Annotated in this window: 54 protein-coding genes, 1 tRNA gene and 1 pseudogene (1 of these 56 cut by a window edge); 48 read left to right on the forward strand and 8 right to left on the reverse strand. The window is 65.2% G+C overall.

The features are described 5' to 3' along the window. The 10 genes from IB258_RS29080 to IB258_RS29125 all read left to right on the forward strand — a co-directional run. Window positions 1-389: toxin co-regulated pilus biosynthesis Q family protein (locus IB258_RS29080; RefSeq protein WP_225590552.1), on the forward strand; the 389-nt coding region annotated here is incomplete at its 5' end. Then, window positions 386-1,972, forward strand: a complete 1,587-nt coding sequence (locus IB258_RS29085; RefSeq protein WP_175162555.1) for a type II secretion system protein GspD — start codon at window positions 386-388, stop codon at window positions 1,970-1,972. The genes IB258_RS29080 and IB258_RS29085, both read left to right, overlap by 4 nt. Before the next feature lie 2 nt (window positions 1,973-1,974). Further along, on the forward strand, window positions 1,975-3,297 hold the full coding sequence (locus IB258_RS29090) for a hypothetical protein (protein WP_225590553.1): 1,323 nt from the start codon (window positions 1,975-1,977) through the stop codon (window positions 3,295-3,297). Further along, window positions 3,284-3,781, forward strand: a complete 498-nt coding sequence (locus IB258_RS29095; RefSeq protein ID WP_192331017.1) for a hypothetical protein — start codon at window positions 3,284-3,286, stop codon at window positions 3,779-3,781. Before IB258_RS29090 ends, IB258_RS29095 begins: the two co-directional genes overlap by 14 nt. Beyond that, entirely contained in the window at window positions 3,778-5,529 is a 1,752-nt protein-coding gene (locus IB258_RS29100; protein ID WP_192353546.1) for an ATPase, T2SS/T4P/T4SS family, read from the forward strand. The genes IB258_RS29095 and IB258_RS29100 overlap by 4 nt, the downstream gene beginning before the upstream one ends. Beyond that, the gene (locus tag IB258_RS29105) at window positions 5,522-6,658 is read left to right on the forward strand and encodes a general secretion pathway protein (RefSeq protein WP_225590554.1); all 1,137 of its coding nucleotides are present in this window, start codon (window positions 5,522-5,524) and stop codon (window positions 6,656-6,658) included. The genes IB258_RS29100 and IB258_RS29105 overlap by 8 nt, the downstream gene beginning before the upstream one ends. Before the next feature lie 61 nt (window positions 6,659-6,719). Continuing rightward, window positions 6,720-7,340, forward strand: coding sequence for a type 4 pilus major pilin (locus IB258_RS29110; protein ID WP_054458681.1), 621 nt, complete (start codon window positions 6,720-6,722; stop codon window positions 7,338-7,340). A gap of 44 nt (window positions 7,341-7,384) precedes the next feature. Continuing rightward, a complete protein-coding gene (locus tag IB258_RS29115; protein WP_370539863.1) occupies window positions 7,385-8,395 on the forward strand; it encodes a prepilin in 1,011 nt (336 codons plus the stop codon). 81 nt (window positions 8,396-8,476) lie between these two features. Then, window positions 8,477-11,101: an alanine--tRNA ligase gene (gene alaS / locus IB258_RS29120; protein WP_054458677.1), complete on the forward strand. Its 2,625-nt coding sequence runs from the start codon at window positions 8,477-8,479 to the stop codon at window positions 11,099-11,101. After that, window positions 11,101-11,370 (forward strand): sulfurtransferase TusA family protein, encoded by a 270-nt coding sequence (locus IB258_RS29125; protein ID WP_119450750.1) that lies wholly within the window; start codon window positions 11,101-11,103, stop codon window positions 11,368-11,370. The genes alaS and IB258_RS29125 overlap by 1 nt, the downstream gene beginning before the upstream one ends. Window positions 11,371-11,442: 72 nt before the next feature. On the opposite strand, the gene IB258_RS29130 is transcribed toward IB258_RS29125, so the two are convergent. Next, window positions 11,443-12,024 (reverse strand): hypothetical protein, encoded by a 582-nt coding sequence (locus IB258_RS29130; RefSeq protein WP_054458674.1) that lies wholly within the window; start codon window positions 12,022-12,024, stop codon window positions 11,443-11,445. Between the two features lie 423 nt (window positions 12,025-12,447). Between IB258_RS29130 and rpsP the strand changes: the two genes are divergently transcribed. The 3 genes from rpsP (at window position 12,448) to trmD (ending at window position 14,239) form a co-directional block, all read left to right on the forward strand. After that, window positions 12,448-12,708, forward strand: a complete 261-nt coding sequence (gene rpsP / locus IB258_RS29135; RefSeq protein ID WP_054458672.1) for a 30S ribosomal protein S16 — start codon at window positions 12,448-12,450, stop codon at window positions 12,706-12,708. An 89-nt stretch (window positions 12,709-12,797) separates the two neighbouring features. Continuing rightward, window positions 12,798-13,415 carry a ribosome maturation factor RimM gene (rimM, locus tag IB258_RS29140; protein WP_054458671.1) on the forward strand — a complete coding sequence of 206 codons (618 nt, stop codon included), beginning with the start codon at window positions 12,798-12,800 and terminating at the stop codon, window positions 13,413-13,415. Then, the gene (gene trmD / locus IB258_RS29145; RefSeq protein ID WP_054458669.1) at window positions 13,415-14,239 is read left to right on the forward strand and encodes a tRNA (guanosine(37)-N1)-methyltransferase TrmD; all 825 of its coding nucleotides are present in this window, start codon (window positions 13,415-13,417) and stop codon (window positions 14,237-14,239) included. Before rimM ends, trmD begins: the two co-directional genes overlap by 1 nt. A 76-nt stretch (window positions 14,240-14,315) precedes the next feature. On the opposite strand, the gene IB258_RS29150 is transcribed toward trmD, so the two are convergent. Further along, a complete protein-coding gene (locus IB258_RS29150; protein WP_054458667.1) occupies window positions 14,316-17,210 on the reverse strand; it encodes a valine--tRNA ligase in 2,895 nt (964 codons plus the stop codon). Between the two features lie 341 nt (window positions 17,211-17,551). On the opposite strand from IB258_RS29150, the gene ndk reads away from it, so the two are divergent. The 23 genes from ndk (at window position 17,552) to IB258_RS29265 (ending at window position 41,160) form a co-directional block, all read left to right on the forward strand. Beyond that, window positions 17,552-17,977 (forward strand): nucleoside-diphosphate kinase, encoded by a 426-nt coding sequence (ndk, locus tag IB258_RS29155; protein WP_006393972.1) that lies wholly within the window; start codon window positions 17,552-17,554, stop codon window positions 17,975-17,977. A gap of 44 nt (window positions 17,978-18,021) precedes the next feature. Then, window positions 18,022-19,176, forward strand: coding sequence for a 23S rRNA (adenine(2503)-C(2))-methyltransferase RlmN (rlmN, locus tag IB258_RS29160; RefSeq protein WP_054458665.1), 1,155 nt, complete (start codon window positions 18,022-18,024; stop codon window positions 19,174-19,176). After that, complete coding sequence (locus IB258_RS29165) at window positions 19,173-19,667, forward strand: helix-turn-helix transcriptional regulator (RefSeq protein WP_054458663.1); 495 nt, start codon at window positions 19,173-19,175, stop codon at window positions 19,665-19,667. The genes rlmN and IB258_RS29165 overlap by 4 nt, the downstream gene beginning before the upstream one ends. 16 nt (window positions 19,668-19,683) lie before the next feature. Continuing rightward, window positions 19,684-20,970: a flavodoxin-dependent (E)-4-hydroxy-3-methylbut-2-enyl-diphosphate synthase gene (gene ispG / locus IB258_RS29170; protein WP_054458661.1), complete on the forward strand. Its 1,287-nt coding sequence runs from the start codon at window positions 19,684-19,686 to the stop codon at window positions 20,968-20,970. Window positions 20,971-21,024: 54 nt separating this feature from the next. Further along, the gene (gene hisS / locus IB258_RS29175) at window positions 21,025-22,311 is read left to right on the forward strand and encodes a histidine--tRNA ligase (protein ID WP_119450758.1); all 1,287 of its coding nucleotides are present in this window, start codon (window positions 21,025-21,027) and stop codon (window positions 22,309-22,311) included. 3 nt (window positions 22,312-22,314) lie between these two features. Next, window positions 22,315-22,953: a tetratricopeptide repeat protein gene (locus tag IB258_RS29180; RefSeq protein ID WP_192353548.1), complete on the forward strand. Its 639-nt coding sequence runs from the start codon at window positions 22,315-22,317 to the stop codon at window positions 22,951-22,953. A gap of 5 nt (window positions 22,954-22,958) precedes the next feature. Beyond that, a complete protein-coding gene (gene bamB, locus IB258_RS29185; RefSeq protein ID WP_054458655.1) occupies window positions 22,959-24,116 on the forward strand; it encodes an outer membrane protein assembly factor BamB in 1,158 nt (385 codons plus the stop codon). 25 nt (window positions 24,117-24,141) lie between these two features. Then, on the forward strand, window positions 24,142-25,494 hold the full coding sequence (gene der, locus IB258_RS29190; RefSeq protein ID WP_054458654.1) for a ribosome biogenesis GTPase Der: 1,353 nt from the start codon (window positions 24,142-24,144) through the stop codon (window positions 25,492-25,494). 3 nt (window positions 25,495-25,497) lie between these two features. After that, window positions 25,498-26,571 (forward strand): histidinol-phosphate transaminase, encoded by a 1,074-nt coding sequence (hisC, locus tag IB258_RS29195; RefSeq protein ID WP_125473267.1) that lies wholly within the window; start codon window positions 25,498-25,500, stop codon window positions 26,569-26,571. A gap of 156 nt (window positions 26,572-26,727) precedes the next feature. Continuing rightward, on the forward strand, window positions 26,728-26,964 hold the full coding sequence (hfq, locus tag IB258_RS29200; RefSeq protein ID WP_006218585.1) for an RNA chaperone Hfq: 237 nt from the start codon (window positions 26,728-26,730) through the stop codon (window positions 26,962-26,964). A gap of 84 nt (window positions 26,965-27,048) precedes the next feature. Then, window positions 27,049-28,155 carry a GTPase HflX gene (gene hflX / locus IB258_RS29205; RefSeq protein WP_054458649.1) on the forward strand — a complete coding sequence of 369 codons (1,107 nt, stop codon included), beginning with the start codon at window positions 27,049-27,051 and terminating at the stop codon, window positions 28,153-28,155. Further along, window positions 28,121-29,419, forward strand: coding sequence for an FtsH protease activity modulator HflK (gene hflK, locus IB258_RS29210; protein WP_054458647.1), 1,299 nt, complete (start codon window positions 28,121-28,123; stop codon window positions 29,417-29,419). Before hflX ends, hflK begins: the two co-directional genes overlap by 35 nt. 18 nt (window positions 29,420-29,437) lie before the next feature. Further along, on the forward strand, window positions 29,438-30,340 hold the full coding sequence (gene hflC / locus IB258_RS29215; protein ID WP_054458645.1) for a protease modulator HflC: 903 nt from the start codon (window positions 29,438-29,440) through the stop codon (window positions 30,338-30,340). Between the two features lie 264 nt (window positions 30,341-30,604). Next, window positions 30,605-31,762: an ATP phosphoribosyltransferase regulatory subunit gene (locus IB258_RS29220; protein ID WP_054458643.1), complete on the forward strand. Its 1,158-nt coding sequence runs from the start codon at window positions 30,605-30,607 to the stop codon at window positions 31,760-31,762. A gap of 76 nt (window positions 31,763-31,838) precedes the next feature. Beyond that, entirely contained in the window at window positions 31,839-33,134 is a 1,296-nt protein-coding gene (locus IB258_RS29225) for an adenylosuccinate synthase (protein ID WP_042792859.1), read from the forward strand. An 84-nt stretch (window positions 33,135-33,218) separates the two neighbouring features. Further along, a complete protein-coding gene (locus IB258_RS29230; RefSeq protein ID WP_042792860.1) occupies window positions 33,219-33,761 on the forward strand; it encodes a phosphoribosyltransferase in 543 nt (180 codons plus the stop codon). Between the two features lie 389 nt (window positions 33,762-34,150). Beyond that, window positions 34,151-34,363, forward strand: a complete 213-nt coding sequence (rpsU, locus tag IB258_RS29235) for a 30S ribosomal protein S21 (RefSeq protein WP_006218592.1) — start codon at window positions 34,151-34,153, stop codon at window positions 34,361-34,363. 19 nt (window positions 34,364-34,382) lie between these two features. Next, window positions 34,383-36,437, forward strand: coding sequence for a DNA primase (dnaG, locus tag IB258_RS29240; RefSeq protein ID WP_054458641.1), 2,055 nt, complete (start codon window positions 34,383-34,385; stop codon window positions 36,435-36,437). 746 nt (window positions 36,438-37,183) lie between these two features. Then, window positions 37,184-39,448: an RNA polymerase sigma factor RpoD gene (gene rpoD / locus IB258_RS29245; protein WP_054458639.1), complete on the forward strand. Its 2,265-nt coding sequence runs from the start codon at window positions 37,184-37,186 to the stop codon at window positions 39,446-39,448. A 9-nt stretch (window positions 39,449-39,457) separates the two neighbouring features. Continuing rightward, window positions 39,458-39,536 (forward strand) — tRNA-Ile (locus tag IB258_RS29250). A gap of 133 nt (window positions 39,537-39,669) precedes the next feature. Continuing rightward, entirely contained in the window at window positions 39,670-40,095 is a 426-nt protein-coding gene (locus IB258_RS29255) for a DUF2514 family protein (RefSeq protein WP_370539864.1), read from the forward strand. An 81-nt stretch (window positions 40,096-40,176) separates the two neighbouring features. Then, window positions 40,177-40,710 carry a DUF4189 domain-containing protein gene (locus tag IB258_RS29260; protein WP_119450744.1) on the forward strand — a complete coding sequence of 178 codons (534 nt, stop codon included), beginning with the start codon at window positions 40,177-40,179 and terminating at the stop codon, window positions 40,708-40,710. Between the two features lie 207 nt (window positions 40,711-40,917). Further along, the gene (locus IB258_RS29265) at window positions 40,918-41,160 is read left to right on the forward strand and encodes a hypothetical protein (RefSeq protein ID WP_192353550.1); all 243 of its coding nucleotides are present in this window, start codon (window positions 40,918-40,920) and stop codon (window positions 41,158-41,160) included. Between the two features lie 54 nt (window positions 41,161-41,214). Here the strand turns inward: IB258_RS29265 and IB258_RS29270 are convergent, their stop codons facing one another. Further along, the gene (locus IB258_RS29270) at window positions 41,215-41,373 is read right to left on the reverse strand and encodes a DUF6726 family protein (protein ID WP_054458630.1); all 159 of its coding nucleotides are present in this window, start codon (window positions 41,371-41,373) and stop codon (window positions 41,215-41,217) included. Between the two features lie 328 nt (window positions 41,374-41,701). Between IB258_RS29270 and IB258_RS29275 the strand changes: the two genes are divergently transcribed. The 10 genes from IB258_RS29275 (at window position 41,702) to IB258_RS29320 (ending at window position 51,406) form a co-directional block, all read left to right on the forward strand. After that, entirely contained in the window at window positions 41,702-42,295 is a 594-nt protein-coding gene (locus tag IB258_RS29275) for a YSC84-related protein (protein WP_054458628.1), read from the forward strand. A gap of 395 nt (window positions 42,296-42,690) precedes the next feature. Beyond that, window positions 42,691-42,957 (forward strand): hypothetical protein, encoded by a 267-nt coding sequence (locus tag IB258_RS29280; protein ID WP_054458606.1) that lies wholly within the window; start codon window positions 42,691-42,693, stop codon window positions 42,955-42,957. Beyond that, a complete protein-coding gene (locus IB258_RS29285) occupies window positions 42,954-44,372 on the forward strand; it encodes a pilus assembly protein TadG-related protein (RefSeq protein WP_192353551.1) in 1,419 nt (472 codons plus the stop codon). The genes IB258_RS29280 and IB258_RS29285 overlap by 4 nt, the downstream gene beginning before the upstream one ends. Then, window positions 44,369-44,986 (forward strand): pilus assembly protein, encoded by a 618-nt coding sequence (locus IB258_RS29290; protein ID WP_192353552.1) that lies wholly within the window; start codon window positions 44,369-44,371, stop codon window positions 44,984-44,986. The genes IB258_RS29285 and IB258_RS29290 overlap by 4 nt, the downstream gene beginning before the upstream one ends. Next, window positions 44,983-45,768, forward strand: coding sequence for a hypothetical protein (locus IB258_RS29295; RefSeq protein ID WP_175162531.1), 786 nt, complete (start codon window positions 44,983-44,985; stop codon window positions 45,766-45,768). Before IB258_RS29290 ends, IB258_RS29295 begins: the two co-directional genes overlap by 4 nt. Then, window positions 45,765-46,619, forward strand: coding sequence for a Flp pilus assembly protein CpaB (gene cpaB / locus IB258_RS29300; protein ID WP_054458598.1), 855 nt, complete (start codon window positions 45,765-45,767; stop codon window positions 46,617-46,619). The genes IB258_RS29295 and cpaB overlap by 4 nt, the downstream gene beginning before the upstream one ends. Continuing rightward, window positions 46,616-47,986: a type II and III secretion system protein family protein gene (locus IB258_RS29305; RefSeq protein WP_192353553.1), complete on the forward strand. Its 1,371-nt coding sequence runs from the start codon at window positions 46,616-46,618 to the stop codon at window positions 47,984-47,986. Before cpaB ends, IB258_RS29305 begins: the two co-directional genes overlap by 4 nt. Next, window positions 47,983-49,677, forward strand: coding sequence for an ATPase, T2SS/T4P/T4SS family (locus IB258_RS29310; RefSeq protein WP_192353554.1), 1,695 nt, complete (start codon window positions 47,983-47,985; stop codon window positions 49,675-49,677). The genes IB258_RS29305 and IB258_RS29310 overlap by 4 nt, the downstream gene beginning before the upstream one ends. After that, a complete protein-coding gene (locus tag IB258_RS29315; protein ID WP_119450731.1) occupies window positions 49,674-50,519 on the forward strand; it encodes a type II secretion system F family protein in 846 nt (281 codons plus the stop codon). The genes IB258_RS29310 and IB258_RS29315 overlap by 4 nt, the downstream gene beginning before the upstream one ends. A 14-nt stretch (window positions 50,520-50,533) precedes the next feature. After that, window positions 50,534-51,406, forward strand: coding sequence for a type II secretion system F family protein (locus IB258_RS29320; protein ID WP_192353555.1), 873 nt, complete (start codon window positions 50,534-50,536; stop codon window positions 51,404-51,406). A gap of 7 nt (window positions 51,407-51,413) precedes the next feature. Here IB258_RS29320 and IB258_RS30460 read toward each other — a convergent pair whose 3' ends face one another. Further along, the gene (locus IB258_RS30460; protein WP_225589319.1) at window positions 51,414-51,560 is read right to left on the reverse strand and encodes a hypothetical protein; all 147 of its coding nucleotides are present in this window, start codon (window positions 51,558-51,560) and stop codon (window positions 51,414-51,416) included. Between IB258_RS30460 and IB258_RS30535 the strand changes: the two are divergent. Further along, a pseudogene (locus IB258_RS30535) lies at window positions 51,529-51,636 on the forward strand (DUF192 domain-containing protein); the annotation flags it as partial. The gene IB258_RS30460 and the pseudogene IB258_RS30535 sit on opposite strands and share 32 nt — an antisense overlap. 9 nt (window positions 51,637-51,645) lie before the next feature. Here IB258_RS30535 and IB258_RS30470 read toward each other — a convergent pair. Together IB258_RS30470 and IB258_RS29330 are read right to left on the reverse strand one after the other, a co-directional pair. Beyond that, window positions 51,646-52,449, reverse strand: coding sequence for a BPSS1780 family membrane protein (locus IB258_RS30470; protein WP_225590555.1), 804 nt, complete (start codon window positions 52,447-52,449; stop codon window positions 51,646-51,648). A 66-nt stretch (window positions 52,450-52,515) separates the two neighbouring features. Further along, window positions 52,516-53,484, reverse strand: coding sequence for a homoserine kinase (locus tag IB258_RS29330; protein WP_192353557.1), 969 nt, complete (start codon window positions 53,482-53,484; stop codon window positions 52,516-52,518). Between the two features lie 185 nt (window positions 53,485-53,669). Between IB258_RS29330 and dusA the strand changes: the two genes are divergently transcribed. Next, window positions 53,670-54,686, forward strand: a complete 1,017-nt coding sequence (gene dusA, locus IB258_RS29335; RefSeq protein ID WP_082401337.1) for a tRNA dihydrouridine(20/20a) synthase DusA — start codon at window positions 53,670-53,672, stop codon at window positions 54,684-54,686. Window positions 54,687-54,714: 28 nt separating this feature from the next. Here dusA and IB258_RS29340 read toward each other — a convergent pair whose 3' ends face one another. Both IB258_RS29340 and IB258_RS29345 read right to left on the reverse strand, forming a co-directional pair. Beyond that, window positions 54,715-55,173 (reverse strand): CBS domain-containing protein, encoded by a 459-nt coding sequence (locus IB258_RS29340; RefSeq protein WP_054458582.1) that lies wholly within the window; start codon window positions 55,171-55,173, stop codon window positions 54,715-54,717. Between the two features lie 38 nt (window positions 55,174-55,211). Further along, a protein-coding gene (locus tag IB258_RS29345) for a YihY family inner membrane protein (RefSeq protein WP_054458580.1) crosses the window boundary here: on the reverse strand, window positions 55,212-55,582 show its final stretch. 943 nt of this gene lie beyond the right edge of the window; 371 of the gene's 1,314 nt are visible here — the last part of the coding sequence; its start codon lies off the right edge, out of view; it ends in the stop codon at window positions 55,212-55,214.

Consider the following 55,582-nt stretch of genomic DNA (forward strand, 5'->3'; position numbering starts at 1 on the left):
CCGCCGGGCCGTTGGCGGGCGCGGCTCCCGCCGCGGGCGTTGCGTCGGCCCCGGCCGCCGGCGTCGCATCGGCGCCGGTCTCAGCGCCGCAGCCCGTCTACCGCGCGGCGCCGCCGGACGCCACGCTGCGTGCCGTGCTGGCGCGCTGGTCGGATCTGGCGGGCTGGACCTTCCAGCCGCAGCACTGGGCCGTGGACGTGGACATTCCCTTGTCGGCAACGGCCGAATTCTCCGGCGACTTCAAGTCGGCCGTGCGCGAACTGCTGGGCGCCACGGAACTCGCCGAAAGGCCCCTGCAGCCATGCTTCTACGGCAACCGGGTCCTGCGCGTGGTGCCATTGGCACAGTCCTGCACGCGCATGGCTGCGCCAGGAGGGGCCGCGACATGATGCGCAAACTGTTCTTGAGTGCGGCGGCCTGCGGAGTATTGGGCGGCTGCGCGGTGTCGCAGCAGGTTGCGGACCAGCGCCGCGCGGCGAACGCGCGTCAAGCCCAGGTGGCCGCCAGCCATCAGGCCTTCACCGAAGGATTGTCGGATCGCGCCAAGCGCGTCGCGGCCCAGGATGTCGCCATGCCTTGGCTTGCCGGCAAACCGCAGCCGCTGGCGCGAGAAGTGGCGCTGCCGCCCGCATTGCGCGAGAACCTGCGGACAACCTTGATACTGGCCGACGACGCCGATCTGCCGATGCTGGCCCAGCGCCTGAGCGCCGCCACCGGCATTGCAGTGCGAGTGCGTCCCGACGCCTTGCTGCCGCTGGAGTTGTTCCTGCCTCGGCTGGCCGTCAATGGCGCATTGTCCGTGCCGGCCCCCGCCAGCCTGGAGATCCGCGCGGGCGCGCAGCCGCTGGCCGACTTGCTCGACACGCTGGCCGCGCGCTTCTCGGTGCATTGGCGCTACGAGCACAACGCGCTCGAGTTCTACCGCACCGAGACTCGTGTGTTTGATTTGCGCGCGCTGTCGCTGAGCAGCAAAGTGGACGTGCGCCTGGGCCGCGAAGGCAGCCCCGAGGGCGAAGGCTTCGAGAGCACGTCCAATACCTCCCTATCGGCGGGACAGCATGACGCGATGGCCGTCCTGCGCGCCAACATCGTGCCGTTCCTCACACGTTCCGGCGTGGTCGCCGAAGCGGTCGAGGGCTCCACTTCGATTGTCGTCACGGATACGCCCGAAGCGCTCGAGCGCGTCGCCCGCTACCTCGAGCGCGAGAACAAGGCGCTGACCCGTCGGGTGCGGCTGGTGTTCGAGGAAATCACGGTCGTTGCCAACGACGCCGTTTCGGGCGGCATCGACTGGAACATCGTCTACGCCGCGGCGGGAGCGGCGGCGCGGTTGTCGGTGCCTGGAGCCGGATCGGGCGGGGGCAGCCTGGAGGCTTCCGCGGCCAGGGGGCCATACCAAGGCTCTCAGGCCATCATCTCCGCGCTCAGCACCATGGGCGCGGTCGTGCGGCACAACAAGGTGCCCATCCTGACCCTGAACCGTCGTCCGGTTACGCATGCGGTAAGAACGACATTCAGCTACATCGACCGGGTGCAGAGCACTGCGGTCCCAGGCACCACGGCGGGGGGCGCCAACGGTACGCTGCCCGCGGTATCCATCAGCCAAAAGGAAGAAACAGTAGGTTCGTTCCTGACGCTGTTGCCGGACATCCAGGAGGACGGCCAGATCCTGTTGTCGCTGGCCTACGACAACGCGGTTGCCCAGCCCCTGAAGACCATCACGTTCGGCGAGCGCGGCAACCAGGTGCAGGTCCAGCAGGTCACGATCGACGGCAACGGCACGGTGCAGCAGGTCGAGCTGCGCCCCGGCCAGCCCATTATCGTTTCCGGTTTCGACCGCGGCCAGGAACAGCATGACCGCCAGCGGCTTGCGCCGAGTCTGCCGCTCATCACTGGCGGCCTGGACAGCGCCGCCTCGGAACGCACGACAACCCTGGTACTGGTAACCGCCCAGGTCGAGGAAGGGTACTAGGCATGGAACGCGTCCCTCCCACCTTGTTGCTTGAGGTTCCAGATACTGGCCGCAGCCTGGCGTTCGGCCTGCGCTGGTTCGCCCTGATCGGCTCCAACATTCCCGCGCTGGCCCGTTCGCGCGGGCGCCGCCTGCGGGCCAGCCACTATGTCGTGGGCGGGGCGCCGGCCATGGTGGCCGGCTATGGCCGCGTGCGCTCATCGTGGCGCAGCGGTCCGCGGGCGGGGCGGCGCAGGCAGGGGCACATCCAGGCTGCCGCGCAGTTGTACGCCTTGTTGTATCCGGACGGAGGCCATAGCCTGATCAGCCTGCCGGGCGGCGGGCATTGGCTGGTGGCGGCGCAGCGCGGCACCGTGCTGTCGCAGGCGGACAGGGTATACGCCACGCTCGACGAAGCCTTGCGTGAACAGGCGTTGTTGTGCGCCCGGCGCCCCGCGTTGCAGGCGCGGGACGCCGAGGAGGCCTGGGCCTTGCTGATGCAGGCGGCGGACCCGGCCGCGCAGTTGGTCATCTTGTCCTCGCGCTGGGCTGAACTGCCGCTCGCGTTCCGCTTGTTCCTGGCCTGCGTCGCGCTTGCCGCTGTCGCTCCGCCCATATGGGACGCTCTGCCCGCGCTGAGACCGGACCGCGCATCGCCCGATTCGGCCGCTGCGCAGGACCTCCCGCCGCAGCGGGATCCGCATCTGACCCTGCTGCAAAACACTGTGGCCCATGCTCCCGCCGAAGTTGCACGCTTGCTGGACGGCGTCGGCAAGCTGCCCATACAGGTGCGCGGTTGGGCGCTGAGCCGCGCGCGCTGCCTTGCCGGGGAGCAGGCGTGGAACTGCTCCGCGGTCTATATCAGGGCGCACCCGCAGGCGGCCAACGATGTGCTGCACGCGCTGCGGCCCGCAGGCTGGCAGGTGACATTCCAGCCGCTGGAAGAAGCCACGCTGTCATGGCGCATGGCGTCCTCGCCGGTGATGCTTGCGGACCTGGCGCTGCCCTCATCGCTGCAGGTTGATACCGGGCTGATCGCTGCGCTGCAACGCATGCGGGCGGCGTTTACGTCGGTGATCCTCGCGGCCGCGTTGCCGCTGCCGTTGCCAGTGCAGTCTCAACCCGTCGCGGGCCAAATCGACGCCCCGATGCCGTTGCAACCTGCCATTCGCAGCCGCGCCATCACCTTGCGGGGGCCGCTGCGTTCCTTCGCGCTTCTGGACGGTGCCGTCGCGGCGGCCAGATGGTCCCGCCTGTCGCTGGACATCCAGGCGCAACCCCGGCCCACATTGGTTTCCAGCACGCTGGTAGCCGAACTACAGGGAGAACTTTATGAACAGGAATAGGGGCGCCGCCACGCGCCCGAATCCCGCGGCAGGATTCATCGGGCGTCTGCTCTTGTCGGCCGCATTGGTTCCGGCCGCTCATGGCCAACCGTCACCGCAAAGCGCCGACGAACCGCGGCCCTGGCCAGAGACGGAAACCGTGCGCGCCTTGCTGCGCGCGGATGCTGCGGCCGCCCTGGCGGACTGCCGCGTCCCCGGCCTGTGCCGTCCCGGACCCGAGTCCGTGGCGCAGGCGACGCCGCCCGCCAAGGCATCGGACGATATCCGGGTGATGGCGATCTTCGGCCTCGCGCGCCGCTTGAGCGCCGATATCGCCGTCAATGGCGCCGTGCTCCGCTACCAGGCGGGCAGGGGCGAACCCGTCGCGGGAGCTGTCGATGGCCGCGCCTATCAGCTGCTGGCCATCGACGACAGTTGCGTAAGGCTGCGCCGCGGCGATACCGAACGCACCGCCTGCGTCGATGCGGGCAGGGGACGGCCATGACTGTGCATGCCTTGCCGTCCGTCGCGGCGCATCGCGCGGTGGCGCTTTCCTCGGCGGCGGCTTGGGAGCCGCCTCAGCTTCAAACAGCCGACGACATCGCCCGTCTGCAGCCCGCGTTCGCGCGTGCGCTGGGGCGCGATTTCGATCTTGCGGCGCTCGCGGGCAGGCTGTGCCCCGTGTTGCTCGAAAGCGGCGAGGTCGCCGTGTTCGCGGTCAAGGACTACACGGAGGGCGACCAGATCGAAGAGGTCGAGCGCATGGTGCGGGCGCGCGGTTACCGGCTGGCGCAAGTGTCGCGCTATCAGTTGCCCGCGCCGCTGCTGCTGATGATCGCACGCGGCCAGCTGGCGGAGCCAGCGTGCGCCGGGCGCGGCAAGGAGCGGCAGGAAGAGCGCGCCTCGGCCCTCGCCGCAATGTTCCTGGATATCGTGCGCTGGGGCGTGGCGCAAGGAGCGAGCGACGTGCACATCAACGTCAACCGGCGGCGCGCTGCCTGCGAGATCCGCTACACCATCGGTGGGGAATACGTCAGTACGGAACGCTTTGCGGGCCTGTCCAATGCGACGCTGCTGGAGGTCCTGGCGGTGGCCTGGATGGATGTCAGGGGAGGCAACGGCGCGGTGTTCGACCCGGCGCTGGAGCAGCAAGGGCGCATCGGGCTGGACATCGATGGCGTGCCTATCGTGCTGCGCTGGGCCTCGTTGGCCGCCGATGCCGGCCCCTCGGTCTGCTTGCGCATCTTGCGGCTGGACGCGACCGCCAACGCCGATCTCCTCGCGTTGGGCTATCTGCCCACGCAGGTCGAAACGCTGGCGCGGGCGCGCGAACGCGAGGGCGGGGCCATCGTGCTGGCGGGCGTGGTTGGCTCCGGCAAGTCAACCACCATCGCGACGCTGATGCGGGGCATCGCGCCCACGCGCAAGGCCATCACGCTGGAAGATCCGGTCGAATACGTCATCGACAACGCCTTGCAGAATACCCTGGGAGGCGCTCTGGCCGAATCCGCCTGGCCCGCGTTCGACGCCAAGCTCAAGACCATCAAGCGCTCGGCGATGAACGATCTGCTGATCGGCGAGATCCGGGACGCCGATACCGGCCGTGCGTTCATGGATCTGGCCGGCTCGGGCGTCAGCCTGTACACCACCACCCACGCCGCGGGCGCCGTGCTGATACCCGAACGCCTGGCGTCGGATTCGATCGGCGTGTCGCGCGATTTTCTGGCTACGCCAGGCATCCTCAAGTTGCTGGTCTACCAGACCTTGCTGCCGCGCTTGTGCAGCCATTGCTCGCTGCCCGTGGACAGTCTGTGGTCCAGATCCGCCGGGAGCGGTAAACGTCCCGAATGGCAGGCATGGTTGAAACGGCTGCAGCATGAGTTCCTGCTGGATCCTGGCGCGCTCCGGGTCAGGAATGCCGCAGGTTGCAGCGCTTGCAGGCGCCCGCAATTGCCTGAGTTGAACGGCATCGCAGGCCGTAGCGTGGCGGCGGAAATGCTCGAGCCCGAGCGCGTCGACGGCTTTCTTGAGCGGGTGCGTACGCGCGATAACGTGGGGCTCAAGCGCCAGGCCGAGGCTGCCGGGCCCACCGCCTGGCGCAGCGAGGCCGCGCGCGGCGCGCTAGCGCGGGACTGCGCCCTGTACAAGGTCAGCCGTGGCGAGGTCGATCCCCGCGTGCTGCTGCGCCGCTTCGACTTTCCAGCAGTCTTGCCTGCGCAGAGCGCTGGACCCGGCGGGGGCGGCCATGGCTGAGCCGCTGTTGGCGCGACCCTTCCTCGGCCTGCCTTCGGGTCGCACGCTGTCGCTGCGCCTGGACGCGCTGCGCTTTCGTGCGGGGCGAGCGGACTACTACGAGTATCTGGCCGACCTGGTCGAAGGAACGCAGGGCCGTAAGAATTTGCGCGACGTCTTCGAGGACGATGCGCGCCGTCATGGCGAGGATACCGTGCGCGGCCGGCTGTCGAGGCATTGGGCGGGCATGTATCTGGAGGCCGGCGGCGATCTGGGCGTGGCCTGGACGGACACGCTGCCGTCCAGCGAATGCGTGCTGCTCAGCTGCGTGCAGGAAGAAGGCGGCGATCTGTCCGCCGCGTTGCGGGACGTGGCAAGGGCTGTACGGCTGGCGTCGGATGCGTGGCTGGCGCTGGTCTCGGCCGCGGCGGCCGGCCTTGCGGCGGCAGCCGTCGCATTCGCCTTGCTGTGCGCCATTCCTTTTTTCAGCGTGCCGCGCTTGCAGCAGGTGTTCCAGGCCGTGCCGGCGGAGGAGTACGGCCGCATGACCCGCGCGCTGTTCGCGCTGTCCCAAGGCCTGAGGCAATGGCTGGCCCTGTGGCTGGTGCTGTTGTTGGGCCTGGCCTTGCTGTGCCTGTGGTCGCTGCCGCGCTACACGGGCGCTGCGCGGCCGCGGCTGGACCGCTGGCTGCTCTGGAGGCTCTACCGCGATTTCCACGCCATCCGCTTTCTTGCGTTGCTGGCCGTGCTGGTCAGGCAGCACGGCGCGGCCGACACCCGCCTCAGGCGAGCCCTGGCCGTGCAGGCCCGGGATACGGTTCCCTGGATGCATGCGCATCTGCTGGACATGCTGGGACGGATAGACGGCGGCCAGACGGGGCCGGAGATTTTCGGCACAGGGCTGCTGGACGCGGATACCTGGTGGTACATGGCCGACATGATGGACGCTCTGGGCATGGAGGCCGGGCTTGCGCAGGTGCGGCTGCGCGTCGAGTCGCGCCTGCTGGCGCGGGTGCGTCGTCAAGCGTCGGTGTTGCGCTGGGCATTGCTGCTCACGTCCGTGGCCGGCGTGCTGGGCATCACGCTCTGGCATTACGCCGTGATCGACGAACTGCGCCAGGCGTTGACCAATTTCTATGCAAGCCAATAGGGGCTGCATCAGGCATGCGGCGCTTATCCGCCTGCGTGCTTTTTTCACGAGGAGAGCAAGCATGCACCAAGTCCACGCAATCCCATTACGCGCCAAGCGGCAGCGGGGCTTTTCATTGATGGAGGTGTCCATCGTCACCGCCATCGTCCTGTTGATCGCGATCGTTGGCATTCCGGCCATTGGCGCCTATGTCGTGGAGAACAAGGTTCCCAAAGTGGGCGAGGAACTGCAGCGTTTCATCGCCAGCATGAAGACCAATGCGCAAGGCGGCGGGGTCACGCCCTATGCCGGTCTGGACACGGGCGCCATGGCCAATGCGCTGCGGGAATCCAGCGTCCTGGCCGTCGACGGGACAGGGGGCGCGGCGCGCATTGCCCATGGCTTGGGCGGCAGCGGCGTCGGAGGCAATGGGGTGGTCGAGGTCGCCGCCGCCTCGTTCGGCAGCGCGGGGCAGGGTTCCGCATTCTCCATCAAGCTGACCAACGTCAGCCAGGCAGCATGCCCGTCGCTCGCCTCGGTGCTGCAGCGGATGTCCGAGACCATCTCGATAGGCGGCGGGGGAGGCGGCCTCCGGGTCGTGAAGGACGCGTTCGCGACGCCCAGCGTGCCCTACCGCGCGGCCTTGGCTCAGGCCCAATGCAGCCCGGGCGACGTCAACACCTTTGTGTTCCTCGCAAAATGAGCCGGCTCGCGCGTATCCCGGCTGCTCGATCGCAGCGTGTTGCCGTGCGGTTGCGTCAACGCGGCTTTTCGTTGCCGGGCTTGGTGGTGGCGCTGGCCTTGAGCGCCATGGCGGCCATCTGGGCCTCAGGCCAGGTGGTGCAGCGGATCGAGGATGCCGCTGCCCGTGCCGCCGGCGTATGGCTGACGCAGATCCGCCTGGCGGTAACGGCGGTGCTGGCGCGGCACTCCACCATTCTCGCTCAAGGAGACGTGCCCCGCAGCGAACAGGGGAGTCCGCTGTTCGCGGATCCACTGGCGCCCACCGTGGGTGAATTGCGCGGACTGGGGCTGTTGCCCGCCGATTTTCCCGACCGTTCCGCCCTGGGCTTCTCGGCTCAGATCCGGATCGCGCGCTCGCAGGCGTGCCCTGGCGAACGTTGCCGGATGGACGGACTGGTCTACAGCGCCACGCCTCTGATCAAAACGGGGACGCAAACGCCGGACCTGACCGCCATCGCCGCCGTGATCGATGCCGTTGGCGGCTACGCCGGGGCGGTGTGGCCGGCGACGCCGGGTCTGGTGCGCGGCGCGGCATTCAGTTTCGCCAATCCCCTGGCGTCCGGCGGGCCGGCCTATGCGCCGGGCACGCTCGCCCTGTGGGCGGGAGCCGGGACCGGCGGGCCGGATCTGGAGCGCTATGTCCGGATACGGGATACGCGCGATCCGCAGCTGCAGGGTGAACTGAGCGTTGCATCCTCGGCGCAGGTCGGCTCCTATCTGACGGTCGGCGCTCGCGCCAGCGTGGGGCAGTCATGTGGCGTCTCGTCCGGCACCATAGCCACCTCGGCACAGGGGGAACTGCTGACCTGCCAGTCCCAGGTCTGGGCACCGGCAAGCGGCGGCTTCGGCGGGGCGTTCAGCCTCAATTTCCCGTTTGGTTGCAACCGTTCCACAGTGAATCCCCGCACCGGCGCTTGCTCCTGCCCTGGCGGCTATACGCCCGTGGCAGTTTCCGGGCGGGACGATTGGAACGAGGCGATGGGCCGGACCACAGGTTACGTCTGCGTGCGCTGAGGCTGCCGTGCGGCCTCTTTTCCTGGGATGCCCGCCAACCCTCTATAATCAAAAATTCGCCTAAATTCTGCTTCGCCCACGATGAAATCCTCCGAGATTCGCCAGCAGTTTCTGCAATTCTTCAAGTCCAAGGGACACACCATTGTTCCCTCGTCGTCGCTCGTCCCCGGCAACGACCCGACCTTGCTCTTCACCAATTCGGGCATGGTCCAGTTCAAGGACGTCTTCACGGGCAAGGAATCGCGGTCCTATACGCGCGCCACGTCGTCGCAGCGCAGCGTGCGCGCCGGCGGCAAGCACAATGACCTGGAGAACGTGGGCTACACCGCCCGCCACCATACGTTCTTCGAAATGCTGGGCAATTTCAGCTTCGGCGACTACTTCAAGCGCGACGCCATCCAGTACGCCTGGGAGCTGTTGACCCAGGTCTACAAGCTGCCCGCCGAGAAGCTCTGGGTCACCGTCTACCAGGAAGACGACGAAGCCTACGACATCTGGGCCAAGGAAGTCGGCGTGCCGACCGAGCGCATCATCCGCATCGGCGACAACAAGGGCGCGCGCTACGCCTCGGACAACTTCTGGCAGATGGCGGACACCGGTCCTTGCGGCCCGTGCTCGGAAATCTTCTATGACCACGGTCCTGAAATCTGGGGCGGCCCCCCGGGATCGCCCGAGGAAGACGGCGACCGCTACATCGAGATCTGGAACCTGGTTTTCATGCAGTTCGAACGCGATGCCGCCGGCAATATGCCGCGCCTGCCGCGTCCCTGTGTCGATACCGGCATGGGCCTGGAACGCATCGCCGCCGTGCTGCAAGGCGTGCATTCCAACTACGAAATCGATCTGTTCCAGCACTTGATCGCCGCCGCTGCGCGCGAAACCGGCATCAAGAACCTGGAAGACAATTCGCTCAAGGTCATCGCCGACCACATCCGCGCCTGCTCGTTCCTGATCGTCGACGGCGTGATTCCCAGCAACGAAGGCCGCGGCTATGTGCTGCGCCGCATCGTCCGCCGCGCGCTGCGCCACGGCTACAAGCTGGGCCAGACCAAGCCGTTCTTCCATCGCCTGGTGCCGGACCTGGTCGCCGAAATGGGCGAGGCCTATCCGGAACTGGCGGCCACGGCCGACCGCGTCGCCCAGGTGCTCAAGCAGGAAGAAGAGCGCTTCGGCGAAACGCTGGAACACGGCATGCGCATCCTCGACTCGGCCCTGGCCAACGTGCCCAAGGGCGGTCAGCTGGACGGCACGACCCTCTTCACGCTGTATGACACCTACGGGTTCCCGGTGGACCTGACGGCCGACATCTGCCGTGAACGCGAAGTGGATGTGGACATGGCCGGCTTCGAGGTCGCCATGGAGCGCCAGCGCGACCAGGCGCGCGCCGCCGGCAAGTTCAAGATGGCCGAAGGCTTGAGCTACGAAGGCGCGGACACGCGCTTCGAAGGCTACGAAAAGCTCGAGCTGGATGGCGTCAAGGTCACGGCCCTGTACGTCGACGGCACGCAGGTGCAGCAGGTCAAGGCGGGCCAGAGCGCGGTCGTCGTGCTGGACGCCACGCCGTTCTACGCGGAGTCGGGTGGCCAGGTTGGGGACACCGGCCTGCTGGAAGCCGACGGCGTGCGTTTCGCCGTGGCCGACACCCTGAAGATCCAGGCCGGCGTTTTCGGCCATCACGGCGAACTGGAGTCCGGCACGCTGTCCGTGGGCGATACGCTGCTTGCCCGCGTGGACGCCGTCCGCCGCGCCCGCACCGTGCGCAACCACTCGGCCACCCATCTGATGCACAAGGCGCTGCGCCAGGTGCTGGGCGCGCACGTGCAGCAGCGCGGTTCGCTGGTGGATCCGGACAAGACCCGCTTCGACTTCGCCCAGGACGCCCCGCTGACGGCCGAGCAGATCGCGCGCGTCGAAGCCATCGTCAACGCCGAGATCCTGGCCAACCAGCCTACCGTGGCGCAGGTCATGGGCTATGACGACGCGGTCAAGGGCGGCGCCATGGCGCTGTTCGGCGAAAAATACGGCGACACCGTCCGCGTGCTCGATATCGGCTTCTCGCGCGAACTCTGCGGTGGCACGCACGTCAGCCGCACGGGCGACATCGGCCTGTTCAAGATCGTGTCCGAAGGCGGCGTGGCCGCGGGCGTGCGCCGCGTCGAAGCCATCACCGGCGACAACGCGCTGGCCTGGGTGCAGAACCAGAATGCCTTGCTGACCCAGGTTGCCGGCATGCTGCGCAGCACGCCGGCGGATCTGCCGGCGCGCATCGCGCAGGTGCAGGAACAGGTCAAGAGCCTCGAAAAGGATCTGGAACAGTCGCGCAACAAGCTTGCCGCCAGCGCCGGCAACGACCTGGCGACCAGCGCCGCGGTTGAGGTCAAGGGCATCAAGGTCCTGGCTGCCAGCATCGGCGATGTGGACCCCAAGGCCTTGCGCGGCATGGTCGACAACCTCAAGGACCGCCTGAAGCCCGCGGTCGTGCTGCTGGCCACGGGTTCGGCCGACGGCAAGATCAGCGTGGTGGGCGGCGTCACCGCCGACCTGACCGGCCGTGTCAAGGCGGGCGACCTGGTTGGTTTCGTGGCGGCCCAGGTGGGCGGCAAGGGTGGCGGCCGTCCGGACATGGCCATGGGCGGCGGCACCGACCTGGCGGCCTTGCCCGCGGCGATCGCCAGCGTGCAGAAATGGGTGGACGAGCGTCTGTGATGAGCGGCGCGGATACCAGTCTTGATGGCGGCGCGCAGGCGCCGTCCTTCGAGCAGGAAGTCGACGCCAGCGGCTTGACCTGCCCGCTGCCCATCCTGCGCGCCAAGAAGGCCTTGGCGCAGATGGCCAGCGGCGAAGTGTTGCGCGTCATCACCACGGATCGCAACGCAATCCGCGACTTCCAGGCCTTTGCCCGCCAGACGGGCAATGCGCTGGTCGCACAACAGGAGGTCGACGGCCGCGGAGTGCATTTCCTGCGGCGGCGCTGACCGTAGCCAGCAGTACTCCCCATGCGAAAGGCCCGCCGCAAGGCGGGCCTTTTCTCATGGGGAGAGTGCCGATTACTTGCGGATGGCGGCGGCGACAGCCCGGGTGATCGTGAAGTCCACCAGATCGCCTTCTTTCAATTGCTGCAGGCGCGCCTGCAAGGCGGGATCCTGGACCTGGATGGTGCGCATGCCCCCTTGCGGTCCCTTCAATGTCACCAGGTTGGCGCTCTTGTTGATGTGCCAGATTTCGGCGGTGATGGTGGTCTGGCGCCCGGCTGCGCCGCCGGGCATGGCTCCCTTGGCGTTGCGGGTTGCCGCGGTTTCGGTCTTCACTTCCGGAATGCCGGACCCGGCCGGGCGTACGTCCACCGCCACCGACTCGTAGTAGTCGAGGGTCAGCGTGTCGCCAGGCTTGATCTGCTGGAAGTTGCGGACATTGGGGCCAGCCTGGATGTCCACGCTATTGCCGTTTTCGCCTTGCAGCGTGATGGTCCGGGTGGCTGGATCCACTGCGGTGACCTTGCCGGAGGCGGTCGTCAGGGCGGCGCCCACGACTCGGGCCGAGGCGGCAAGCGGCATGGCCAACGTACCCGCCAGCAAGCCCGCCAGGGCCAGGCGCGCAACAGGGGTGAAGACTGATTTCTGGTTCTTCATGGTGGTGCACCCTCCGGTTAGAGGAAGTTGGGGAAAAAACGCCGAAAAAATGGGGGAGCAGGTGGCCGAAAGGCCGCCCTCAGGGGGATGGTTTGAAGCCGGTGCGGTGGCGGCGCCGTGGACAGGCGGCAGGGAAGATCAAAGCGCGGGGTCTTGCGTAGGTCGACATAAAACCGATCTCCTCAATCGGGTTATTTCTTCACACGCACTGAGTTCTGACGCACTAAGACAAGCAAGAGCGGAGCAGGGCGGCTACACTTCGAACTGCGGCGCGGGCCCCGGCCCGTGTTTGTAGAATACCCGGATGTGGTGTTTTAGGATACAAATCGCGCCGCTACGCACAATTCAGCACTGCCATTTGCCAGCCGGCCTGTTTAAGTGCTAGAATTTCCCGTTTTTCACAACTAATTCAAGGGATTACCTATGGTGGTGATTCGCCTGGCCCGCGGTGGGTCCAAGAAGCGTCCGTTTTACAACCTGGTGGCCACCGATTCGCGTAACCGTCGCGACGGCCGTTTCATCGAGCGCGTGGGTTTCTACAACCCCGTAGCCAGCGAAGGCACGGAAGCCCTGCGCATTGCGCTGGATCGCGTGCAGCACTGGACCAGCAACGGCGCCCAACTGTCGCCCGCTGTCGAGCGTCTGGTCAAAGAATACTCGGCCAAGGTTTCCGCCGCGGCTTAATTGCCCGCGTCGCAGACCAAGCCCTGAGCTTTACCGCGCTTTAAAAGCTGCCATTCATAGCTGCTTCATAGTTACCAAGAGCACGATACATGCCTGATGCCGCAACCTCCAACGCGGCGCCGACGGATTTGATCGAGCTGGGCCGCATCAGTGCAGCCTACGGTGTGAAAGGCTGGGTCAAAGTGCAGCCGCATTCGGCCAATGCCGAAGTGCTGCTCTCAGCATCTCAATGGTGGTTGACTCGCCCTGTGCCTGAATTGGCGCGGGGCGTTGTCGCGTCTGCGCCTGTCGCATACAAGGTCGTGCAAGTCCGTTCGCAAGGGGCCACCGTGGTGGCCCAGTTGGCGGGCATTGCGGATCGCGATCAGGCCGAAGCCCTGCGCGGTTGTTCCGTGCAGGCGCCGCGGGGATCCTTCCCTGCGCCAGAGGAAGACGAATACTACTGGGTCGATCTCATCGGTTGCGCGCTGTACACCAGCGCCGACGGTGAGCCTGCGCTCTTGGGCGTGGTCGACGAGGTTCTCGACAACGGCGCTCATGCCGTGCTGAGGGTCTTGCGCCAGAAGGCTGGGGCTGAAGGCCCCGAGCCCGTCCTGAACGCCAAGGGCCGGCCCGCCGAAATGCTTGTTCCGTTCGTGCGCGCGCACATACACGCCGTCGATCTGTCAGCTCGCCGCATAGACAGCGACTGGCCGGCGGATATTTGATGCGTATAGACGTCGTTACGCTCTTTCCCGAAATGTTCGGGGTAGTGCGGGACCTGGGTGTCACCGGCCGGGCGCATGCCCAGGGCCGGTGGTCCCTGCATGCCTGGAATCCCCGTGATTTCACGCACGACGTGCACCGTACCGTGGACGACCGCCCCTACGGCGGCGGCCCCGGCATGGTGATGATGGCGGGGCCTCTGGAAGCCGCCGTCAACGCCGCCCAGGACGCGCGCGCCGCGCTAGGCCTGGGTCGCGCCCCTGTCGCGCTGCTGGCTCCGGTCGGCCGGCGCTACGATCAGGCGGGCGCCGAATCCCTGGCGGCAAGCGAGGGGCTCATCCTCATTTGCGGCCGCTACGAAGGCGTGGACCAGCGCTTCATTGCGCGCTGCGTCACGCAGGAAATCTCGCTGGGCGATTTCGTGCTGTCTGGCGGAGAGATCGCCGCGCTCGCCGTGATCGACGCCGCCGTGCGGCTGTTGCCCGGCGTGCTCAACGATGGCGAGTCCGCGCTGCAGGATTCGTTCAACGACGCCTTGTCTGGCCTGCTGGACAGTCCGCACTACACGCGCCCCGAAGTTTACGAAGGCGAGCCCGTGCCCGGGCCCTTGCTTAGCGGGCATCACGCGAACATCGCCCGCTGGCGGCGTGAGCGTTCGCTGGAGTTGACCGCGGCGCGGCGTCCTGAATTGATCGAGGCTGCTCGCGAAAAAGGGGCGCTCACCCTGGCCGACGAGCGTTATCTGGCCGAGCTGGCGGGCAAGCCGCTGCCGGAACCAGCCAAGCGGCGCCGGCCATCCCGGCCCAAGCCGCCCGCGACTTCCTGACGCTTCCTTTTCGGATGAAATAAAAAACCCCGGAACAACGTTCCGGGGTTTTTTGTTTCCAGTGCTGGGATGGGGCTTAGTTGCCCAGCTTGGCGCGCTGTTCACGCACCTTGTCCAGGGTTTCGCCGAACTGCGCCATGCGCGCCTTTTCCTGTTCGACCACGGCGGCCGGCGCACGTTCGACGAAGCTGGCGTTCGACAGCTTGCCGTTGGCCTTGGCGATTTCGCCTTCCAGGCGCGCGATTTCCTTGTCCAGGCGCACGCGTTCCGCTGCTACGTCGATTTCGACGTGCAGCATCAGGCGGCTGCCGCCCACGACCTGGACCGGCGCGCCGGCGTCGGGCAGGGCGTCGAGCACCTCGACCTGGCTCAGCTTGGCCAGCGCAGCCAGGTATGGCGCGTTGCGGGTGAGGGTGGGGGCATCGCCCTGCGCGCACAGCGGCACCTTCTGGGCGGGCGACAGGTTCATTTCGCCGCGCAGCGCACGCACGGCTTCGACCTGCGCCTTCAGTTCGGCCACGTCGGCTTCGGCGGCGGTGTCGATCGCGGCGGGGTTGGCCTGCGGGTAGGGCTGGACGCTGACGCTGTCGGCGACGCCTTCCTTGCGCTTGCCGGCCACCAGCGACACCTTTTGCCAGAGCTCTTCCGTGATGAACGGAATGATCGGGTGCGCCAGGCGCAGCACGCCTTCCAGGACGCGGATCAGCGTGCGGCGCGTGCCCAGTTGCTGGGCCGGCGTGCCGGTCTGGATCTGGACCTTGGCCAGTTCCAGGTACCAGTCGCAGTACTCGTCCCACACGTAGCGGTAAAGCGAATTGGCGATGTTGTCGAAGCGGTAGTCGGCAAAGCCGCGCGCCACGTCGGCTTCCAGCGCTTGCAGCTGGCTGACGATCCAGCGGTCCACAAAGGATGTTTCGCCGGTTTCCGGGCCAGTCAGATCGTGGCCTTCGGTGTTCATCAGCACGAAGCGCGTGGCGTTCCACAGCTTGTTGCAGAAGTTGCGGTAGCCCTCGCAGCGCTTCAGGTCGAAGTTGATGTTGCGACCCAGCGTGGCGTAAGCCGCCATGGTGAAGCGCAGCGCGTCGGTGCCGAAGGCCGGGATGCCGTCCGGATATTGGCGGCGGGTGGCCTTTTCGATGGCGCCGGCCTGCTTCGGATTCATCAGGCCGTAGGTGCGCTTGACCACCAGGCCGTCCAGGTCGATGCCGTCGATCAGGTCGACCGGATCCAGCGTGTTGCCCTTGGATTTGCTCATCTTCTGGCCGTCCGCGTCGCGGATCAGGCCGTGCACGTAGACGTGCTTGAACGGGATGTGGCCGGTCAGGTGGGTGGTCAGCATCACCATGCGCGCCACCCAGAAGAAGATGATGTCAAAGCCCGTGACCAGCACGCTGGACGGCAGGTAACGCTGCAGGTCCGGCGTGTTTTCCGGCCAGCCCAGCGTGGTGAAGGGAACCAGGCCCGACGAGAACCAGGTGTCCAGCACGTCCGGGTCGCGCTTGAGCTCACCAGTCACGCCGGCCGCGCGGGCCTGCGCCGTGGCTTCGGCTTCGTCGTGCGCGACGAAGACCTGGCCGTCTTCCGAGTACCAGGCCGGAATCTGGTGGCCCCACCAGAGCTGGCGCGAAATGCACCAGTCCTGGATGTTGTTGAGCCACTGGTTGTAGATGGTGGTCCAGTTGTCCGGATAGAACTGGATGCGGCCGTCGGCCACGACTTCCAGTGCAACCTCGGTAATGCTCTTGCCCGGATTCAGCGTGCCTTCGGGGGCGGGCTTGCTCATCGCCACGAACCACTGGTCCGTCAGCATCGGCTCCAGCACGACGCCGGTGCGGTCGCCCTTGGGCTGCATCATCTTATGCGCCTCGACCTTGACCAGATAGCCTTCGGCTTCCAGTTGCGCGACCACGGCCTTGCGGGCCACGTAGCGCTCCATGCCCTGGAACTGCGCGGGGCCGTTCTCGTTGATGTGGGCATCCAGCGTGAAGATCACGATCATGGGCAGATCGTGGCGCAGCGCGCAGGCGTAGTCGTTGAAGTCGTGGGCGCCAGTGATCTTCACGCAGCCCGTGCCGAACTCGGGGTCGACGAAATCATCGGCGATGATGGGAATGTTGCGGTCGCACAGCGGCAGTTCGACAAGCTTGCCGACCAGGTGCTTGTAGCGCGGGTCTTCGGGGTGCACGCACAGCGCGCCGTCGGCCAGCATGGTCTCTGGGCGGGTGGTCGCGATGGTCAGGCCGCGCAGCGTGACGGTCTGGCCGTCCTTGTCGACGATGGTTTGCGGACCGTCGACGAAGGGGTAAAGGATGTGCCACATGTGGCCGTCGGTTTCCTCGGAAACCACTTCCAGGTCGGATACGGCCGTCAGCAGCTTCGGATCCCAGTTGACCAGGCGCTTGCCGCGGTAGATCAGTCCCTGTTTATGCAGGCGCACGAAGGTTTCCACCACGCCACGCGACATGCGGTCGTCCATGGTGAAGTACTCGCGCGGCCAGTCGGCCGAAGCGCCCAGGCGGCGGACCTGGCTGGTGATCGCGTTGCCGGATTTTTCCTTCCATTCCCACACTTTTTCCACGAATTTCTCGCGGCCGAGGTCGTGGCGGGAAACCTTCTCGGCGTCCAGCTGTCTTTCAACCACGATCTGCGTGGCGATGCCGGCGTGGTCGGTGCCGGGGATGAATACGGTGTCGTCGCCCAGCATGCGGTGGTAGCGCACCAGGCCGTCCATGATGGTCTGGTTGAAGGCGTGGCCCATGTGCAGGGTGCCCGTCACGTTGGGCGGCGGGAACTGGATGACGTAGGGCTGGCTTTCGGTCCCCGTTTTTACATGCTGGCCCGCCTGGAAGTACCCACGCTTGTCCCACTCGGCGTACCAGCGGGATTCCAGCGCGGAGGGTTCGAAGCTCTTGGAGAGTTCCTGGGTATCGCTCGCGGCGTTCGCGGCGTTCGGGGGAGCAGCTTGAGTCATTGCAGGGTTCCGGCAAACAGGGGCGCCCGGGCTAGGGACGCGGGCGGCAAACCGCACATTTTAAGATGTAATGCGGTCTTCTCAGCGTGTTAGAATACCGGGTTACTGTAAACCTTTTAGAAGTCCCTGAATTCATTGAGGATTCCGGGTGAGTCCGACAGGTAGGCAGTGTCGAATCCCTGCCTTGGACCAGTGGTTCGGGACGGCCCGAAACATGCATTCGTTTCGGACCGCCCCGTGCGCCAACAGCGCGATGACGCTTCAAGGGTGACACCGACAAGCGCAGATCCACGCCAGGCAATTCACAGAAACCAAGTCAGAAATCAGTTTTTGGAGTTCTTATGTCCATTCAACGCACCCTCTCGATCATCAAGCCCGACGCCGTCGCCAAGAACGTCATCGGCCAGATCGTCGGCCGTTTCGAACAAGCCGGCCTGAAGGTCATCGCCGCCCGCCTGGCCCAGCTGTCGCGCGCCGACGCCGAGCGTTTCTACGCCGTGCACAAGGAACGCCCCTTCTTCAAGGACCTGGTCGACTTCATGATCTCCGGCCCGGTGTTCGTGCAAGTGCTGGAAGGTGAAGACGCCATCCTGAAGAACCGCGACCTGATGGGCGCCACCGACCCCAAGAAGGCGGCTCCTGGCACCATCCGCGCCGACTTCGCCGACAGCATCGACGCCAACGCCGTGCACGGCTCGGACGCTCCGGAAACGGCCGCTGTCGAAGTCGCTTTCTTCTTCCCCGAAATCAACATCCACAGCCGTTGATTCTCGCGGAACATCTGTTCTAGCTTTTGAGTTTTACCCAGGTCATGGAATCCGTCGAACGAATCAATCTGCTGGGGCTTGACGGCTCCGCCCTGTCCGAACTGGTCGGAAAGTGGGGCGGCAAGCCGTTTCGGGCCCGCCAGTTGCAGCGCTGGATGCACCAGCGCGGCGCCGATTCGTTCGACGCCATGACCGACCTGGCCCGCGAATTCCGCGGCCAGCTTGCGCAGCACTGCCGCATCGAGGCTTTGCCCGTCAACATCGAGCAGCGCTCGACCGACGGCACCCGCAAGTGGCTGTTCGACGTGGGACAGGGCAATGCCATCGAGACCGTCTTCATTCCCGAGGACGACCGCGGCACGCTATGCATTTCCAGCCAGGCCGGATGCGTGGTGAACTGCCGCTTCTGCTCGACCGGGCACCAAGGCTTCAACCGCAACCTGAAGACCAGCGAGATCATCGGCCAGCTGTGGTGGGCCAAGCGCGTGCTGGAGGCCGACATCGGCACCGCCCGCCTGGAAAGCGCCCGCGCCACCGAAGACACCCGCGTCATCAGCAACGTGGTCATGATGGGCATGGGCGAACCCCTGCTCAACTACGACCAGGTCCTGCCCGCCTTGCGCCTGATGCTGGACGACAATGCCTATGGCCTGTCGCGCCGCCGCGTCACCGTATCCACCTCCGGCGTGGTCCCCATGATGGACCGCCTGTCGCAGGACTGTCCCGTGGCCCTGGCCGTGTCCCTGCATGCGCCGAACGATGCGCTGCGCGACGAGCTGGTGCCGCTGAACAAGAAATATCCGCTGAAGGAGTTGCTGGCGGCCTGCGAACGTTATCTGGCGTTCGCCCCGCGCGACTTCATCACTTTTGAATACTGCATGCTGGACGGCATCAACGATACCGACCAGCACGCCAAGGAACTGATCCAAATTGCACGCCAGCTGCGCTGCAAGCTCAATCTGATCCCGTTCAATCCCTTTCCCGAGTCCGGCCTGAAGCGCTCGAACTCGGCGCGGGTGAAGGTGTTTGCGCAGCGTCTGATGGACGCCGGCATCATCACCACCGTCCGCAAGACCCGGGGTGACGATATCGATGCGGCCTGTGGCCAACTGGCCGGAGAAGTGCGCGACCGTACCCGGATCACCGAACGGAACGCCGCACAGCGCCAGACCATACCAATTAAACAGGTGCACGCATGACGCAGGATTTCGCTTCGGCAGTTTCAGAAACGCCCGCAGGCGCTGCGGGAGGCATCGGCTCGGCATTGCGCGCGCTGCGCCAGTCCAAGGGCTGGTCGCTCGACGAAGTGTCCAGCCGCATCAAGTTTTCCACGAAGCAGATCGAAGCCCTGGAAAACGAGCAGTGGGCCAACCTGCCCACCGGCGTTTCGCTGCGCGGCCTGGTACGCAACTATGCGCGTCTGCTGGGCGCGGACTCGCAAACCATCGTCGATTCGCTCGACCCCAAGGCGCGCGTCACCGGCCCGGTGAAGCTCAGCCCGGGCGCGCTGCATTCGGCGCATTCCATTCCCCAGTCCGGCGCCGACGACGACCGTTCGTCCTCGACCTCCTGGGGCTGGCTCATTGCCATCGTGCTGGTGCTGGCCGCCGGCGTGGCGTATGCCTTCTGGCAAGGCTGGCTGCCGCAGCACTGGCTGCCGTCGGACTGGCTGCCGAAGTCGACCAAGTAACAACCCGGTTCCACCGATGCAAGAATCCTCTCTGCCTTGCCAGGATGCCCCGCCTCCCTCCGTGGGGGCGGCTGAACGCCGCGCCACGCGTTCGGTGGCGGTGAAGTGGGGCGACCGTGTCGTGAAGATCGGCGGCGACGCCCCGGTCGTGGTCCAGTCCATGACCAACACCGACACGGCGGACGCCATTGCCACCGCCATCCAGGTCAAGGAGCTGGCCCAGGCCGGCTCCGAGCTGGTGCGGATCACGGTGAACACCCCTGAAGCCGCGCGTGAAGTCATCGCCATCCGCGAACAGCTCGACCGCATGGGCGTGAACGTGCCGCTGGTGGGCGATTTCCACTACAACGGCCACAAGCTGCTGACCCAGTTCCCGGAATGCGCGCAAGCGCTGTCCAAGTACCGTATCAACCCCGGCAACATGGGCGGGGGCAAGCGCCGCGACGACAACTTCGCGCAGATGATCGAAGTGGCCTGCCGCTACGACAAGCCGGTGCGCATCGGCGTGAACTGGGGCAGCCTGGATCACGAACTGATGGCGCGCAAGATGGACGAGAACAACCTGCGCGCCCAACCGTGGGAAGCGCAGGCCGTGATGCGCGACGCCTTGGTGGTGTCCGCCATCAGCAACGCACAGCGCGCCGAAGAACTTGGTCTGCGGCGCGACGCGATCATCCTGTCCTGCAAGGTCAGCCACGTGCAGGACCTGATCGCGGTCTATCGCGACCTGTCCGCGCGTTGCGACTACCCGCTGCATCTGGGCCTGACCGAAGCCGGCATGGGCAGCAAGGGCATCGTGGCCTCCACCGCCGCGCTGGCCGTGCTGCTGCAGCAGGGCATCGGCGACACCATCCGCATCTCGCTCACGCCCGAACCCGGCGGCGACCGCAGCCGCGAAGCGATCGTGGCGCAGGAAATCCTGCAGACCATGGGTCTGCGCGCGTTCACGCCCATGGTCGTCGCCTGCCCCGGCTGCGGCCGCACCAGCAGCACGTTCTTCCAGGAACTGGCCGACAGCATCCAGACCTACCTGCGTCGCCAGATGCCGCTCTGGCGCGCCCAGTATCCCGGCGTCGAAAGCATGAACGTCGCAGTCATGGGCTGTGTGGTCAACGGGCCGGGCGAAAGCCGCCATGCCGATATCGGCATCAGCCTGCCCGGCACTGGCGAAGTGCCGGCGGCGCCGGTGTTCGTCGACGGCGAACGCACGGTCACGCTCAAGGGCGACCATATTGCCGAAGAGTTCCAGGCCATTGTCGAAGACTACGTCGCGCGCCGCTATGGCGCGCCTGCCTCTCACTAAAGTAAGGGTGTGGCTGCTAGCGCGCTTGCCGGCGCGCGATGCGGCATGATCAAGATGACTCAAGCTTTCCAGAAAGTCGCCGCCATACGCGGCATGAATGATCTGTTGCCAGGGGCCAGCGCCCGCTGGGAGCAATTCGAGGAAATCGTGCGCGGCTGGCTGCGCGGCTACGGCTATCGCAATGTGCGTACGCCCGTGCTTGAGCATACGCGCCTGTTCGCGCGCGGCATCGGCGAAGTGACCGATATCGTCGAAAAAGAGATGTACACCTTCACCGATGCGCTCAACGGCGAATCGCTGACCATGCGTCCGGAAATGACCGCGGGCATCGTGCGCGCGTCCATCGAGCACAACCTGCTCTATGACCGCCCGCAGCGCGTCTATTCCATCGGCCCCGTGTTCCGCCACGAGCGCCCACAGCGCGGCCGCTACCGCCAGTTCCACCAGATCGACGTCGAGGCCCTGGGCTTTGCCGGTCCCGACGTGGACGCCGAACTCATCGTCATGCTGGCCCGCCTCTGGAAGCTGCTGGGCCTGACCGACGTGCGCCTGGAGCTGAATTCGCTGGGCCAGCCGGCCGAGCGTGCCGCTCACCGCGCCGCCCTGATCGAGCACCTGGAAAAGCACCGCGACATCCTGGACGAAGACGGCCAGCGCCGCATGTACAGCAACCCGCTGCGCGTCCTCGACACCAAGAACCCCGCCATGCAGGAAATGGCCGACAGCGCGCCGCGCCTGTTCGACTTCCTGGGCGAGGAGTCGCGCGCGCACTTCGACGGCGTGTGCCAGCGCCTGGCCGACGCCGGTATCGAATATCGCCTGAATCCGCGCCTGGTGCGCGGGCTGGACTACTACAACCTCACGGTGTTCGAGTGGGTCACCGACCGCCTCGGGTCCCAGGGCACCGTGTGCGGCGGCGGCCGCTACGACGGCCTGATCGAGCTGCTGGGCGGCAAGCCCGCGCCCGCGGTGGGCTTTGCAATCGGCATGGAGCGCCTGCTGGACCTTTGGGAGCAGAGCGTGCAGGTGGAACAGCCGGCCGAGTGCGACGTCTACGTCGTGCACCAAGGCGAAGAGGCGCAGCGCCTGGCCGCCCGGGTCGGTGAAGACCTGCGCGATGCCGGCCTGTCGGTCATCGTGCATGCGGGTCCCGCAAGCTTCAAGTCGCAATTCAAGCGCGCCGATGCCAGCGGCGCCCGTGTTGCGGTTATTCTTGGCGCCGACGAAGTGGCTGCGCAGACGGCCAGCGTCAAGTTCCTGCGCGCCGAGGCGCAGGGCGAATCGGCCCAACAGCAAGTCCCGTTGGCGGGATTGGCCGACGTATTGAATAACAAGGGTTAATGCATGGCATACGATCTCGAAGAACAGGAAAAACTCGACGCAATCAAGGCGTGGTGGGCGCGCTACGGCACCCTGGTGGTCACGCTGGTGGCGGCGGTGGCGCTGGCCTGGGGCGGCTGGTGGGGCTGGAAGGCCTACCAATCGCACCGCGCCAACCAGGCCATGGGCTACTTCGAAGCGCTGGAAGACGCGGCGCGCCTGGGTGGCGCCGATTCCTCGGTCCGCATCAAGACCGCCGCGGCCACGCTGCGCGAGCAGTATCCGTCCACCGGCTACGCCGCGCGCGGCGCGCTGGTGGCGGCCCAGGCGCTGCAGGCCCAAAAGGATGACGCCGGCGCCCGCGAGCAGCTGGAATGGCTGGCTGCCCAGGGCAAGAACCCGTCGATGCAGTCGGTGGCGCGCCTGCGCCTGGCCGGCATGCTGCTGGACCAGAAGCAATACGATGCCGCCCTGGCGCAGCTGAACAACCCGCCGGCAGCCTTCGCCGCCTTGTACGCGGATCGCCGCGGCGATATCCTCGCCGCGCAGGGCAAGCGCGAGGAAGCGCGCGCCGCCTGGCAAAGCGCCATCGATGGCCTGGGTATGGCAAATCCCTTGACCCAGGTTGTGCAACTGAAACTGGATGCCCTGAGCGGAGCGTGACTGTAATGCGTAAATTTGCACCTGGCCGTACGTGGCGTGGCGCCGTTTGCCTGGCGGGCTTGCTCGCCCTGGGCGGATGCGGCATGTTCTCCCATGATGACGGCCGCTACGATCCCGCGCCCCTGACCGAATACAAGGCCGGCATGTCCGTGCGCCAGGTCTGGAGCGTCTCGGTCGGCAGCGGTTCCGGACTGGGCTTTGCGCCCACGGTGTTGGGCGACGCCATCTACGCCGCCACGCCCGATGGTTCGGTCGGCAAATTCGACCTGCAAAGCGGCCGCGCCATCTGGAAGGCCAGTGTCGACGGCAAGTTGTCCGCCGGCGCCGGCAGCGATGGCACCACCACCGCTGTGGCCTCGCCGAACGGCGACGTCATTGCCTTTGACGACACCGGCAAGGTGAAGTGGAAGGTTCGTGCCACCAGCGATGTGACCATTCCGCCCGTCGTGGGCTATGGCATCGTCGTGGTCCGCAGCGGCGACTACCGCATCCAGGCCTTCGACGCCAACAGCGGCGAACGCGTCTGGAACGTGCAGCGTCCCGGCCCCTCGCTGGCTCTGCGCAGCGTGTCGCAGATGGTCCTGGCGGAAGGCCTGGTCATTACCGGCCTGCCGGGCGGCAAACTGATGGCCATTGCCTCCAATAGTGGTAACGTGCAATGGGAAGGCACCGTGGCGACGCCGCGCGGCGCCAGCGACCTGGAGCGCCTGACCGACGTGGTCGGTGCGCCCCGTATCGCGGGCAATCTGCTTTGCGGCGTGGCCTACCAGGGACGTATCGTCTGCTTCGACGTCACGGCCGGCGGCCGCCCGATGTGGGCCAAGGACTTCTCCAGCGTCAGCGGCCTGTCGCTGGACGAGCGCTTCGCCTATGCGGCGGACCAGAACAGCGTGATCAACGCTTTTGCGCTGGATAATGGCGGCAACGTCTGGAAGCAGGCGGCCTTGAAGAACCGCCAGGTCACCGCGCCCGCCATGCTCGGCGGTGCGTTGGCAGTGGGCGACCTGGACGGCTACGTGCATTTCCTGTCGCGCAGCGACGGCAGCCTGATGGCGCGCCTGTCGGTGGGCGGTGGTCCAGTGGTTTCGCCGCCGCAGACTACTTCCCAAGGTGTGCTGGTCCAGACGGGTAATGGCAACCTCGTCCTGATCGGCGCCAACTAAAACCTATAGAACAAAGCCTTACACCGTGTCTTTCAAGCCTGTCGTCGCCCTGGTCGGCCGCCCCAATGTGGGGAAGTCGACCCTATTCAACCGCCTGACGCGATCGCGCGCCGCGCTGGTGGCCGATTACTCCGGCCTGACCCGCGATCGCCATTACGGCGAGGGCAGGGTAGGCGAGATCCCCTTCATCGTCATCGATACCGGTGGTTTCGAGCCCGTCGCCAAGGACGGCATCCTGCTGGAGATGGCCCGCCAGACCCGGCAGGCCATCGCCGAGGCCGATGTCGTGGTGTTCCTGGTTGATGCCCGTGCGGGCATCAATGCCCATGACCACGAAATCGCCCAGCTGCTGCGCAAGTCCGGGCAGCAGCGCGTGTTGCTGGCGGTGAACAAGGCGGAAGGCATGGGCGCCAGCGGCGCCATTTCCGAGTTCCATGAGCTCGGGCTGGGTCAGCCTTATCCGATTTCCGCGGCGCACGGCGATGGCATCGTCGACCTGATCGAGTTGGCGCTCCAGGACCTGGCCGAGCCGCCCGCCGAGGAAGACGCATTCGAAGAGGCTGAGCACGATCACCGCATCAAGCTGGCCATCGTCGGCCGTCCCAACGTGGGCAAGTCCACGCTCATCAATACCCTGATGGGCGAAGAGCGCGTGATCGCGTTCGACATGCCGGGCACGACCCGCGACGCCATCGAGATCGACTTCGAGCGCGACGGCCGCCGCTACACGCTGATCGATACCGCAGGCCTGCGCAAGCGCGGCAAGGTATTCGAGGCGGTCGAGAAGTTCTCCGTCATCAAGACGCTGCAGGCCATCGAGGCCAGCAACGTCGTGCTGCTGATGCTGGACGCGCAGACCGAGATCTCCGAGCAGGATGCGCACATTGCAGGCTTCGTGCTGGAAACGGGCCGCGCCGTGGTCGTGGCCATCAACAAATGGGATGGCCTGGACGGCGAAGCCAAGGAACGCATCGAACGCGAATTCCAGCGCAAGCTGCGCTTCCTGTCGTTCGCGCGCATGCACACCATTTCGGCGCTGCGCGGGCAGGGCGTGAAGCCCTTGCTCAAGTCGATCAACGCGGCGCACGCCGCGGCGTTCGCCAAGCTGTCCACGCCCAAGCTGACGCGCGAGCTGCAGATCGCTGTCGAACAGCAGCAGCCGCCCCGCAAGGGCATCTTCCGTCCCAAGATGCGCTATGCGCACCAGGGCGGTCAGAACCCGCCGCTGGTCGTCATCCACGGCAATGCGCTGGACGCCATTCCGGACTCCTATCGCCGCTACCTGGAAACGCGCTTCCGCAATGCGTTCGACCTGGCCGGTACGCCGCTGCGCATCGAATTCAAGTCTTCGCACAACCCCTACACGCAGGAAAGCTGATCCATGAGCCGCTTCTGGAGTCCCGTGGTCGGGACGCTCAGTCCGTATGTTCCGGGCGAGCAGCCCAAGCTTCAGAATCTGGTCAAGTTGAACACCAACGAGCATCCTTACGGCCCGTCGCCCAGGGTGCTCGACGCGATCCGCTCGGCCTGCGACGACACCCTTAAGCTCTATCCGGATCCTTCGTCCGACCGCCTGCGGCAGGCCATCGCCGGCACGGTCGGTGTGCAGCCGGGCCAGGTCTTCGTGGGCAACGGCTCCGACGAAGTGCTGGCGCATGTCTTCCTGGCGTTGCTCAAGCATGAACGCCCGCTGCGCTTTCCGGACATTACCTACAGCTTCTATCCGGTCTATTGCGGCCTGTACGGCATCCAGTACGAAACGGTGCCGCTGACGGCCGATTTCAGCATCGCAGTCGAAGACTATCTGCCCGGCGCCAAGGGGCAGGCGGGCGCCATCATCTTCCCGAATCCCAATGCGCCCACCGGCCGCGCCCTCAGCGCGGCGGAGGTCGAGCGCATCGTGGCCGGCAATCCCGACGCGGTCGTCGTGGTGGATGAGGCCTACGTGGATTTTGGCGGAGAGTCCGTCATTCCTTTGGTGGACCGCTACGACAATCTGCTGGTGGTGCAGACGCTGTCCAAGTCGCGTTCGCTGGCGGGCTTGCGCGTCGGTTTTGCCGTAGGCAGCGCCGAACTCATCGACGGGCTTGAGCGTGTAAAGAACAGTTTCAACTCCTACCCCATCGACCGCCTTGCCTCTGCGGGAGCGGTGGCGGCCCTGGAGGACGTGGAGTACTTTGAACGCACCCGCCAGGCCGTGATCGACACCCGTTCGCGGATGACGGGGGGGCTGCAGTCCCTGGGCTTCGAGGTGCTGCCCTCGGCCGCGAACTTCGTGTTCGCACGGCACCCCAACAAGGATGCCGCCGGTCTGGCTGCCGCCTTGCGCGAGCGCAGCATCATCGTGCGTCATTTCCGCCATGAACGCATCGATCAATTTTTGCGAATTACCGTGGGCACCGACGAGCAGTGCGAACTGCTGTTGAAGGCGCTTGCGGAGGTCCTGCAGGCTTGAGCGGCAGCAGCTTTCCAGTCGGAAAACTCTGGTGTCACTTTTGCTTCCTGCCCAAGTAGCACGGGCCGGGAAAACCCTGTAGAGTACAAGTTTCGGCGTACCCCACCAGTACAGAAGTACGCCACCACTCAATAACAAACAAATGGAGCCTGGCCAATGAGCAATAAAGGGCAAACTCTGCAAGATCCGTTCCTGAACACGCTGCGCAAGGACCATGTGCCCGTGTCGATCTACTTGGTGAACGGCATCAAGCTTCAAGGGCAAATCGAATCCTTCGACCAGTACGTGGTGCTGCTGCGCAATACGGTCACGCAAATGGTCTACAAGCACGCCATTTCGACCGTCGTCCCCGCGCGCGCCGTGAATTTCCAGGTGGAAGTCCCTGCTGAGTAATCTCGCTCCAGCTTTACCTTTTATTGCCCGCCGGACGGTCCTCGTCGGCGGGCATTTTCGCTTTGGCTCCAATATGGTGCATGTATGCGCGCTCTGATTATCAGCGTGGATCTGGGAGATCCGGACTTCGCGGCCCATGCCGAGGAATTCGCCATGCTGGCCAAGGGCGCTGGCGCGGAAATCGTCGGCACCTTGACGGCACGGCGGGACAGACCCGACGCCAAGTTCTTCATCGGTTCAGGCAAGGCCGATGAGGGCGTGGCGATGGCCCAGGCCTTGCTGGCCGACATCGTCCTTTTCGACCAGCCGCTGTCCCCCGCACAGCAACGCAACCTGGAACGCGCCTTCAACTTGCGCGTGGTGGATCGCGTTGCGCTCATTCTCGACATCTTCGCGCTGCGCGCGAAGAGCCATGAAGGCAAGCTGCAGGTCGAATTGGCCCAGCTGCAGCATCTGGCCACACGCCTGACCCGCATGTGGAGCCACCTGGAGCGGCAGCGCGGCGGTATCGGCATGCGCGGACCGGGTGAATCCCAGCTCGAAATGGACCGCCGCATGATCGGCGCCAAGGTCAAGGTGCTGCGCGAGCGGCTGGACAAGGTCGAACGCCAGCGCGTGACCCAGCGCCGGGCGCGCGCGCGCGGCGGTGCGCTGTCGGTATCGCTGGTCGGCTATACCAACGCCGGCAAGTCCACCTTGTTCAATGCCTTGACGCGCGCCGACAGCTACGCCGCCGACCAGTTGTTCGCGACGCTGGATACGACCACGCGCCGCATCTGGATCGAAGGGGCGGGCTCGGTGGTGGTGTCCGATACGGTCGGGTTCATCCGCGATCTGCCCCACGGCCTGATCGCGGCGTTCCGCGCCACCCTGGAAGAAACCGTGCATGCCGACCTGCTGCTGCACGTGGTCGATGCCGCCAGCCCGCAGCGCGATGAGCAGATCTTCGAGGTGAACAAGGTTCTGGCCGAAATCGGCGCGGCCTCGATTCCCACCATTCTGGTCTACAACAAGATCGATCTTGCCGGATTGGAGCCGCGGGTGGAACGCGATGCACATGGTACGATTGCGCGAGTATTTGTAAGCGCCACCGAGCGCGCCGGTTTGGATGCGTTGCGCGGGGCAATTGCGGAAACCGGACAGATTGTGGGAAACAATGCCGCGAATTATCAAACTCTTCAATCTGAATGACCCCGGCTGGGGTCGTGGGAACAACAATGGCTCCGAGCCGCCGCCCAAGCGGCCCCAAGGCAACGGAGACGGCCCTCCCGACCTGGACGAGGTCTGGCGCGATTTCAACAATCGCATCGGATCGTTGTTCGGGCGCAAGGGCGGGGGCGGCAATAACCGCCCCGGAAACCGCGGCGGCATGACGCCGCCGTCGCCGCGCGGTGCGCGCATCGGCCTGGGGGTGATCGCCCTGGTCGCGGCTGGCATCTGGCTGGCCAGCGGTTTCTACATCGTGCAGGAAGGCCAGGTCGCGGTTGTGACACAGTTCGGCAAGTACAAGTCGACGTCGCAAGCCGGTTTCCAATGGCGCCTGCCGTACCCCATTCAAAGCCACGAAATGGTCAACGTGTCGCAACTGCGCACGTTCGAAGTCGGTTTCCGTGGCGGCGCGCGCAACAAGGTTCTGCCTGAAGCGCTGATGCTCACGACGGACGAGAACATCGTCGATATGCAGTTCGTCGTGCAGTACCGCCTGCGTGCCGATGGCGCGCCCGACTACCTCTTCATGACGCGCGATCCGGATGAATCCGTCCGCCAGGCCTCAGAAACGGCCATGCGCGAAGTCGTGGGCAAGCAGTCCATGGACTTCGTGCTCTACGAAGGCCGCACCACGGTGGCCACGCAAGTGCAAACCCTGATGCAGCAGATCCTGGACCGCTACCAGACCGGCGTGCAGGTCAGTACTGTGGCCATCCAGAACGTGCAGCCGCCTGAACAGGTGCAAGCCGCGTTCGACGACGCCGTCAAGGCGGGCCAGGACCGCGAGCGCCAGATCAACGAAGGCCAGGCCTACGCCAACCAGGTCGTGCCGCTGGCCAGCGGCCAGGCTTCCCGCATGACGGAGCAGGCCGAAGGCTACAAGGCCAAGGTTGTCGGTGACGCCCAGGGTAATACCTCGCGCTTCACCAGCATCCTCGGCGAATACGAAAAGTCGCCGCAGGTCATGCGCCAGCGCATGTATCTGGAGAGCATGCAGGAGATCTTCACGCGCGCCAGCAAGGTCATGGTCGACACCAAGAGCAACAACAACATGCTGTACCTGCCCTTGGACAAGATCATGCACCTGGCCGCTCAGGACGCCAGCAAGTCCGGTGTCGCCGGTTCCGGTTCGACCACGCTGGCTCCGCCCGCGCAGTCGCCGGCTCGCGGCAGCGCCGCGCCGGTGCCTCAGTCTTCCGGCAGCAGCAATAGCAACACGCTGCCTCGCGACCGTACGTCGCGCTAACCCGGAGGAGTCCTGATCATGCAACGTCTCATGCCTATCCTGGTCGGCCTGCTCATCGTGCTGGCCGCCCTTTCTTCCTGCGTCTTCGTCGTGCGCGAGCGCGACTACGCCCTGGTGTTCTCGCTGGGTGAAGTACGCAAGACCATCAACGAACCCGGCCTTTACTTCAAGGCGCCGCCTCCGTTCCAGAATGTCGTGACGCTCGACAAGCGCATTCTGACCATCGAAACCAACGAAGCCGAACGCATCCAGACTTCCGAAAAGAAGAACCTGCTGATCGATTCGTACGTCAAGTGGCGCATTCTGGATCCGCGCCAGTACTACGTGTCCACCGGCGGCAACGAGCGCGTGGCGCAGGAGCGCCTGCAGGCGCTGATCCGCGACGCGTTGAACGCTTCGGTCAACGTGCGCACGGTGCGCGACGTGGTCTCGACCGAACGCGACAAGATCATGGCCGAAATCCTGACCAACGTCGCCAAGCGCGCCGAACCGTTGGGCGTCCAGATCGTCGACGTGCGTCTGCGCCGCATCGAGTTCGCGCCGGAAATTTCGGAATCGGTGTACCGCCGCATGGAAGCGGAGCGTACGCGCGTCGCCAACGAGCTGCGTTCCATCGGCGCCGCCGAAGGCGAAAAGATCCGCGCCGAAGCTGACCGCCAGCGTGAAGTCATCGTGGCCCAGGCCTACGCCAAGGCCCAGGGCATCATGGGTGAGGGCGATGCCGCGGCTGCCGCGATCTATTCGCAGGCCTACGGCAAGAACCCGCAGTTCTACACGTACTACAAGAGCCTGGAGGCCTACCGCGCTTCGTTCTCGAAGCCGGGCGACGTGCTGGTGGTCGACCCCAGCTCCAGCTTCTTCCAGTTCATGAAGGACCCCACCGGCGACGCCCTGGCGCCGGTGACCGTGCCGGCCAAGTGATGCGGCGACGGTAATGCGGAAGAAAAGCCCCTTGGAAGTCCAAGGGGCTTTTTGCTTGCTGGCAAGGCGGCATCCCGAATTCCCCGCAATAGGGGACGGTTACGCTGCCGCGGCAGTCCCGGCTGGCATTGGCCGCCGAACCATGTACAATACCCCGTAAGCTAGAAAACATTCCGCAGCGGCTGAGCGGGCTTACGCCCCCTCAGCCGCTTTTTCGTTTGGGCGACGCCCACGCATCACTTGGCGTTCTTCAGGTAAACATTCATGGGTAACTGGTTGCTGCCCGAGAGCCTTGCCGACGTACTTCCGGCAGAGGCCCGGCGCATCGAGGAATTGCGCCGCGAACTTCTCGATCTGTATCGCACTTACGGTTTCGAGCTGGTCGCGCCGCCCCTGGTCGAATACATCGATTCATTGTTGTCCGGCACGGGCAGCGATCTGGATCTGCGCACTTGCAAGCTGGTCGATCAATTGTCCGGACGCACGCTGGGCGTGCGCGCGGACATGACGCCTCAGGTTACGCGCATCGACGCGCATTTGTTGAACCGCGCTGGCGTTACCCGCCTGTGCTATTGCGGCAATGTGCTGCATGCCCGCCCGGCGGACCTGCTGGCCAGCCGCGAGCTGCTGCAGATCGGCGCTGAAATCTACGGCCACGCCGGCTTCGAGGCCGACCTGGAGATCATCCAGCTGGTGCTGGAAACCGTGGCGATTGCCGGCGTGCGTAACCCTAGGCTCGATCTGTGCCATCCGGGCGTGCTGCGCGCGCTGCTGGAGTCCGATCCGGCGGCGACGGCCCTGTCGCAGGACGTCATCCTGCTGATGCGCGAGAAGGACGTTCCCGGACTGGGTGAATTGGCCGAGCGGGCTCCCGGGTTGCGTGCAGAGACCCTGAAAGCCCTGCAATTGCTGCCCAAGCTATACGGCGGGCCGGAAGTGCTGCAGGAGGCGCGCCGTGAACTCCCTCTGCTGCCGGGTGTCGTGGCTGCGCTGGACGCGCTGCAGTTGGTGGTCGACGCCATGCCCAATGTGGCGTTCGGCGTGGACCTGGCCGACGTGGGCGGCTATGGCTACCATTCCGGCGTGAAGTTCGCGCTGTATGCCGAAGGCTGGCGCGATGCGCTGGTCAGCGGCGGCCGTTATGACGATGTCAGCCGTGCGTTTGGCCGGGCCCGTCCCGCCACCGGCTTCAGTCTTGATTTACGCAAGCTGGCGGCGGGTTTGCCGCCGGCGGAAAGGGCGCGTGCGGTACGTGCGCCCTGGGGGCAAGCCCCCGCCCTGACCGAGGCGGTGCGCCGCCTGCGCCGGTCGGGGGAAATTGTCGTTCAGGTATTGCCCGGTCACGAGCAGGATCAGGACGAATTCGTTTGCGATCGCGAGCTGGCGCTGCAGGATGGCGCCTGGACGGTCAGAACGCTGTGACTAACCCCCTCTCGGCAACGAGAGGGCCGCGGGGAGATTTCCGGATTTCCCGAGAAACTCGATATTGATTCGTAACATGAGCAAGAACGTAGTCGTAATCGGCACCCAGTGGGGTGACGAGGGCAAGGGCAAGATCGTCGACTGGCTGGCGGAATCCGTCCAGGGCGTGGTCCGCTTCCAAGGCGGTCACAATGCCGGCCATACGCTGTGGATCAACGGCAAGAAGACGATTCTCCGCCTGATCCCGTCGGGCATCATGCATCCCGGCGTCACCTGCTTCATCGGCAACGGCGTCGTGCTGTCCCCGGAGGCCCTGCTCAAGGAAATCGAAGAGCTTGAGGCCGCCGGTCTGGACGTGCGTTCGCGCCTGCAGATTTCCGAAATCTGCCCGCTGATCCTGCCGTACCACGTCGCCATCGACAAGGCGCGCGAGGCGCGCAAGGGCGACGGCAAGATCGGCACGACCGGTCGCGGCATCGGCCCGGCCTATGAAGACAAGGTCGCCCGCCGCGCGCTGCGCGTGCAGGACCTGTTCAATCCCGCGCTGTTCGACGAAAAACTCGCCGAAGTGCTGGATTACCACAACTTCGTGCTGACCAAGTACCTGGGCGCCGAGGCGGTTTCCGCCAATGAAGTGCGCGACCAGGCCATGGCGCTGGCTCCGGCCATCGCCCCGATGGTCAAGGACGTGTCGAGCAACCTGTACGCCATGCAGCAGGAAGGCAAGCGCCTGTTGTTCGAAGGCGCGCAAGGCGCTTTGCTGGACGTCGACCACGGCACCTATCCTTTCGTCACCAGCAGCAATTGCGTTGCTGGCGCCGCCTCGGCAGGCGCGGGCGTCGGTCCGCAGCAACTGGACTACGTCCTGGGTATCACCAAGGCCTATACGACTCGCGTCGGTTCGGGTCCGTTCCCCACGGAGCTGGTCGACGAGATCGGTACCCGCCTGGCCACGATCGGCAAGGAATTCGGTTCCGTCACGGGCCGTCCGCGCCGCTGCGGCTGGTTCGACGGCGCCGCGCTCAAGCGCTCGGTCCGCCTGAACGGCATCACCGGCCTGTGCATCACCAAGCTGGATGTGCTTGATGGTCTGGAAACCATCCAGCTGGGCGTCGGCTACCGCGTCAACGGCGAATTCCGCGATGTGCTGCCTTATGGCGCGCATGCCGTGGCGCAGGCGCAGCCGGTGCTGGAAGAGCTGCCGGGTTGGAGCGAATCCACCGTCGGCATCACCGAGTACGACAAGCTGCCCCAGGCGGCGCGTCGCTACCTGGAGCGCGTGGCCGAAGTTTGCGGCGTACCCATCGACCTGGTGTCGACCGGCCCGGACCGCAATGAAACCATTGTGCTGCGTCATCCCCTGAAGGGCTGACATCGGGTTATTATTCGCAAGGCCGCCGCCGGTCTCATACCGGCGGCGGCCTTTTCGTATTTATTAAGCAGGAGATGCTTGCCTATGAGCACGCCGACCAATGATGACAGCCATCTGTGGGTGACGTGGGACGACTACAACCGCCTGATCGAGCGCCTTACCTTGCAGGTGCATCAATCGGGTTGGAAGTTCGACAAGATTCTTTGCCTGGCGCGCGGCGGCATGCGCGTCGGTGACGTTATGTCCCGTATTTTTGACGTGCCGCTGGGCATCCTGGCCACGAGCAGCTATCGCGAAGCGGCCGGCACCAAGCAGGGCGACATGGATATCGCCCAGTTCATCACCATCACGCGCGGCACGCTGTCCGGGCGAGTGTTGCTGGTGGACGACATGGTCGATACCGGCAAGACCTTCAGCAAGGTCTACGATCACCTGAAAAGCCAGTTTGCCGACATCACCGAGCTGCGCAGCGCGGTGCTGTGGTGGAAGGGGCATTCCCAGGCGACGCCGGACTACTACGTCGACAAGCTGCCGACGAACCCCTGGATCCACCAGCCTTTCGAAGACTACGACAGCCTGCGTCCGCACCAGCTCGAGGCCTGGATCCGCAAGGGCTCCAAGAGCTGAGCATGGCGTTTCGGCAGGAGAGGGCATTCTGGCCGCCCAGGGCGCCAGACTGCCCTCCAGTAGTCAAAACAGCCATGACCATGCTAGAATCGCTGGTTATCGCTAAACCGAACTTGGCTTGTTACTCTTTGGGTAGTCTTTGGGTAACGGAAACAGCCAGCGGAAATCCGGGATGGGTCTGTGGTTCAGGGCTGTCAAGCAGCGCTGAAGCCGGAGTCCGGCGCCTGGATTGCGCTTTCAAGGTTCCCCGTTCGCGGTGCCTGCCTCTGTTGGTATGATTTTGGTATCCACGAGGCCGTTTACGCGTACCTGGACCCGCGCAGCGTTGCTGGTAAGCAAGCCAGGTTTGTCATCAACTTTTGTTACCCTACAAGCAGGCCAATCACTTTATGCCTATCGTTCGACTGAAGGAAAACGAACCGTTTGAAGCCGCTCTGCGCCGCTTCAAGCGCACCATCGAAAAGACCGGTTTGCTCACCGAGCTGCGTTCGCGCGAGTTCTATGAGAAGCCCACGGCTGAGCGCAAGCGCAAGCACGCCGCCGCTGTGAAGCGCCACTACAAGCGCATCCGTAGCCAACAACTGCCCCCGCGCCTGTATTGATTTTTGATTCCCGAATCTATTGATTCCAGAATCATTCATCCAGGATTTGCTCGCCCGAGTCGACGTCGTCGACATAGTCGGGCGATACGTGCAGTTGAGAAAGGGCGGGGCCAACTTGCTTGGCCTGTGCCCTTTTCATAACGAAAAAAGTCCCTCGTTCACTGTCAGCCCCACCAAGCAGTTCTATCACTGCTTCGGTTGCGGAGCGCATGGCAGTGCCATCACCTTCCTGATGGAACACACGGGCGCCAGTTTCCCCGATGCCGTGCGCACGCTCGCGGCATCGGCGGGAATGACGGTCCCCGAAGAAAACCGCAGTCCACGCCAGCAGCAGGAAACCGCGCGCCGCAAGGCCGAGGAATCCCGCCACACGCAGGTGCTGGATGCCGCTCAGGCGCATTACCTCAAGCAGTTGCGGGCCTCGCCCGCAGCGATCCGCTATTTGAAGCAGCGCGGCCTGACCGGTGAAATCGCGGCGCATTTCGGCCTGGGATGGTCGGGCACCGACCGCCACGGCTTGTCGCAGGTCTTCCCGAATTACGAGGACCCCGTCCTGGTGGAATCCGGACTGGTTATCGAATCCGAAGACGGACGTCGCTACGACCGTTTCCGGGAACGCGTCATGTTCCCGATCCGCAATGCGCGGGGCAGTCTCATCGGCTTCGGCGGGCGCATCATCGGCAAGGGCGAACCCAAGTACCTGAATTCGCCCGAAACCCCGCTGTTCTCGAAGGGACACGAGCTCTACGGGCTGTGGGAGGCGCGCCAGGCCATACGCCAGGAAGGGCAGGTCATTGTGGTCGAAGGCTACATGGACGTGGTCGGCCTGGCTCAGCAAGGCATCGCCAACGCGGTAGCGACGCTGGGTACGGCTACCACGCCGGACCACGTCAAGAAGCTGCTGCGCGCCAGCGACAAGGTCATCTTCAGCTTCGACGGCGACGGCGCGGGTCGGCGCGCCGCGTGGCGTGCACTGCAGGCTTGCCTGCCCGTGCTGCGCGACGACATTGCGATCCGCTTCCTGTTTCTGCCGTCAGAGCACGATCCCGACTCGTATGTGCGCGAACTGGGCGCGGAAGCTTTCCGGGCGTGCCTGGGAGAGGCCGTGGCGCTGTCCCGCTTCCTGCTGGACGAGCTGGCCTCGCGGCACAACATGAACGAAGCCGAAGGGCGGGCCAGTTGCCTGCACGAGGCCAAGCCCTTGCTGGCTGCCATTCCCGAATGCGCGTTGCGCGTGCAGATCGAGCGGGAAATGGCAAAGCTGGTACAGCTGACGCCCGAGGAAATGGCGCAGGTGCTGGCTCAGCAGCCCGCAAAACCCTTCGCGCCCGCGCCCAAGCCGGGCGCCACGGGAGGGGATGCCGGCGCGGTTGCGGCGCCGAGCCACGAGCCGGGCTATACGGACGCTGGCTACGATTTCGCCGGACACGATTTTCATGACATCCCGGCCGACGAGTCCGACTACGCGGACCAGGTTCATTTGCCGTCCCAGGGTTCCGACTTTGGTGGCGGAGGAGCTCAGCGCGGCGGCGGAAAGCAGGAGTGGAAGGGCAAAAGCGACTGGAAGGGCAAGGGTGACTGGAAGGGCGGCAAAGGCGGCTGGAAAGGCAAGCGCGACAACGATGTGGGCGGGTTTGAAGGCCGCCGCACCATGCCGTCGCTGGCCAAGCGCCTGCTGGGCTTGCTGCTGGCGCATCCCGAACTGGTCGACTCCATGGGTGATCAGCAGCTTGAAGTCATCGACCACGGCCCCCATCTGGGTCTTGTAAGAGACCTGATCATGCTGGCGCAGTCCAGCGGCGCCCGCCATGTCGGCGCCCTGCTGGAAGCCGCGGAGCCGGATTCGGATCTGGCGACGGTGCTGAAGGGCCTGCGGGCCGACATCCTGTCCCAGGAAGACCTGCCTGATCCGCAAACGGAATGGGACGACGCCTTGAGACGGATCGAATTTGACTCGGCCAAGCTGGAAATGGCCAAGCTCGCTGCGGCGGGCTTGGCCACGGAAGAGGCGCGTAAACGCTATCAGGAGCTTTCCAGCCGCATGGCCGTGCTGAAAGGTGCTGGCGTGCGCTAAATGCGCTAAAATCAAAGGTTGTCCGCTTGCGAAGCGAGTTTTTTTGCGACGGGCGGGACGGGAGTGTGAGGTTGGGCGCGAGCCTGCCTGATAGGTCTGTCTTCTGATGTACGCGGATTGTGGCGCTTGCAGTTGATTGCGGCCTGATTCTTGCTGAATTTGGCGCTAATCCTCGTGCCACGAGGCGTGAGCAACAAGAAATGCATTCGGCGGGCGGAATCTATTCCGGCAGCCAGAATCTAATGGATGTATAGGGTTTGACGCGGGACCGGCGATCCGGGCGTGGCGGATGCTCCAGAAAACGGAACGTCAGATGCGCAACGGCAGAAATAAAAGCGGATGCGCGCGTCAACTTTGTTACATGGTTAATTAATATAGCTAAGCGGTGAATCAAGCAGTTCGGCGGTGGTTATCTCCGGATGGCGTTAGTGGTTTGGGTGCTGTGTCTACTCAGCTGCTTGGGGCAAAGGCCCGATAAGCAAGCAAAGCCTATTTATAGGCAGGCAGCCCCCCCGACGCCCGGGAGCCTACGCAGGATGAGGTCATGCACGCAACGCGCGAGTACGGTATTGCACCGCAACGGCGCCAAGCGGGCTCGCAAGAGCCGGCGCTGCGAACAACGCAGCCGCGTGATCTCCGCTGATTCACCAGATTTACCCGTATAACCGCCGCGTTGGACCGCTGTCCAAAGCGGCTTCATGCGGTGCAACATGCCCGAACGGGTTGCGACGACCACGGAAGCGACTATGACCAAATCCACCGGCAAATCCTCCTCTGCAATTGATGCGGCCGAAACCAAGGCCACCACGACCAAGCGCGTCGTAAGCATGGCAGCGGAAAAGGCGCCCGCCAAGACGGCGGTGAAGGTCGCCAAGCCCGCAGCCAAGACGGCCGCCAAGAAGACGGCCAAGGCTGCCGCGGCTGACAAGCCCGAGAAGGTGACCAAGGCTCGCGCCAAGAAGGCCGAAGACAAGCTCGCCGACCTGGTGGGCAGCGCGCGCCCCGCGCCCAGCGGCCGGCGCCCGGGACGTCCCGCCAAGAACGCGAACAACGATTCCGACGGCTTTGACGACACCATGGACGGCGACGGCGAAGTTCTGCCCGACCTGAAGCCGCCCAAGCGCGGCGGCAAGCGCGGCAAGGCCGATCCCAAGGATCTGATCGCCCGCGGCCCCGTCACGCCCGAAGAATACGAAGCGCGCCGCAACCGCCTGAAGCAGCTGATCAAGCTGGGCAAGGACCGCGGCTACCTGACCTACGGCGAAATCAACGATCATCTGCCCGACGATCTGGTCGACGCGGAAGCGATCGACGGCATCATCAGCACGTTCAGCGACATGGGCATCGCGGTCTACGACCAGGCGCCCGATGCCGAAACGCTGCTGATGAGCGAAAACGCGCCGGTCGCGTCCAACGACGACGACGTCGAAGACGAAGCCGAAGCCGCGCTGACGACCGTGGACTCGGATTTCGGCCGCACCACGGACCCCGTGCGCATGTACATGCGTGAAATGGGCTCGGTGGAACTGCTGACGCGCGAAGGCGAAATCGAAATCGCCAAGCGCATCGAAGACGGCCTGAAGCACATGGTCATGGCCATCTCGGCCTGCCCGACCACGATCAACGAGATCCTGGCTCACATCCTGCGCGTGCGTGAAGGCCAGGCCCAGATCGACGAAGTGGTCGACGGCCTGGTCGATCCGGAAGACGGCGAGGAATACGCCGGCGCCGGCGTCACCGCCGAGGAAGACGAAGGCGACGACGGCCCCGCCGGCGGCATGTCCAGCAAGCAGCTGGAAGACCTGCGCGTGAAGGCCCTGGCCAAGTTCGACGAAGTCGGCAAGCAGTTCGAAAAGATGCGCCACTCGTACGAGAAGGACGGCTACAAGTCGGACGTCTACGTGCGCGCCCAGGAATCCATCCAGAATGAACTGATGGGCATCCGCTTCACGGCCAAGATGGTCGAGAAGCTGGCGGACACCCTGCGTCAGCAGGTCGAGGAAGTGCGCCAGCTCGAACGCGCTGTCCTGCACACGTGTGTGGACCGTGCCGGCATGCCGCGCACGCACTTCATCAAGGTGTTCCCGGGCAACGAAACCAACATGCAGTGGGTCGTCGACGAAGTGGCTGCCGGCCACCCGTACGCCGAAACGCTGGAGCGTCAGATTCCCGCCGTGCAGGAACTGCAGCAGAAGCTCATCGACCTGCAAACGCGCGTCGTGCTGCCGTTGAAGGACCTGAAGGACGTCAACAAGCGCATGGCCACCGGCGAAGCCAAGGCCCGCAAGGCCAAGCGTGAAATGACCGAGGCCAACCTGCGTCTGGTGATCTCGATCGCCAAGAAGTACACGAACCGCGGCCTGCAGTTCCTGGACCTGATCCAGGAAGGCAACATCGGCCTGATGAAGGCCGTGGACAAGTTCGAGTACCGTCGCGGCTACAAGTTCTCGACCTACGCGACCTGGTGGATCCGTCAGGCCATCACGCGTTCCATCGCCGACCAGGCGCGCACCATCCGTATCCCGGTCCACATGATCGAAACGATCAACAAGATGAACCGGATCAGCCGCCAGATCCTGCAGGAAACCGGCGCCGAGCCGGATCCCGCGACCCTGGCGCAGAAGATGGACATGCCCGAGGACAAGATCCGCAAGATCCTGAAGATCGCCAAGGAACCGATCTCCATGGAAACGCCTATCGGTGACGACGACGACTCGCACCTGGGCGATTTCATCGAAGACACGTCCACGCTGGCGCCTTCCGACGCGGCTTTGCACGGTTCCATGCGCGATGTGGTCAAGGAAGTGCTAGACTCTCTCACCCCGCGTGAAGCCAAGGTTCTGCGTATGCGTTTCGGCATCGAAATGAGCACGGACCAGACCCTGGAAGAAGTGGGCAAGCAGTTCGACGTCACGCGCGAGCGCATCCGCCAAATAGAAGCGAAAGCGCTGCGCAAGCTGCGTCACCCCAGCCGGGCCGATAAGCTGAAGAGCTTCCTGGAAGGGCAGTAAAAGTTTTTAGGGCCTCTAGCTCATGCCTGGTTAGAGCAGCGGACTCATAATCCGTTGGTGCCGAGTTCGACTCTCGGGGGGCCTACCAAGAAAGTCCTGTTAATTCAGGCACCTACAGCCGCCAGCAATGGCGGCTGTTTCTTTTCCGGCTCCGATATTGACGTAATCTTGACGTTCTCGGCGTCGCTTGGTTCGTGCTGGGCGCGTTCCACGGCCGGGAGGTGGCCGAGCTGCGTGCTGTCCAGGCCATTGAGCGGGATGCGCAATCCCAGGCCACTGTTGCCGCTGTTGAGGCGGCGAGAACCGAAGAACGACGACGCACTGCCGCCATGGAGCAAGCCCGCGATAATGCCCAGAAAAAAGCCGCTGTCGCGGTCGCTGATGCTGCTGGCACTCGTGTTGAGCGTGACCGGCTGCGTGCCCGCGCAAACACGTTGGCTCGCGCCGCAGTTGCCGAACAGCCCGCCCTTGCCGACGCAGGCCCGTCAGGAGCCGCTGCCGTCGATCTGCTCGCCTACATGCTTGGCCGCGCTATCGATCGAGCTGAAGCGCTTGCGGGCGTTGCAGATCGTGCCCGCATCGCGGGACTGACATGCGAACGGGCCTACGATGAGGTGCGAGACCCCAACGGCCAGGGTGGGGGTTGAGTATTGCGACCATGTGCGGCCACATGGAACTGCTAATATCCGCAAATTCCGGCAGTTCGGCCATCATTACGGGAAAACTGGATGAAGCGCGCTCCCTGTCTTGCCCTTGTGTTTGCGGCCCTGGTCCTCATCGCTGCGCGTCCGGCGGCGGCGGAGCAGGGATGCGGCGACGGTTACACCATGTCCACCCAGGGGCCGGCCCAGTGCATCCCCATCCCTGGCCTTTACCAAGTGCCGCAGGGCGGTGGCGTGCCGCCGCCGCCGCCGCGTCCGCAGGGGCATTGGGAAACCCGCTGGGGCGCATTCGCGTCCAGCAAGGAAAACCTGGTCGGCATGGCGGGCAACCGTGGCAGCGAGCGCGAAGCGACCAAGGCGGCCATTGCTCACTGTGTCTCGAAGGGCGGCACCGACTGCAAGACGGCGATGACGTTCTACAATCAGTGCGCGATCGTGGCTTCGGGGGCGGTCGGCAATGGCCAGTACTTCACCATGTTCCGCAAGCACTACACCATCGAGCAGGCGACCGACGACGCCATGGACATCTGCAAAGAGAAGAACCTGACGGAATGCACCGTCCATTTCTCCAATTGCAGCCAGGCGGAGTTCATACAATAGGCCGCTGCGGGTCCCCTCCCGCTGTCCCTGCAGTATGGGGCGTGCGCGGCGCGCCATCGGGCGATAGTCGGCGTTTGGCCCGCTGTCCGGCCGTGATCTAACGTCATCTGCAAGCGCCAAGTACCGACGGCCTGCCGTCACACCGGAACTTTCGTGTCGGCCCTCGCTCTGATCTCCTTTTGTGCAAGACAGCAATGGAGAACTCCGATGAAATCCAACGCCCTGCCTGGTACTGCCCCAGGCCCTCTGGCTTTCGAGGCGGAAGCCCTGGCGTGGAGCGGCGCTCGCCCAATGGCGTCTGACATCTCAATGATGTCTCCCGGCGAGTTGATGAGGCATGCCTTGGTAAAGCTGGAAAATTCGTCCGTTCTCCAGATTCCGGAGAAAGCAGCCGCAATCCAGTACCTGACCAGTGCATTGAGCATGGTCAGCGTTGTCACATGTAGCTAAGCGGGATCAAGCAGCTGTGTCTGCCGCGGGCAAGGGAACAGCGTAGGCAACGCATCAGTCGATGACTTCCGCGCAAGCATCCGTCGGCGCCGCCGCGACGTCGCCGACGACCGGCACGATCTTGATGGCGGCAGATGCGATACGGCACGGGGCGGCGACGACACCGCAGCCGGACGCGAACATGCATAGCATTGAGACCAGGATCCACTTCATCGGACGTGCTCGAAAATAATTGGTCAAGGCGCTGCCCGAGGACGGGCCGACGGTGTCGCACGGCGTCGATGCCGATCATGTTCAGACGCGGATTTCCATCTGAAGAGAATGTGCACGATGCATGGCGGAAGCGGCATTCTGCTTTGCGTCCGCACGGCAATTAGTGGGGAAATGCTGGCCAAGTGTAATGACACTTGCTCGTCCTGGAACAGGAAGTAACGCAGATCCCGCTTGTATGGCGCCAAGGCCGGAAAATCCCAGGTAGGATGGTGGCGTTCTCCTTCCGGGCGCGCCTGGAAGGGCGTCCAACAACAATAAGGAGCGCTACATGCTTGATACTCTCCCCAAGGCAGGTCGGGCCGGCGTGCTCGCAGCGATGCTCGGCGTGGCCAGCCTGGCGTTCACCGGCTGCACCACGACCACCGCCCAATCCTCGGCCACGGCTGCGGAAAAGCGGCAGGAACTCGATACCGCAGCCGACGCGACCCTGACCAAGCTTTATCAGTCCTCGTCCCAGGCCAAGCAATTGGTGGAACGCGCGCGTGGCGTGCTGGTGTTTCCGGGCGTATTGAGCGCGAGCTTCATCGTAGGCGCGCAGCATGGAACGGGCGTGCTGCGCGTAGGCGGGTCGGATACCGGCTACTACAGCATCACGGGCGGCTCCATCGGCTTGCAGGCCGGCGCGCAGTCCAAGGCGATGGTGGTGCTGTTCATGACCGACGGCGCCCTGGCCAAGTTCCGGGCCAGCAGCGGCTGGACAGTGGGGGCGGACGCGACGGTCGCGGTGGCCAATGTGGGCGTCAACGGCAGCATCGATACCTACACCGCGCAGCAGCCCATCGTCGGCTTCGTCTTGAACAACGGCGGCCTCATGGCCGGGGTGTCGGTGGACGGCAGCAAGATTTCACCGCTGTTGCTGTAGTTCAAACCGACGCGGGCGGCTCCGCTGGCCCCCGCCTTCTACCGCGTTCATCCAATAGAGTTGCGGAGGATCCTCAACCCTTGAAATGGAAGAGCGCCCCAGCTCAAGGTGAGTCTGAGGCGCTCCTGCCCGGCTTCGCACGCGATGGGTGTCAGACAGCCCGGCAACTCAAATCTACTGCTGAGCCATAGGTCGAACAATAGGGAAAACCCTTGAATATTAAAGGGTTACAAGATTAATGCCGTTTTGCGCGGTGGCCAGCCTGGGCGGGCCGCCGCCGCCCGTGCACTGTCAACGGACCCGTGATCACTTTATCCGCCTCGGCATCCGCGAATGGCGAGGCCGGGGGCAGACGCCGACACTGAAGCCTGTCTTCACAGTGCCGGAGAACGGATATGTCAGGGTTGCGGAAGCGTCAGTCGGGACAGGGTATGACGGAATACGTGGTGGTCGTGGCCTTGGTCGCGGTGGCGGCCATCGCGGTGTACCAGTATTTCGGCCAGGTGGTGCGATCGCAGACCGCCGCCATGGCGCGTGAACTTGCCGGCGAAGACGGCGGTGCGCAGAGCCGCGCGGCACAACAGGCGGCGCAAAAAGCGGCGGCGCAGACCAAGGCCCGTTCGCTCAAGTCCTTCACCGGCAATGCCACGGACGCGAAGTGAACGCGCGTTCTTGCGCACCGCTTGCTCAACAGCGCGGCCAGGCGCTGGTGCTGGGTCTGTTGATGGCGGCGGTGGGAGGCATATCCCTGGTCGTGCTGTACAACCTGGGGCAAACCGTGGGAGCGCGGCAGCGGCTGACGCATGCCGCAGACGCGGCCGCCTACAGCGGGGCGCTGGAGCAAGCGCGCGCGCTCAATGCCCTGGCCTACATCAACCGCACACAGATCGCGCATCAGGTCGCCATGGCGCATCTGGTCACGCTGGCTGCCTCGGCGCAGTACGCCCGCACCATGCAGTCGCAGCGCGACCGCCGCAATCCGCCCGCTGGGCTGATCGCCATGTTGTTCGGCCCCGATGTCGGGGCAGCCTACCAAACTGTGCGGGCAGTGCCCGACGCCGAGCAGAGGCTCGCGTCGGCGTTTGGCGAGCACGACAGAGTGGTCCACCAGGTTCTGGAAGCAGCCGCGGCGTCCGCTGTTTCAGGCTTGGCGGCTTCGCGCGAACGCATCATGAAGAAAGTGCTGTCCGCCAATCTGTCGGACGATGCTCCGTTGCCCGATGGCGATGCCGCGCATGTCCGGGGCCTGAGCGTGCGGCTGCTGACCGATGGCTGGCCCGGATACGTGGGGCGTCGCCTGGCCACGCGCGAGGCGGGATTGCGGCCCGCCGTCGAACAAGCGGCGGAACGGTACGGGTTTCTCCACCGCCGCAACGTCACGCGCCGCAATCCGTGGATGGTCCATCCGCTGTGCCCTTTGCATCGCCACGAGTTGCGGCGCCGCGGTTCCACCTGGTTGGGGCCGGATGGACGTTGGGGCGCTCTTGATACCCAGTCCTACCATGCGCTGCGTTTCAACCGCTGGAGGGGCTGCTATTTCCGCGAGTACGCCGTGGGCTGGGGCACGGCGCAAGGCCAGAAGATCAAGGCGCCCGAAGGCCTGGAGTACGTGGAAGAGCCACCGCTCGATTTTTCCGAACAGGATTTCTGGCGCTGGGTGGAGCAGTCGACCAACTGGGATCTGCTCGATGGCTTCACCAATCCCATGGCCAATTCGTACGCCATGGCTACCGCTCAGCGCTGGCCGGGGCGGGGCCTGCCAGCCTATCGCGACATCGCCTTGCCACGCAGCGGCGATCCCCTGCGTTTCGCGGTGACCGTCCGGCTTGCCGGCGCATCCTTGAAAACCACGGATGGCGACAGCGCAGTCCGGACACCCTTGGGGGCGTTCCGCTATGCCGCACTGGGACCGGAAGACGCCGTCACCGTCACTTCCGCGGCGGAAACCTATTTTGCACGGCCGGAACGCCGGGCCGATGGCCGTGATGAACTTGCCACGCTTTTCCGCCCTTACTGGCAGGCGCGCTTGTCCGCCGTCAGCGCCGCAGAGGCCGCGCAGGCAAGGCGCGCGCCATGAACCGGATCCCCACGCGCCAGCAAGGGCAGGCTCTGGTCGAAGCGTTGCTGATGTTGCCGCTGCTGGCCCTGCTGCTGTGGGCGGCGTCCTGGATTGGCGGATTGCAATTCGCAGCGCAGGAAATGTCGCAGGCCAGCCGCAAGACCGCAATGGCAGGCGCCCTGGGACAACCCATGCGGAATTTGCCCGCGTCGGGCGGCATGGCGCTCTCGGGCAAGGCCAGCACCTTATCGGGTATCGCACCCGCGCAGGTCAACGCCTTGCAGGCCGAATGGTTTGGCGCGGATCTGCGACTGCTGTCGGTGACGGCAAGCGCTGCGCGATTCGATCGGGACAGCGCGGCCTGGTTGCGCATCGCCCGCCGCACGCATGTGGCAAGCGGCGCCGGCTATGCGGACGGCGATGCCGACGCGCAGCGCCGGATCGGCCGGGCGCCTACGTCCTGGCACAGGGCGGAACGCGCCTCGGTGGCCGAGGCCCGACGCTTGAAGCCTGTTGTCGATCACCTGGACGGACCCTGGCGCAGGCCCGGCCTGTCGCTGGACTGGTTGTCTGAATGGGCGGATGTGGTGCCTGGGGAGCGGCTTGCCAGCCGCAAGGGGGCGGGCAAATGATCGGCCTGCGCTTTTCGGCGCCCCTTGCGGGTTTTGCCCCATCACGGGAAGACGGCTGGCGAACCGTGGCTATGACAAAGACGCTGCGTCTGTTGATGGCCGGCGCCGTGGCTGTTGCGGCCGTAGGGTGGCGCAATGTCGCCGCAGCTCAGCATCTCGTGACGAGCGGCGGGGAGGCCGGCGGGAGCAGGCCAGGCGTTACCGCGCTGGAGGCCTTGCGTCTGCCCGCAGGTTCGCGTCGCGGATTGTTAGGGGAAAGCATCTGGTTGCATGGAATCCCGGCGCGTGTGCTGGTGTTCGATGCGCCGCTCAGTACGGCGGAGCTGATCCGTTACCTGTCTGCCCAGCAGCCCGCCCTGGTCAATCTCAACGTGTTGTCAGGTCAGGCGATTCTGTCGGGTAAGGTGGGGCAGGAGCAATGGGTCATCCAGCTGGAAGGCCTGGGCTCCCGTCGGACAGCCGGAAGCATTTCAGCCGTCAGCCTTCTGGCCGTGCCTGAAAGCGCTTCGCCTGCCTGGCTGCCCGCCGGCGGCCGCCTCAGGTTGGACATCGCCTTGATGGAGGACGGCGTACGCGTTTCCGAGCGGATCTGGCAATACGCCTTGCCTCCGGGGCAGTTGGCTGCGCAGCTGGAGCAGCACCTGCTCCGGAACGGCTGGCGTCGCATGCCCGTCTCCGAGGATTCGGCGCACTGGTGGGTCCGCTCCGGCTCCCGCATGCGGCTGTCGCTGGTGCCGCTGGACGGTGGCACCGGCCTTCTGGTCAGCGGAAGAGTGCCATGACGAACTGGATCACCCATGTAGCGCCGCGTCTGCGCCGAATGGGCGTGTATGCCATAGCACTGATTGCGGGTCTGGTATCCGCGTGGGCGGTGCGGGAACACGTGCAGCAGCGGGTCCAGGCGCTGGAGGCAGAGGCGCGCACGCCGATGGTCAGCCGGCTGGTCGCGGCGTACGACCTGCCTGCTGGCACGCAACTCGAAGAGGTGCACCTGGCAGTGCGCGAGATTCCGCAGCTTTGGGTGTCCCGGGCCAGCATCGATCCCCTGGATCTTGCAAGTTTGCTTGGCGCCACCTTACTGGCCGATGTCGCCAATGGTGAGCCCTTGCTGCGGGGGCATCTGACATTCAGTCCTCCGGCCCCGGCCTTGGCGTCCCGCTTGCGCAGCGGGCAACGCGCATTGACCGTGGCGGCGACGGACCTGGGCGGCCTGGCGGAAGTCCTGCGCGTAGGCGATGCCATCGACATCTATGTGAGTTTTTCGCATCGGCAGCGGGAGATGACGGTGCCCCTCCTGCAAGGCATGCGCGTGCTGATGGTGGGAGGCGACGCCGAGAGCGAAACCAAGGGCGGCAATATCACCTTGGCAGCGACGCCGGATGAGGCAATGCGATTCGTGGCGGCGCGGCAGAGCGGGGCGCTGACCGCGATGTTGCGCCATCGCGATGATGCCGCAATGGTCAGCGGCGCCGCGCAGGGCGACCTTGCCACCCTGATCGGATTGGACCTGGAACCCCGGAATGCGCCGGGCGTGGCCATCCTGTACGGAGACAGGCTGGACCCCTCGGCAGGCACAGGAGCAATGGATGTGGAAAGTGCAGGCCCGGCTCGACTTCAGCGGGGGCGGCCATGAGACGCGCCGTCATCAGCATGTTTGCCTGCGTGCTCTGGTTGGCCAATCCCGCAGCGCGGGCGGAGGATGAGGTGATTGAACTTCAGGTGGGTGAAACGCGGATTCTGTCGCACCCCGGGGTCAAGCGCGTGGCGATAGGCAACGGCCAGGTCGTGGGCGCCATCGAGGCCGAAGGGCGCGAGGTCGTGGTCTTTGCCCGCGCCGAGGGTGTTTCGTCACTGCACATCTGGGCAAACGCCGGGCGCGCCAAGGCCTATGAACTGAGGGTCGTGCCGGCCGGCGCGCTGCGTCTGCGGGCAGAGGTCGAGGCCTTGCTTGCCCGCATTCCCGGCGCGCGCAGTACTGAGGTGGGCGGTCGCATCCTGATCGAGGGCGACGATCTTTCCGACGATGACCGATTGCGCATCACGGCCCTGGCGGACCGCTATCCCGCAGTGCTGGACTTTACCGGCCAAGTGGGTTGGGACCGCATGGTGCAGCTGGACGTTCAGGTCGTGGAGATCCCCACCTCAAGGCTGAGGGATCTGGGCGTGCGCTGGGACGGGCTGTCGCAAGGCGGCATCAACGCCGGCCTGGCCTGGGATGCGGGGTCCAGGGGGCGCATGAACCGTCCAGGCGAAGGGATCATAGAAACGGTGGGCCCGGTCTCTTCGGCGGCTGGCTACTTCGGCGTCAATGCGCTGTTGTCGTCCCGGATCGCGATGCTGGCGCAAAGCGGCGAGGCCGTCATGCTGGCCCAACCTCAATTGCTCGCGCGCAGCGGCGCCAGCGCCACCTTCCTGGCCGGCGGAGAGGTTCCTTACTCGTCGACCGACACGCGCGGCAACGCGACCACGATGTTCAAGCCCTATGGCGTCATGCTCAGGATCACCCCTCGCATCGATCGCAACGGGATCATCCGATCCTTGATCGAGGTAGAGGCGAGTTCGGTGGACAACGCGCTGAGCGTGCCGGGCGGACCGGCGCTACGCACGCGCCGCGCATCCACCGAATTCAACGTGCGGTCCGGCGATACGCTGGTCATCGGCGGCTTCCTGTCGCGCGAGCGGGACGAGACCAGCGATGGCCTGCCATGGCTGAAAGACATCCCGGTTCTGGGGGCCTTGTTTTCGTCCCGGCGCTATCAATTGCGGGAAACCGAACTTGCCATATTCGTGACGCCCAAACTGATTACGCAGGCCGAGCCCGCCATGGCGGACCGCGTGCGGCGGGGACGTGGCGTGCTCGAAGCGGCTTTTCCCGTGCCGCCCCGCCTGGGCACCGCCGTGCCTGCCGCGGCAGGGTGGGATGCCCACGCCGGCACCGGTTCGCAGTGGGGCTCGCCGCAAGACGGCGCGCCGATTCCTTCTTCGGAAACTCGGCCATGATCGACGTGGAAATGATGTTTGAAGACGCCTCCGTGCACAGATCCACGGTGGCTGTTCCCGCGTTGATAGGAAGGGGCGCGCATTGCGGGGTGCGCATCGTGAACTGGAGGGTGGGGCGCCAGCACGCCCGCTTGTTGCGCGAAGCGGCGGGGATCGTGCTCGAAGACCTGGGTACGTTGGGCGGAACCCTCGTGAACGGCGCGAGGATCGTGCGCCACGCCCCGGTGTTGCCCGACGACGAAATACTGATCGGGCCCTGCCGGCTGCGGGTGTCGCTGGCGGACATCCCGGAGCGCAACGGTGGGGCGGACGGTGCGGCGGCTGAAAGCGTCGCCCGCGACATGGCTGCCGTGCAGGAACCGCCGATGCTGCCCGCGCCGGCGACGCCAGTGCCGGCTCTGCCACTGCCACATCCGCTGCAGGAGCGCCGGCGGCTGCACGCGGCGCTGCTGGCGGCGCTGGATCTGCGCCGCCGCGACCTGGCGGGCATGAGCGACAGCATGCTGCGCGCCGAGGCCGAACGGCTGCTGACGCATATCGTCGCCACGGACACCGACTTGCCTCCGGGGGTTGACCGGGCTGCGCTTTGCCGCGAGGTGCTTGACGAAGCCGTCGGCCTGGGGCCGCTGGAGCCCTTGCTTGCCGCTGCCGACATTACGGAGATCATGGTCAATCGCCACGACGAGATCTATGTCGAACGCGCCGGCCGCTTGTCGCGCCATCAGGCGGCCTTTACCAGCGAGCAATCGCTGCGTTGGGTCATAGAGCGCATCGTCACACCCTTGGGGCGACGCATCGATGAAAGTTCTCCGATGGTGGATGCGCGCCTGGCCGACGGGTCCCGGGTGCACGCCATCATTCCGCCGGTGGCCCTTAGGGGCGCCAGCCTGACCATACGCAAATTTCCACAGCGGCGCCCCGGAATGTCCGATCTGATCGCTGCGGGGACGCTGAGCGGCGCCATGGCGCAATTCCTGGCGCTCTGCGTGAGGATGCGCAGGAATCTGGTGGTATCTGGAGGGACCGGGGCGGGCAAGACCACGTTGCTCAACATCCTGTCCAACGAGATTCCCGACGGCGAGCGCGTGGTCACCATCGAAGATGCGGCGGAGCTGCGCCTGAACCATGATCATCTGGTGGCGCTGGAGGCGCGTCCGGCCAACCAGGAGGGGCGAGGGCGCATCGACATCCGCGAACTCGTGCGCAACGCGCTGCGCATGCGGCCAGACCGGATCGTCGTGGGCGAGTGCCGCGGGGCGGAGGCATTCGACATGTTGACCGCCATGAACACCGGGCACGAAGGCTCCCTGACGACGCTGCATGCCAACTCGCCACGCGACGCGCTGGGGCGGCTGGAATCGATGATCCTGATGGCCGGGCTCGATCTGCCTCTGGCCGCCGTGCGCGAGCATATCGCGGCCAGCGTGGATATCTTGGTGCAGCAGGCGAGGCTGGGCGACGGGCGTCGCGTCGTGACGTCGATAGCGGAGATTACGGGCATGGAAAGCGGACGCATACAGCTGCAGGATCTGTTCCGCTACGACCGCATGGGCGGCTTCACGGGCTGCGGCGCCTTGCCTGGCTTTGCGCGCGAATGGACGCAGGCCGAGGAGGCCTTCGATCCCGCCTGGTTCTCCAACACCGAGCAGGCGGCGCCGGGGACCACCGTTTTTGCGCAAGGAGCGACATGATCTGGCTATCTGCGGGAGCCGCCATGGTATGCGTGCTGCTGCTGGCGTGGCGTGCCCAACACTGGTTTGCGCCAGCGCTGCGCCGCTACCGCGAGGTCTACACCCAGGAGGCGGGCCTGCGTCTGAGCGAGGTGTTCTTATTCATAGACCCCGCCCAATTGTGGGCTGGCGCGGTGGCTTGCGCGGCGATGGCGGCGGCCTTGGCCTTTGCTGCGACGGGCAGCGGCTTTGTCGCCGCCTTGGCCGCGGCGCTTGCCTCGCGCCTGCCCAGGACGCTGGTGAATGGGTTGCGGCGGCGCCGTGCCCGGCGGTTCGAGCAGCAACTGCCGATGGCGCTGTTGATGCTCGCCTCCGCCCTGCGCGCTGGCGTGGCATTGACCACCGGCCTGCGCCACGTCGTCGAGCAGAGCAGCGCGCCCTTGGCCCAGGAGTTCGGCCTGATGTTGCGCGAGCAGCGCATGGGCGTGCCATGGGACGGCGCGCTTGAAAACCTGCGTGGCCGCATGCCGGCCGATTCGACCGCGCTCGTCGTAGCAGCCATGCGCATTGCGGCGCAGACGGGAGGCAACCTGGCAGAGGCGCTGGAAAGCATCGCGCAGACCCTGCGCGCCCGCCTGCAGTTGCAGGCGAAGCTGCTGGCGCTGACTTCGCAGGGACGTATGCAGGCCTGGATCGTGGGCGCTTTGCCTTTGCTGCTGCTTGCCGTGCTGGACCGGCTGGAGCCGGAAATCATGGGCCTGCTGTGGCATACGCCCGTGGGTTGGGGCGTGTTGGCGATCGTGGCGGTACTGGAGACCGCGGGCATGCTGCTGATCCGGCGCATTGTCCGGATCGATATCTGACGGGAGCGGATGCGATGTGGCTGTACTTGAGCCTGTTGACGGCCGCCCTGGCTGCGGGATGGTTGGCATGGGTGGTTTTTAAGCCATTGCTGCTGGACAGCGAGGGTGCGTCGTCCGCCTTGCCGTGGTGGTGGCGAGCGGCCTGGCCCTGGATTTCCGCGGTGGCGCCCGTGGCTGGGCCTTTATGTTCCTGGCGTTGGCGCATACGGCTGACTCGCGCCATCGAGCGGGCGGCGCTGCCCGCCGGCATCAGCTACGCGCATGTCGCGGCGCTGTGTTGGAGCGCGGCCATGGCTGCCGGCGGGTTGACTACGGCGGTCGCCATCGTCTTGGCGCAGGCGCAGTCCTGGGAATGGATTCCCTGGATGGTAGCGTCCGCGCTGGCGGCAGGCGCCGCACCGGGGCTTTGGTTGCGCAGTTTGAGCAGCAACCGGCGACGCAGCATCGAACGCGACCTGCCTTTCGTGTTCGACATGATGACCTTGTGTGTGGAAGCGGGGCTGAGCGTGCATGGGGCATTGCAGATGGCCGCCCAGAGCGGACCGGCGGGCATACTGCGAGATGCCCTGGCTGACGCGCTGGCAGAGATGCGTGCGGGGGTTTCCAGGACCGCCGCGATCAAGGCCTTGGCGGAACGCAGCAATAGCCCGCTTGCGCGTAACTGGGCGGCCGCCCTGGCGCAGGCCGAAGGGCTCGGGATAAGCCTGGGTCCAGTATTGCGGGCACAGGCGGCGCAAGCCCGCAGCGATCGTCACGTGCGTGCGGAACAGCTGGCGATGCAGGCTCCGGTGAAGATGCTGCTGCCGCTGATCGGCTGCATCTTCCCCTGCACGTTCATCGTGCTGGCCTTTCCGGTCATGGTGCAATTGCTGCAGAGCGTGCAATGACTGGCGGTCAGCCATCGGCGCGGCGCGGCGGACTCAGGCTACTCAAGGTCGCCAGCTGCTGCGGCCGCGCGCGCGGCTTGCTGGGACGCAAGCCGCCGGGGCCGCGGTCCGGCATCTTGCTGATGCATTGCGCCGCGGTGCATACCTTTGGCATGCGCTATGCCATCGACGTGGCATTCATATCGCGGCAGGGAAGGGTGCTTGCTGTGCGCAGGGCGCTGGCGCCCTGCCGCATGGCGTCATGCCTGGGCGCCGTTGCTGTCGTCGAGATGCGCGCCGGCGTTCTCGATACCGAATACGGAGGTATAGGCAGGATAGAAGCTGCAGTACAGCACGCCACCCGCGGCGATATTGAAGGGAATCTGCAGCGTGCCGGCAAGCTGGGGCGACAGGCCGATGGCGACCAGGAGGCCGGCGCACAGGTCGATGAAAAGAAACACCAGGATCCAGGTGGCGCCGTAGACCAGGAACGGCAGCTTGTTGCGCCAGCAGGCGATGCCGGAGAAGAACAGCGCCTGGACCAGGCGCAGCCCATGCCAGGCGACCAGGACGGGGGCGTGCCAGAACAGCGCGGCGATCACGACATACACGATCGCGAACAAAGTCAGCGGAACGGCCATGGCAGACAGGATGGGCTCCATGGACTTTTCCACGGAGGCAATGCGCATGCCCTCGACCATCGCGTCCGTGAATGGCAGGAAGATGATCAGGCCGGTCGCAATGCAGAGCGCCGCGTACAGCAGCCCCATCAGGAACAGTTTCCTGAATACGCCAGGCTGCTTGAGCGGCTTGGCCCACATCGAGGGCAGCATGATGCGGTCGGCTTCGACATGCTTGCACGCCGATAGCGTCATCAGCGTGATGATGGGCATCAGCGCCACCACCAGTATGGGTCCGACCGGCGGCGTCGCGGTGGCGAAGATGACCAGAAGGCTGATGGCCATGGCCCAGGTGAACATGGCCAGAGGTTGCTTGCGGAACAGACGGAAGCCGTCTCGGACCCATTGCCAGCCGGATGTCGCGGGGAGGAATGCTGCTTGCATGGCTCTTTAAAGGGGGGAGATCTCTCAAAAAGGGACGCGCTATCCCCATTATGGGGGGAGCAACGGTTACGGCAATATTGGCAGGCCAGGGCGGTGGCGCGCTTGCAACACTCTTTCGAAATGCCGGGGGTCGTGCGGTTTCAGGGTCTGAGCCGGCCGCGGCAGGAAAAAGTCATACAGGCGCGATATCCAGAAGCGCAGCGCGGCGGCCCGCAGCATCAGCGGCCAGACCTCGCGTTCCGCGTCGGTGAACGGGCGCACGGCCGCGTAGGCCGCCAACCAGGACTCGACCAGTTCGGGCACGAATTCACCCGTGTCGCGTTCGATGCACCAGTCGTTGACGCTCACCGCCACGTCGAACAGCCAGGTGTCGCAGCCGGCGAAGTAGAAGTCGATGATGCCGCCCATGAGCGGATCTTCGAAGGTGCCGGCGAACAGGACGTTGTCCCGGAACAGGTCGCAGTGGGCCGGGCCGGTCTGCAATGCCTGCCAGGCCGGCGTTGCGGCGGCGGCCTGCTGGTCGGCCAGCTCCACCGACAGCAGTTGGGCTTGCGCCGGTTCCAGGAAGGGCATGACCTTGGGTGCCGTTTCCAGCCACCAGGACAGTCCGCGCAGGTTGGGCTGGTGCAGCGGAAAGTCGCGTCCGGCCAGGTGGGCGCGGGCCAGCGTGGCGCCGGCCAGGGCGCAATGCGCCGGGCCGGGAGCGGGTTCGTAGCCGCCGGGCAGGCGTGAAACGATGGCGCAGGGCTTGCCGTGCAGGGTCGTCAGGCGAGTGCCGTCGCGCAGGGTCTGGGGCCGGGGCACGGGAATGCCGCGCTCGGCCAGGTGGTACATCAGCTCGATATAGAAAGGCAACTGGGCCTGCGTCAGCACCTCGAACAGCGTCAGCACATATTCGCCGCGGGTCGTGTACAGGAAGTAGTTGGTATTCTCGATACCCGCCGTAATCCCCCGAAGCGAGACAAACTCGCCCAGATCGAAATGCGCCAGTAGGGCGCGAGCGTCGTCTTCGGAGACAGGGGTGAATACGGCCATTGATGTGCGGGATCTAGGGGTTGACGGGCGCGCGCGCATGCCGGTTTCGGCTGCGGCGGCGCAATTTTAGACCACATGGCGGGCCAGTCTGTCCGACTTGCGGTGGAGCGGATACGGCCGCCCGCCAGACACAAAGCCGCCAAGCACCGTAAAATACCGCATCCCCTTGTTTTGTAGAGTGATTCTTGGACTCCCCCGACTGGCGGCTGTGCGTCGCCCCCATGATCGATGTGACCGACCGCCATTGCCGTTATTTCCACCGGCTGCTGGCGCCGCGCGCACGCTTGTACACGGAAATGATCACCACCGGCGCGTTGCTGCACGGCAATGTCGAGCGGCACCTGGACTTTGACGAGGCCGAGCATCCCGTGGCCTTGCAATTGGGCGGCAGCGAACCCGACGCCCTGGCGCATTCGGCCAGGCTGGGAAAAAAGTGGGGTTACGACGAGATCAACCTGAATTGCGGTTGCCCGTCAGAACGGGTGCAGAAGGGCGCGTTCGGCGCCTGCCTGATGGCGGAGCCCGCCCTGGTGGCCGATTGCATGAAGGCCATGCAGGATGCCGTGGATATCCCTGTCACCGTCAAACACCGGCTTGGCCTGGATTACGACGAGTCCTACGCGTTTGTCCGCGATTTCGTCGGCAAGATCTACGACACCGGCTGCCGGGTGTTCATCGCCCATGCCCGCAATGCGGTACTCAAGGGCCTGACGCCCAAGGACAACCGCGAGATTCCGCCTCTGCGCTACGACGTGGTGCGCCAATTGAAGCGCGACTTCCCGGATTGCACGTTCGTGCTCAACGGCGGTCTGGCCGACGCCGAGCAGTCCGTGCGCGCCGCGGGCGATTTCGACGGTGTCATGCTGGGCCGGGCTGCCTGGCACACGCCGCGAGTGCTGTCCGAGGTGTCCTTGCAGCTATGGCCGTCGCTGCGGCTGCCCAGCGATGCGCAGGTGGTGGACGCGATGATGGGATATGCGACGCGGCAGGTCGCGCGGGGCGTGCCCCTGCGGGTGATGACGCGGCCCATGCTGGGGCTGGTGAATGGCCAGTCCGGTGCGCGCCGCTGGCGCCGCATGCTGTCCGATCCGGCCCTGCTGGCCGCGAACAACCCTGAACTGATCTACGATGCCTGGCGCAGCCAGCGGCATGCGCCGGATATGCGCGGCGCCGCGATCGAAGCGGCGCCGGCTGGGGTTTGACGAGGGGCCAGCCAAGCTGGCCGCGGGCTCAGGACTTGGCCGGTTCGGCGCTTTCCGTGGGCCAATCGCGGATATAGGCCTTCAGCATGTTGTTTTCGAATTGCTGGGCCGCCACGATGGCCTGGGCCATGTCGTAGAACGAAATGACGCCCATCAGGGTGGGGCCGTCCATGACCGGAATGTAGCGTGCGTGCTTTTCGAGCATCAGGCGCTGCACTTCGTCGGCGCTGGTGTTGGGGGACACGCTGACCGGGGCATCGTCCATGATGGAACGGATGGTGGTGTCGCCGGCGCCGCCATGCGCATGCATGTGGCGGATGATCTCGCGGAACGTGAGCATGCCGGTCAGCGTCCCGAATTCCATGATCACCAGCGAGCCTATGTCCTGCTCGCTCATTGTTTGCACGGCCTGGGACACAGGCATGTCGGGCGACGCCGTATAGAGCGTATCGCCCTTGACGCGCAAAATCTCGCTGACCTTCAACATCGGTTCCTCCTGGGCGGTTTACGCCCTAATGCTATTTGCTAATTCTTTTTCGCTTCCAACTGCAGCACGGGAGCGATTCCATTTTCGGTATTTTGCGCTTCTCCGCAGACTTCTTCCAGCGTGGGCGCATTTTGCTGGGAAATCACGGCCGAGGCGACTCGCAATATCTCGGGGTCATTGCGGACCCTGGGCTGGCCGCGGTCCAGCAGAAAACGGTCCACCACGGGTTCCATCGAGGTTTGCCGGGCGTCGCAGGTCAGAACCCAGAGGCCTTCGGGGCTGCGCGTCGCCAAGCCCATTTCAGCCAGGGTTTCCAGGACTTCGTTCAGTTCGTCCTGGTGCAGGCGCAATTGCGCGGCCAGCAGATTGGCGGGCAGTCCGGGCGGATTGGCCGTCTGCGCCTGGCGCA

The sequence above is a fragment of the Achromobacter sp. ACM02 genome (genome assembly GCF_014851605.1).
GTDB lineage: Bacteria > Pseudomonadota > Gammaproteobacteria > Burkholderiales > Burkholderiaceae_B > Achromobacter > Achromobacter aegrifaciens.

What these genes read in the sequence shown, in the direction of transcription:
- IB258_RS29265 (WP_192353550.1), top strand. Translation starts at nt 40,918, where the DNA reads ATGAAATCCAACGCCCTGCCTGGTACTGCCCCAGGCCCTCTGGCTTTC.
- IB258_RS29085 (WP_175162555.1), top strand. Translation starts at nt 386, where the DNA reads ATGATGCGCAAACTGTTCTTGAGTGCGGCGGCCTGCGGAGTATTGGGC.
- IB258_RS29230 (WP_042792860.1), top strand. Translation starts at nt 33,219, where the DNA reads ATGAGCACGCCGACCAATGATGACAGCCATCTGTGGGTGACGTGGGAC.
- hflC (WP_054458645.1), top strand. Translation starts at nt 29,438, where the DNA reads ATGCAACGTCTCATGCCTATCCTGGTCGGCCTGCTCATCGTGCTGGCC.
- IB258_RS29090 (WP_225590553.1), top strand. Translation starts at nt 1,975, where the DNA reads ATGGAACGCGTCCCTCCCACCTTGTTGCTTGAGGTTCCAGATACTGGC.
- hflK (WP_054458647.1), top strand. Translation starts at nt 28,121, where the DNA reads ATGCCGCGAATTATCAAACTCTTCAATCTGAATGACCCCGGCTGGGGT.
- IB258_RS29310 (WP_192353554.1), top strand. Translation starts at nt 47,983, where the DNA reads ATGATCGACGTGGAAATGATGTTTGAAGACGCCTCCGTGCACAGATCC.
- IB258_RS29275 (WP_054458628.1), top strand. Translation starts at nt 41,702, where the DNA reads ATGCTTGATACTCTCCCCAAGGCAGGTCGGGCCGGCGTGCTCGCAGCG.
- IB258_RS29270 (WP_054458630.1), bottom strand. Translation starts at nt 41,373, where the DNA reads ATGAAGTGGATCCTGGTCTCAATGCTATGCATGTTCGCGTCCGGCTGC.
- hflX (WP_054458649.1), top strand. Translation starts at nt 27,049, where the DNA reads ATGCGCGCTCTGATTATCAGCGTGGATCTGGGAGATCCGGACTTCGCG.
- IB258_RS29165 (WP_054458663.1), top strand. Translation starts at nt 19,173, where the DNA reads ATGACGCAGGATTTCGCTTCGGCAGTTTCAGAAACGCCCGCAGGCGCT.
- rpoD (WP_054458639.1), top strand. Translation starts at nt 37,184, where the DNA reads ATGACCAAATCCACCGGCAAATCCTCCTCTGCAATTGATGCGGCCGAA.
- IB258_RS29150 (WP_054458667.1), bottom strand. Translation starts at nt 17,210, where the DNA reads ATGACTCAAGCTGCTCCCCCGAACGCCGCGAACGCCGCGAGCGATACC.
- IB258_RS29180 (WP_192353548.1), top strand. Translation starts at nt 22,315, where the DNA reads ATGGCATACGATCTCGAAGAACAGGAAAAACTCGACGCAATCAAGGCG.
- cpaB (WP_054458598.1), top strand. Translation starts at nt 45,765, where the DNA reads ATGACGAACTGGATCACCCATGTAGCGCCGCGTCTGCGCCGAATGGGC.
- IB258_RS29290 (WP_192353552.1), top strand. Translation starts at nt 44,369, where the DNA reads ATGAACCGGATCCCCACGCGCCAGCAAGGGCAGGCTCTGGTCGAAGCG.
- IB258_RS29295 (WP_175162531.1), top strand. Translation starts at nt 44,983, where the DNA reads ATGATCGGCCTGCGCTTTTCGGCGCCCCTTGCGGGTTTTGCCCCATCA.
- ndk (WP_006393972.1), top strand. Translation starts at nt 17,552, where the DNA reads ATGTCCATTCAACGCACCCTCTCGATCATCAAGCCCGACGCCGTCGCC.
- trmD (WP_054458669.1), top strand. Translation starts at nt 13,415, where the DNA reads ATGCGTATAGACGTCGTTACGCTCTTTCCCGAAATGTTCGGGGTAGTG.
- IB258_RS30470 (WP_225590555.1), bottom strand. Translation starts at nt 52,449, where the DNA reads ATGCAAGCAGCATTCCTCCCCGCGACATCCGGCTGGCAATGGGTCCGA.
- IB258_RS29105 (WP_225590554.1), top strand. Translation starts at nt 5,522, where the DNA reads ATGGCTGAGCCGCTGTTGGCGCGACCCTTCCTCGGCCTGCCTTCGGGT.
- IB258_RS29315 (WP_119450731.1), top strand. Translation starts at nt 49,674, where the DNA reads ATGATCTGGCTATCTGCGGGAGCCGCCATGGTATGCGTGCTGCTGCTG.
- IB258_RS29095 (WP_192331017.1), top strand. Translation starts at nt 3,284, where the DNA reads ATGAACAGGAATAGGGGCGCCGCCACGCGCCCGAATCCCGCGGCAGGA.
- IB258_RS30460 (WP_225589319.1), bottom strand. Translation starts at nt 51,560, where the DNA reads ATGCCAAAGGTATGCACCGCGGCGCAATGCATCAGCAAGATGCCGGAC.
- rpsU (WP_006218592.1), top strand. Translation starts at nt 34,151, where the DNA reads ATGCCTATCGTTCGACTGAAGGAAAACGAACCGTTTGAAGCCGCTCTG.
- IB258_RS29305 (WP_192353553.1), top strand. Translation starts at nt 46,616, where the DNA reads ATGAGACGCGCCGTCATCAGCATGTTTGCCTGCGTGCTCTGGTTGGCC.
- IB258_RS29225 (WP_042792859.1), top strand. Translation starts at nt 31,839, where the DNA reads ATGAGCAAGAACGTAGTCGTAATCGGCACCCAGTGGGGTGACGAGGGC.
- bamB (WP_054458655.1), top strand. Translation starts at nt 22,959, where the DNA reads ATGCGTAAATTTGCACCTGGCCGTACGTGGCGTGGCGCCGTTTGCCTG.
- rimM (WP_054458671.1), top strand. Translation starts at nt 12,798, where the DNA reads ATGCCTGATGCCGCAACCTCCAACGCGGCGCCGACGGATTTGATCGAG.
- IB258_RS29125 (WP_119450750.1), top strand. Translation starts at nt 11,101, where the DNA reads ATGAGCGGCGCGGATACCAGTCTTGATGGCGGCGCGCAGGCGCCGTCC.
- IB258_RS29340 (WP_054458582.1), bottom strand. Translation starts at nt 55,173, where the DNA reads ATGTTGAAGGTCAGCGAGATTTTGCGCGTCAAGGGCGATACGCTCTAT.
- IB258_RS29100 (WP_192353546.1), top strand. Translation starts at nt 3,778, where the DNA reads ATGACTGTGCATGCCTTGCCGTCCGTCGCGGCGCATCGCGCGGTGGCG.
- ispG (WP_054458661.1), top strand. Translation starts at nt 19,684, where the DNA reads ATGCAAGAATCCTCTCTGCCTTGCCAGGATGCCCCGCCTCCCTCCGTG.
- alaS (WP_054458677.1), top strand. Translation starts at nt 8,477, where the DNA reads ATGAAATCCTCCGAGATTCGCCAGCAGTTTCTGCAATTCTTCAAGTCC.
- IB258_RS29110 (WP_054458681.1), top strand. Translation starts at nt 6,720, where the DNA reads ATGCACCAAGTCCACGCAATCCCATTACGCGCCAAGCGGCAGCGGGGC.
- rlmN (WP_054458665.1), top strand. Translation starts at nt 18,022, where the DNA reads ATGGAATCCGTCGAACGAATCAATCTGCTGGGGCTTGACGGCTCCGCC.
- hisS (WP_119450758.1), top strand. Translation starts at nt 21,025, where the DNA reads ATGACTCAAGCTTTCCAGAAAGTCGCCGCCATACGCGGCATGAATGAT.
- hfq (WP_006218585.1), top strand. Translation starts at nt 26,728, where the DNA reads ATGAGCAATAAAGGGCAAACTCTGCAAGATCCGTTCCTGAACACGCTG.
- IB258_RS29220 (WP_054458643.1), top strand. Translation starts at nt 30,605, where the DNA reads ATGGGTAACTGGTTGCTGCCCGAGAGCCTTGCCGACGTACTTCCGGCA.
- IB258_RS29260 (WP_119450744.1), top strand. Translation starts at nt 40,177, where the DNA reads ATGAAGCGCGCTCCCTGTCTTGCCCTTGTGTTTGCGGCCCTGGTCCTC.
- IB258_RS29330 (WP_192353557.1), bottom strand. Translation starts at nt 53,484, where the DNA reads ATGGCCGTATTCACCCCTGTCTCCGAAGACGACGCTCGCGCCCTACTG.
- rpsP (WP_054458672.1), top strand. Translation starts at nt 12,448, where the DNA reads ATGGTGGTGATTCGCCTGGCCCGCGGTGGGTCCAAGAAGCGTCCGTTT.
- IB258_RS29280 (WP_054458606.1), top strand. Translation starts at nt 42,691, where the DNA reads ATGTCAGGGTTGCGGAAGCGTCAGTCGGGACAGGGTATGACGGAATAC.
- IB258_RS29130 (WP_054458674.1), bottom strand. Translation starts at nt 12,024, where the DNA reads ATGAAGAACCAGAAATCAGTCTTCACCCCTGTTGCGCGCCTGGCCCTG.
- IB258_RS29320 (WP_192353555.1), top strand. Translation starts at nt 50,534, where the DNA reads ATGTGGCTGTACTTGAGCCTGTTGACGGCCGCCCTGGCTGCGGGATGG.
- hisC (WP_125473267.1), top strand. Translation starts at nt 25,498, where the DNA reads ATGAGCCGCTTCTGGAGTCCCGTGGTCGGGACGCTCAGTCCGTATGTT.